This is a genomic window from Planctomycetota bacterium, from assembly GCA_016235865.1.
In the GTDB taxonomy this organism is placed as follows: domain Bacteria; phylum Planctomycetota; class MHYJ01; order JACQXL01; family JACQXL01; genus JACRIK01.
Map to the genome: position 1 here is coordinate 57,672 of JACRIK010000002.1, position 57,671 is coordinate 115,342.

The window sequence follows — 57,671 nt, forward strand, 5'->3', positions numbered from 1 at the left end:
CTGTTGCCCGGCACGACCTTTATGCTGGGTTTGAAGAGCTATGCCCCGGCCCGGAAGATGATGGACGCCGGACTGACCGTGGCCCTGGCTACGGATTTTAATCCGGGCACGTCATTCACCGAATCGCTGCCGATGATAATGAGTATTGCCTGCGTCAAGATGAAGATGACCCCGGCCGAGGCGCTGACCGCCGCGACCATCAATGCGGCCCGCGCCATCAGGAAGGAAAAGCTCATCGGTTCGCTGGAACCCGGCAAACAGGCCGATATGGTCATCTGGGATTGCCTTTCATATAAACATATTCCTTATCACTTCGGGGTCAATCTGGTTGATAAGGTGATTAAGGCGGGTAAGGTAATTGAATGATTAAGCATCTTTTGTGGCTCATCTTCGCCTTTGTCCTTATTGCCCAGCAGGCCGTGTTAAAGGCATTGGGCATCCATCTCGGGCCGGGCTGGGAGGCATTGATTCCGGGCCTGTCTATCTTTGGAGCCGCTTTTGTCTTATCTTGGGCGGCTGAATTGGCCCAGATGGAAATTCCCCAGGCATTGGCCCTGGCATTTCTGGCCCTGATTGCGGTGGTGCCTGAATATGCGGTCGACATCTATTTTGCCTGGACGGCCGGCTCGGACCCGAAATATATCCACTATGCCACGGCCAATATGACCGGTGCCAACCGCCTGCTCATCGGACTGGGTTGGCCGGTGGTGCTGTTCGCTTATTATTTTGCCACCCGTAAAAAGGAAATACAGCTCGAGCCGGGCCATCGGATCGAACTATTTGCGCTCCTGGCTGCCACGTTTTATTCCTTCTTTATCCCCATCAAGGGAAGCATTACTATGATTGACTCGGTGGTGCTGCTGGCCATCTTTGTGTTTTATATCGTAGCGGCCGGCCGGGCGCATCACCAGGAACCGGAACTGGAAGGTCCGGTGGAATTATTCAGCAAGGGCTCAAGGTTTTTCCGCTGCGCGATTACCATCCTGTTCTTTATTATCTCCGGCTATGCGATTTATATCTCAGCCGAGCCGTTTGCCGAGGGGCTGTTGGCCAGCGGCCAGGCTTGGGGCGTTAATGAATTCGTGCTGGTCCAGTGGCTGGCGCCGCTGGCGTCCGAATCACCGGAATTCATCGTGGCCATCATCTTCGCCACCCGGGCCATGGCCGGCGCATCATTAGGCACGCTGATTTCCTCAAAGGTCAATCAGTGGACGCTGCTGATTGCCTCGCTGCCGATTGCCTTTACCTTAGGCGGCGGAACCATATGGGGGATGCAATTAGACCCGCTCCAGATGGAGGAGATATTCCTGACGGCCGCCCAGTCGCTCTTTGCCATCTTTGTCCTGTCCAATTTCCGGTTTTCCATGCTGGAGGCGGTGGTGTTGTTGGTGCTCTTCTCAACGCAATTGATGATACCGCTGGTTATGCCGGCCTTGTTGCCAAATATGCCGACCGAACAACTGCAGGCATTGGAAATCAAAGCCCGATTGGGTTACGGCGGATTTTATATCGCGCTTTCTATATTGATGATAGCATTGTCTTACAACCGGCGTAATGCCATCTTGTGCCTTATCAGGCCGGAGAAAAATAAATAAACTTGGAAGGAGATATGATATGTTGGGATTAGCCGCGATGTTGATTCTGGCCTACGGGCCTCTGCAATGGAGTTTTCCCTGGTGGGTCTGGGTCTTGTGCGTCGTTTTCGGGAGTATTGAAGGCGGTCACCGGACCAAGAATCTGATAATCAAGAAAACGGATAAATAACAGATATCAGGCGGGCCCGGATTGCGATGCCGGTTTAACGGGATAAATCACCATTAGGTTTAGTCCATATTTTTATTTACCGCTTAACTTTTCCTGCCAAAAATCCGAATGTATAACTACTTCGATATGAGAAGAGCTTTGTTTGTTCTGAGTTTGGTTGTGGGCCTGACAGTAATTACCGGGCCGGTTACGGCTGATAGTAAAATCACCTACATCACCCTGTCCCAGCTGGCTCAGAAGTATAATCTTAAGCACGAGAAGGATAACCTGACCGGCCGCGAGATGTTTTCAGGCAACGGTTATAATATCATTGCCTCTAGTGGCATGTCCGGCATCATGGTTAATAATAAGTTTACCGTTCTTGAGCAGAAGTTGAAGTCCATTAACGGCCAACTGGCCATTTCCAAGAGTGATTTTTCCAAGGTGGAGAATATTCTCATAGAACCGCACCGCAAGGAAATCAGCGTAAAGCCCAAAGGGGTTATCAGGAAGGTGGTGATTGACCCGGGTCATGGCGGTGATTTTCGGGGTTGTAAGGGGCGCAACGGCTTGTGCGAGAAAGAGGTTAACCTGGATGTATCTAAGCGGCTGCGTGAACTGCTGGAGGAAAAGGATATCAGGGTGGTCATGACCCGGACCACGGACCGGTCGCTGTCGGCTAATCTGAACGAAGACCTGCGCAGCCGGGTCGAAGTGGGCAATCGGGAACAACCGGACCTTTTTATTTCCATCCACTGCAACTGGTCAAATGACCCGTCAGTCAAGGGGTTTGAGGTCTATTATTCACCCGAGAATAATGTTTTGCCTTCTTTGAGCAGCCGGTCGATTGGCGATGACAAGCCGGATGACCGTCAGACCCAGAAGGCGTTGTCTTATATCCTCAAGGATGAATACAGCCGGCGGACCATAGAAATCGCTAAGGCCATCCAGAAACAGTTTAATAAACTGCCTACCGAAGACCGGGGCGTGCGCAAAGCCAATTTCAAGGTGGTTAAATACAGCGAGTATCCGTCTATCCTGATGGAGATGGGTTTTCTTTCCAATAAGACCGAGGCGGCTAATTTCACCCGCGATTCCTACCGCCAGGAGTTGGCCGAGCGGATAAGGGATGCCATTGTTTCCTACAGCGGCTCCGGTAATCAGACCTCCAGCCAATGGGAATAGGTTCACCCCGCACCTAAATGGTATGAATAGTTAGTAATATGCAGACGTAACAAAACCATTTAGATGCGGGGTCTAAGAGCCAGTACGTCGCTTCGCTTCTACTGGCTCTAAGAAAATATTAGATTTTTCTTGTTTTATCTGCCAGGTTGGTTATATTAAATTTAACCAAATAATCCGATAAAGGCCTCGGGCCGAAGGAGAGTAATATGAAAAAGATATTGATAGTAACGGTCGTAATTTTTGGTTTTGGATTGTTTGCTGCGGCAAGATGGACTTTGGCACAGCACAGCGATGGGGGCAGTGGGCATGGCAACTCGAATTCAGGCGGTACAAGCCACGATGATGACGCATACCAAAAGGCAATGGACGAGGCGCGTAAACAAGCCGATGCAAATAGTACCAAAGCGGCGGAAGACGCGGTCAATAAAGCTTTAATGTATAGACCCAATGATCCGTCGGCCCTGGCATTAAAGGCGCGTATTACGAAAAAGATTAAAGGCATGACTTATACCGGCACTAATGAACAGGGATTGCAGGAATATAAGCATAACAAGACCGGGATGATTTTTGTCCTAATACCGGGCGGCACGCTGGTAATTGAAGAGGCGGATAATGGCTCGGTAAACGATGGTAGCGGTGCAGGCAGTGGTTCAGGTGGTGGCTCAGGCAGTGGTGATAATTCAGGAAATAATAGCAACAAAAACCGACGCGAGTTGAAGGTAGATGATTTCCTGATGTCAAAATACGAAACACCCCAAGGTGTTTGGATTAACTTTATGAACGATAATCCATCATTTTTCAGAAAAGGCAAGGATTATCCTGTGGAACAGGTTACGCATGAGAACTGCCAGTCATTCTGCAAGAAGACGGATTTAAGGCTGCCTAGTTGGGTGGAATGGGAATACTCAGCCAGAGCCGGCAGTGTCACCCCTTACTTCTGGGGTAAGGAGCCGAACGAGGAGTATTTTTGGTATAACAAGAATTCCGTGGCTTCCACCCATCCAATTACTACCAGGAAAGGTAACGGTTTCGGGCTTTATAATATGCTGGGTAATGTGATGGAGTGGACCAATGACCTGTTTAAGGACCGGGTGAGAGGCAAGGCCGAGGACACTGAACCGGGGCAGGGAGAAGTGGAAGGCAACAAGGAAAAATACGGAATGCTTCGGGGCGGGGCCTGGGACCAGCCGGCCGAGTTATGCCAGTCAGCCAGTTATATCCAGGTGTTACCTACGGCTAAGGATAAGAACGCCGGATTCCGTTGCGCCAAGGATATTAATAAGCCGTAATTAGTATAAATAAGATACATTAACCAAAACCTCGTTCCTTGAGTAACATCAGGGGGCGGGGTTTTTTATTTGACCCGGTTAATAATCATTAGTATAAACTAATCTATGATTACAGTAGAACAGGCATTAGGCATTATCAGGCAGAATATCCCGCCGGCGCAATTTGAGAAAATGGCTTTGATGGAGTCCTTGGGCCGGGTGCTGGTCGAGGATGTGTTCTCTGATGTGGATATGCCGCCATTTGACAAGTCGGCCATGGATGGCTATGCGGTCCGGAGCGAGGATATCCAATCACCGCCGGTAGAGCTGGAGGTGCTGGAGATAGTGCCGGCTGGTTCGATGCCGACCAGAGAGGTCAAGCCGGGCAAGGCCATCAAGATAATGACCGGCGCGCCGGTGCCGCGCGGGGCTGATGCGGTGATTATGGTGGAAAAAACCAAGTATGAGCCGTCTACCAGGACGGTCCGGTGCCTGAGCACCATTAAGAAGAACGCCAATATCTGCTTTAAGGCAGAAGACATTAACGCCGGGGCCAAGGTTATTTCGCGCGATACCAAAATCACGCCGCAGGTTATCGGGCTCCTGGCGGCCGTGGGCAAGGATAAGGCGCAGGTTTATAAATATCCGTCTGTCGCTATTGCCACGACCGGAGATGAGCTGGTGGAGATTAACCAGAAACCAAATGGCGCGCAAATCAGGAACAGTAATACCTATTCGCTGTTATCCCAATTGGTCAATATCGGGATGCCGGTTACTTCATTGGGAATTGTCAGGGATAATATTGAAATAATGATGGAGAAGGTTTCCGCCGGGTTGAAGTCGGATATGCTGATTCTGACCGGCGGGGTTTCTATGGGCGATTATGATATCGTGGAGGATGTTTTGAAGAAACTGGGGGTAAGGATTCTCTTTGACCAGGTGGCCATCAAGCCGGGCAAGCCGACTGTTTTCGGGATTGGGCCGAAGGGGCAACTGGTATTCGGGCTGCCCGGAAATCCGGTCTCGGCATTCGTGATTACAGAGATTTTCATCAAGGAAGCGTTGTCCTTATTATGCAATGATGCCGGCATAAAGAATCGGATAATAGAGGCGGAGTTAGCCGCGCCGATAGCCAGCACGTCCAACCGGCAGCAATACCTGGGCGCCAGGATTTTGCAAGATGGTTTGGTAGAGCCGATAGATGGGCATGGTTCTGCGGATATCTTGTTTTTAAGCCGGGCTGATGCGCTTATTATTGTGCCGCCGGATGCGCCTCAGTTAGCCGTTGATAGCCATGTAAGGGTAATGGTGTTTTAGATGATGAAAGAACGCCTTATTAGGGCATTGCCGTTGCTTTCAGGCATCCTGGCCTGGTTGTCTTATCCGCCGGCTGACATCTCCTTTCTGGCCTGGGTGGCCTACGTTCCTCTGCTTTTTTACATATCTGAAATATCCCAGCAAACCGGTTCTTTCGGGAAACGATGGCTGGGTTTACTTTGGCCGGTCTATTTAGGCGGGGTTTTGTTCTTCATGTTAGGGCTGGTCTGGCTCAGGCACGTTAGCTGGGCCGGGCTTTTTGTCCTGCCGCTGGTGCTGTCTTTATACTGGGTGATTTTTGCCGTAGGCGGTTATTTTATAATGCGTTATTTTTCTTTTTTCTATGCGGCGTTTCTGATACCGGCCGGCTGGGTGTTCCTGGAATACCTGCGTTCATTTGTCCTGACCGGGTTTCCCTGGTTATTCGCGGGGCATACTCAATACCGCTGGATTTTGTTCATTCAGATAACTGATATCGCCGGAGTTTACGGAATATCCTTTGTGGTGTTGTTGGTCAATATGGTGATTTTTGTATTAATAAAAGAACGGTTGAAGATTAAGCTTAAAACAACAGTGTTAATTGCGATTACCGTGGTTATATTTACCTGTGCTCTTTTATACGGAGCAAGCCGATTGAGCGGTTTGTTAGTCAAAGAAGGTCCGATTATCGGGATTGTCCAGGGTAATATTGAGCAGAGTTTAAAGAGTGACCCGGAAAGCGCATATGATATTTATAATAAGCATTTTGACATGACCAATGAATTGTTGAAGTCCCAGCCCCGGCCGGATTTGGTGGTCTGGGCCGAGACGATGTTTCCTCGTATCATTGGGTTAGATGAGGAAGGCCTTATGGTATTAAAAGATACCGTGGCTTTGTGCGGCGTGCCGATGCTGATAGGGGCCTTGACCGCCAACGAATCCCAGGTTAAAGAAAGAAAATTTGATATTTTTAACAGCGCTTATTATCTGGATGCCAACGGTGAATTGCTTAATCGTTATGATAAATCACATCTAGTGCCGATAAGTGAGTATATACCTTTTAAGGATACAAAGGTATTCAAGGGGATTGTCCGGGCTGTTATTCTGGCGTTATCCGAACTTCCAGAGGTTTACGGGATGTTAGAGGGCACTAACTTTGAGCCGTTCCGGCTTAAGGTAAAAAGAGAAAATTCAAAGACAGATGATTATAAATATGGGGTTTTGATCTGTTACGAGAGTATCTTTCCTGAACTGGCGCGTGAGAGTGTCAAAAGAGGCGCTGATTTTATCGTTAATGTGTCTAATGACGGATGGTTCAAGAATAGTTCAGAACTGGATCAGATTTTGGCCATCTCCGCCTTCAGGGCGGTTGAGAACAAGACTACCTTTGTCCGCGCCACTAATACGGGTATTTCTGCGATTATCCAGCCATCAGGGAGGATATATGTCCTTAAGAATAAAGATGGTAAGGTAAAAGAGGTTGAGGGAACCTGGGCAAAACCGCTGGTTATCTCGGAACAAAAAGGAACTTTTTACACCCGTTGGGGCGACTATTTCCCGTATTTATGCCTATTTATTGCAGTTATTATAATTATCTTAAAATATCTCAAAATCATTGACAAAATATATTAACAGGGCATAATAGGGATGTTATTATTTTCACAAAACAAGCTATAAGGAGGTATTTAATATGAGTACACTTACTCGGGTATTGATAGTGGTAATCTTTGTAATGAGTTTAATATATTTGGGAATAAGCGCGGCGCTGTTTTCCTACCGGGTTGACTATAAGGATATGCTGGAAAAAGAGAAAGTGGCGCGTAAGAAGGATGTGGAAGAAAGGGATGATGCAATAAATAAACTTAAGGGCAAGTCCAATGATTTGGAAAAGAATATCAAGACGTTGGAGGGTAATATTAAAACCCTTAATCAGGATATGGAAACCGCTCGTAATGAATTAACCGACTGGAAAAACAACAGCACCAAATTGACAAATGATTTAACCGCTCTTAATGCCAGTTATGAAAAACTGCAGGCATCGTTGACCGACCAGATTCAGAAGAATAAGGAACTCAATGAGACGGTGGAGAAGCTTCAGGTCACCAAGGATGAGGCGGTTAAGGAGAGGACTACAATAGAGGAGAAATTCATACAGGCCCAGAATACCATAATTCAACTGGAGAAAAACCTTGCCACCTTGGAGCAGCAATATTTAGTGCAGGCTAAAGAACTGAATCAAACCAAAACTATACTTGATGATTATAAGAGAAAGTTCCCAACCGGTTCAATAGATGTCGTGTCGATCAAGCTGATAGAGGGGAAAATTACCGCCATCAGCGACAAGCCGGATTTAAATATTGTGATGGTTAGCGTTGGCAAAAACGACGGCGTAGAAGTAGGGATGAGATTTACAGTTTATAGGGCTGATAAATACGTTGCTAAGGTTCAAGTGGAAAAAGTTGAAGCCCAGTGGGCAGCCTGTTTTAGCATAAAAGAATTTCAGGCAGATACCATAAGAATCAACGATAATGTAACCACCAGCCCCTATTAAGCGCTGCTAACGATTTTGACATAAAGTGGCGAGAGCGTGTTACAATATTTTATCCTAGAGGATTAATTATATTATCATCCCGGTAATAGTGCCTTCAAAGACCAGTTTATTGTTAACAATTCCCTGTGTCTCAAAAAACGCCCTGCGGTTGTTCATGTCTGTGCATTTAATAATGATGATTAATTTATCACCAGGAATGACCGTGCCCCGGAATTTAACCTTATCAATACCGCTGAACCCGATGAATTTATCGCCCGGACTGATTCCCATAAGGCGTGAAAAAACGCTGGCCAGTTGGGCGGATGCCTCAACCATAAGAACGCCGGGTAAAAGAGGCCGGCCCGGGATATGACCGCGCACCCAAAATTCATCAGCCCGGACATTCTTTAGTCCGACAATCAATCGGTTATCCTTATCAAATTTAAGCACCGCATCAATTTGTTCCATCTCATAACGGTGGGGGATGAGTGAACGTATTTTCTCTTTGTCAAGTGCGACATTATTTACGTCGATGGTGCCGATATCCGTCAGTAACGTTGAAGGCATAATTCCTCCTATTGGCTGTTTTGAGTTAAATAAATCTTACGCATCTGATGGAAGAAGTCAAGATATTCCTTGGTGCAATAATCAGGATACGTCCAGGGCATGGCCTGGAATTTCTTCCCGCTGCCTTTGACCGCGCGGTATTGCAAGGTTATTTCCGCATAGATGCCGTCTTTGAGATAGATGCGGTGCGAATAATCCTTTGTGGTCGCCAGGATGACCTTGCCGGAGGTGAGATATCCGGGATCCAGGTTCACCGGCCTGGTTACTTTCGCGCTTGCTGTTCCGGCGATTACTTCTTCTAATCGGTTGGTTTTTATTTTTATGTCGGTGATAGCATCCGGCTGGATGGCCTTTTCAAATGACAGAAAAAACCGTTTAAGGTTATTGCCCATCTCATTGGTGTAATAATCCGTGAAAGTGAAAGGAATTCCTTGGGCAGGTGTCTTCAGGTCAATCACGCCGAAAAGTGATACCAGCTTTTCTTCAGCTATTCTGAAGAATGAAGTATTTGTTGCAAGAATGCCGATAAAGAGTTTTACCGGCGAGGGTAGCAGAATTTTCCCCATAATTACTCAAGGTGGTTCCGGCGATTAATTTTCCCTGTCTTTGACAGCCAGCAGAATATCCGTTATTCTTCTGGCTGTTTCAATCTGCCGTTGGGGTGTATCATAGAGGCCGTTCTGAACCAAGGCTTTTATGCGGCGAATCCTAACCTGCTTGATACGTTTGAGTTCTGATAAAGACGGGATATGCCGCTGGATTATTGATAGGGAGTTCCTATCATTATGCGGTGTCGATAATCTGCGCCATGCCTTGTAGAAATTCTGGTGGCCGGATCTGTATGCGCGATACGACTCTTCCCTCTCTCTTCTCATCTTACCCTCTCTCTCTAACTAACGCTTCATCCCTTTAGTTAGTCCTAATATATAATCGGATATTATAGAGGCAAACTTTAGAATTTATCCGGTATTTTATTGCTTTATTACATTCAATATATAGAGTGATAATAATGAGCAAATTGAAGATGTCGATTCTTGTTTGTTTTGGATTACTTGTTTTTCTGAGTATAATTATTGCTCAGGAAAGCCCTAATCCCGGCGAAGAATCGGTGCCTCCTTCCAACAAGAAAGATGTTACGGATCCTGATACCATTCGTAGGTTGGAATTACACATTGCCCGGTTACGGGGATTAGAGTTCAAAAAAGATCTAAAGGTGGGCGTGAAACAGAAAGATGAATTGAAATCAAAAATGATGGAACAGGCGGAAAAGGAACCGCCTGAGGAATACGAAAAGGTTCGTAAGGCGCTGATTAAGCTCGGTTTTGTACCGGCAGATTTAAATCTGCGTCAGTTTATGATTGACCTCTATACCGAGCAGATAGGCGGTTTTTATGATCCACAGGAAAAGGAGTTGTACGTTGTTCCGGCAAGAGATGCTGCTTCCGAACCGCCAGATACGCTAGGTATTCCTTGGAATATGATAGCCACGATTCACGAAATGACCCATGCACTCCAGGATCAGAATTTTGATTTATTGACATTGCCAATGGAAGAGGAAATCAATGATGATTTAGCCACCGCTGTCAAATCCTTGGTTGAAGGCGAAGCGTCTTTTGTGATGTATGATTATGCGCTTAGGCAAAGAGGTTTTGATTTGTCGTTACTTCCGGATATATCTGACAATCCTGACCCGACGCCTTTTTCGGATCGTTCATTGATTGACCGGGCTCCTCTTTACATCAAAGAGGGAATGATGTTTCCATACACCAAAGGGTTGGAATTCGTTAAATACGTCAAAGCGCGCGGTGGATGGGAAGCAATAGATGAAATATATTCCGACCTGCCGTCATCCAGTGAACAAATCATCCATCCTGAAAAATACTTTGTAGAGCGTGATTATCCAATGGCGATCACTATCCCGGATATCACCGACGTCCTGACCACTTCCCGATGGACGCTTCTTCTGGATAATGTAATGGGTGAATTAAATATCGGTATACTTAAGAAGCAGTTTTTTCCGACCTTTAGCAGCAAGAGAATGTCCGAAGGCTGGGATGGTGATGAATTTATACTCTGGGAAGACCAAATAACCAGGAATTCCTTACTGGTTTGGTTTAGCACCTGGGATAGTGAAAAGGATTCCAGGGAATTTTTCAATGCCTACCAGAAACTGATAGCCAAGAAATATACCGGTGCTTCAGACGAATTCCCTAAGGCCCAATTGAAGAGTAAAGAAATTAATAAGGTGACTTGGAAATTGGAACGGCCGGAACTGGCTTCCGACACGAGTAAGGCCAAGATGAAAACCAACCTGATTTCATTAGAGCAAAGAGGATTAGATGTTTTGCTTATCGAGGATATACCAGAGGATTTATTTGGTAAGATATCTTTAACAATTTGGAACAATATGGAAAAACAGGAGCAGAAAGAAGTAAGGCGAATTACGCCGAAGAAGAAGGAAGAGAAATCAGAACGGACGGGTTCAGAGAAGGATAAGAAATGATTGGACAAGCAAAATGTGGAGATATGGTTAAGGTAAACTATATCGGAAAACTTGATGACGGGACTATATTTTATAACTCTGATGAAAAGGGAGCTCTGCAATTCAAGGTGGGTAATGAAGAAGTTATAGTTGGTTTTGAAGATGCTATTATTGGGATGAAAGCTGGTGAGTCAAAAATTATAAGAGTTTCGGCTGATAAGGCCTACGGCCCATTTCGTAAAGAATTAATAGCCGTGATTCCGAGAGACGAGTTTCCCAAGCATATAACGCCTGAAGTCGGGCAGATATTACAAATCACCCAGTCAGATGGGGTGCAGATATTTTTTAGAGTGACCGAGGTTTGTGATTTATCTGTAACCGTGGACGGTAATCATCCTCTGGCCGGCAAGGACCTAACCTACGAGATTCAACTTCTTGAGATTTGTCCGGCTATGTAATAACAAGTCAATTAGACCGCATGATTTTAGCATAATATATGATTTTAGCTATGTGTTCGGTAAGCGTGGCATAATGAAACGCTTCTTCTAAAGATTGTCCGGCTGAAAACAAACCGTGTCCCTTAATTAATACAGAACGGTATTTCTTCAAGAGCGGGGGAAGGTTTTTCTCAAGTTCCTTAGAGGCGGTTGCCTTCAGACATTTCAGGATAGGTATCTTTGGCAGGGCGATCATCCCTTCTACGTCTATCGGGATAATCTCTTTCCTGATTAGTGAAAATGCAATGGCTATGGGTGGATGGCAGTGTACAATGGCTTTTGAGGAAGTTGTGCGATATATTGCCCGATGGACATTGATCTCGGTTGAATCCAGATAATCATTCCAGGTATTCTCTAGGCCAGTGCGGATAATATCCCTTTTTGTAAGAAATCCCTTCATTACTCCGCGGCGGGTAATATAGATTTTATTGCCTATTTTAAGAGAAATATTCCCGCTGTGCGAGTGATTGAGTCCGCTGACAAAGAGCGCATTGCCGATTTGCTTGAATATCTTTAACATTAGCGAACTCCTGAAACTTAGTTTATTAGTATCAATGGTTATCCTTTTAGGGTCTTATTAAATATCTCTTGCGCCTTTTTAACATCTGCCTTTTTGTGGATAATTGATTGGAGCGCTTTTGCTATTGCTACCGGATGAGCACTTTGCCAGATATTTCTTCCCAGGTTTATACCAGTGGCTCCTTGTTGCATCCCGTCATAAACGAACTCCAACACTTCCCGTTCGGTTTCACATTTCGGGCCGCCTGCTATAACCACAGGAACAGGGCATCCTTCCACTACTTTGTTAAAATCCTTACACCAATAGGTTTTGACCACCCGAGCGCCTAATTCGGCGGCAATCCGGCAACATAATGCAAGGTAACGAGCCTCCCGTTTTTCTAGTTCCTTGCCTACGGCGGTGACTGCCATTACCGGAATGCCGTATCGCTCGCAGTCATTCACAAGTGTAGCGAGATTTAAGAGCGATTCCTTTTCGTAATCGCTGCCGATGAAGACGGATATACCAACAGCTGTTGCATTCAATCTGATAATTTCCTCGATAGATGTGGTGAGTCCCTCATTTGCCAGGTCTTTTCCCACCACGCTGGCGCCACCGGATACTCTTAATATAATAGGTTTCATCTTAACCGCATCGATGCTGGCACGCATCACGCCTCTGGTGGCAAACAGTGCATCGCAATAAGGCAAAAGCGGCTTGATGGTCTCGCTCGGTTTTTCCAGACAATGAGTGGGTCCTTGGAAATACCCGTGGTCCACGGGTAAAAAGAAACAATGGCCATCTGGTTGGATAAGTTGGCTCATCCGGTTTTTCATTCCCCAGTCCATATTTTAACCCTCCTCTAAAGTAAATGCATTAATTTAGTTGTTTCCTAAGGATAATATTTTTAGTTTTGCGTTTCAATAATTACTTTAATAGATTTATCCGGTTTAACGGTTAATTGGAATCCCTTAACTGTGTCTTTAAGCCCGAATCTGTGAGTAATCATGTCTTTTACAGTGATCTTTTTAGAGTTTATTAATTCCATTGCATCAAGATGGTCTTTTTCATTACCCGCATAGGAGGACGTTAAGGTTATTTCGTTACGCCAGAAGAGTTTATTTATCTGGATGCTGATTTTCTCATCGTTGGCAGGTGCGAAGAATAGAATCGTTCCGCCCCTTTCCACCGATTCGATTGCCTGTTTTACCGCGTTTGTCGCTCCGGTGCAAAGTATAACCAGGTCAGCTAAGCGGCCTTTATTATGTTTCCGTAAGATAGATGGAACATCTCCGTCGGCTTTTATAGCAATATTTGCGCCGAATTTCTGTGCCGCGTCAAGGCGGAAATCATCTGTGTCAGTAGCGAATATCGTATCCGCACCTGATGCCCGGGCGCATTTTATATGTAACAGACCAGCAATTCCGCTTCCTATAACGAGGATACTTTGTTGGGGTTTTAATCCGGCCTGTTTTTGCCCGCGAAGAACACAAGCCAAAGGTTCGGTAAAAGTGGCTTCTTCATAAGAAATCTTATCAGGTATTCTGAATACGCCCCTATCGACATTGATTGCCGGAATTCGGACATACTCGGCAAAGCCACCTGGATAGAAATTAGTTTGCCTTAATATGTCACAAACTGTGTGGTGGTCGTTCAGGCAGTAATGGCATGTATTACAAGGGACGTGGTGTGCGGCGACAATACGATCGCCTTTTTTATATTTGGAAACGCCCTCACCGACCTTATCGACGACACCGGCAACTTCATGTCCCAGGACTAAAGGTGCTTTTTTTATACGATACCATTCCATTACATCACTGCCACAAATACCGCTTGCTTCAATCCGCATAACTAATTCGTCTTTAGCCGGCTCAGGGTTGGGCATTTCCTCTATACGGATATCATTATTATTATAATACATTGCCACGCGCATAGGAGTTATTATTACATTATTACTGGATTGCCTATTCTAAAGGAAATCTCATCGTTCTGGGTGTATTTAAGCTCTTGTTTGACATACTTGAATATTTCCAGTATTTTATTTGACATACAGATGTAATATAGCATAATAAGTAAAAATAATCAACTAAATGAAGATTATCGCGGGGTGGAGCAGCCTGGTAGCTCGCAAGGCTCATAACCTTGAGGTCGTGGGTTCAAATCCCACCCCCGCTAGTTACTGCCTCTTATAAACGTAGTGAGTTATAGGCAGTTATCCCTATGAATGTCGGAGTTGCAAACTTACATCCCTGAAATGCTTAAACTTGCCTTAGCCCAGATAAACCCCACGGTTGGTGATATCAGGGGCAATACCGTTAAAATCATCTCATATATTAATAAGGCCAGAGTTAGGAAGGCCGATGTTGTCATTTTTCCAGAACTGGCTATGACTGGTTATCCACCCGAAGACCTGCTCGATATACCTGGATTTGTTAACTCTAATTTAGAAGCATTGGATAAAATAAAGCATCAAACAGGGGGTATTACTGCCATTGTCGGATTTGCGGATAGAGACACAAAAGGTTTTCTTTATAATTCAGCCGCGTTATTATCAAACAAGAGAATGCTTGGTATTTACCATAAGATGCACCTGCCTAATTATGGTGTGTTTGACGAAAAGCGTTATTTTACGGCAGGAACACAATGCCCTGTATTTCGAGCAGCTAAAACAGCGTTAGGAATAAATATCTGCGAGGATATATGGATGGATAGGGGACCAGTAGATTATCAGGCAAAACAAGGTAAAGCAGAAATCATTATCAATATCAGTTCTTCGCCTTTTCATACCGGGAAATATTTTGAGCGCCAGCAAATCCTCAGGCGTCGCGCTAATGAAAACAAGATTTATATCGTTTATGTCAATCTTATTGGTGGGCAGGATGAACTGGTTTTTGACGGACGGTCCATGGTATTTAATCCGGCGGGCGAACTTATTGCTCAGGCAAAGGCTTTTAAGGAGGACTTGCTCGTTGTGGACATACCGCAAGAGATACAGAATACGGTATATAAGGTACAAGCGACAGGAGAGATAGGTGAGATATATGAGGCGCTAAAATTAGGCCTGAAAGATTACATCAGAAAGAACGGTTTTAAGAAGGTGCTGATTGGTTTAAGCGGTGGGATTGATTCAGCCCTGACTGCCCTGATTGCCGTGGATGCTCTGGGTAGGGGAAATGTTCATGGGTTCTACTTGCCATCTGAATTCTCATCGCAATTGAGTAAGCAATGCACCCTCGAATTAGCACACAATTTGGGTATAAAATTAGTAACAGTGTCAATCAAGGATATCTATCAGAAATACCTGAAATCATTGGGGTTGTCCGGGAAAATTACCCTGACACACGAAAATCTGCAATCACGAATCAGAGGCACGATTCTTATGGCGCTTTCCAACACGACCGGCGCGATTGTCCTGACTACCGGTAACAAGAGCGAGATGTCCACCGGTTATGCCACACTTTATGGCGATATGGCCGGTGGTTTTGCTCTTATTAAGGATGTGCCAAAAACCATGGTCTACAAATTATCATCTTATGGTAATGACTTGTTTTATAATAAGACAGGTAAGTATCCCATTTCTGCGGAAATAATCACCCGTCCGCCTACGGCTGAACTCAAGCCCAACCAGAAGGATTCTGATACGCTTCCCGATTATGAGGTTCTTGACCTGATTTTGCAGGCGTATATAGAAGAAAATCGAAGTTTGGATGAGATTATTCAATTAACCGGAGCGCCGTTAAAAGTAGTTGAACGGGTGATAAGGATGGTGAGTCTAAGTGAATACAAACGTCGTCAATCTCCGCCCGGAGTAAAAATTACGCCGCGCGCCTTCGGCAAAGACCGCCGCTTCCCGATTACTAACAGGTTTTCATGAGGGTTATATTCTCCTTCCAAACTCTTGACTAATCAGATGTTTTTTTGCAGTATAATAGCAATATGGAAAAAATCGGTCATATTTCATTCGGTGATATCGCTGTAAATTTGGGCTATACCACGGCGGAAAAGGTCAATGAATGCCTTGAGATTCAGCGCAAAATCAGGGATATGGGAGTAGTGCCCAAGAAGCTCGGCGAGGTAATGATTGATAAAGGGTATCTCACCGAAACCCAAGTCAGGGATATATTCCAGAAACAGGGCTTGGAAGGCGGTCATACCCAGATTATCGGATATAAAATAATTGCGCTAATAGGCCAGGGGGCCATGGGTGCGGTTTACAAGGCGGTCCAGTTGAGCATGGAGCGTGAAGTTGCGCTAAAGGTACTCTCGCCTCACTTGGTCGGCAACGAGAAATTCGTCATGCGGTTCTTCAAGGAGGCACGGGCCGTGGCTCGGCTCAATCATCCTAATATTATCCAAGGTATTGACGTAGGCGAATCTAACGGCATTCATTACTTTGCCATGGAATATGTCCAAGGCAAGGACATGGAAGACATCATTAAACAGCAGGGGCCAATGGAGGAAAAGAAACTGACCGAACTTATTCTCCAGGTAGCCAGGGCATTGGAACACGCCTGCAAGAATAATATGGTGCACCGGGATGTTAAGCCCCGTAATATCATGATTACCAATAAAGATAATACCGTTAAATTATGTGACCTGGGTTTAGCGAGATTGGTGGTTGAAGGCGATACCTCGCAACAACAGAAGGTTCGAATGGGCACGCCGGCTTATATCTCGCCTGAACAAGCGCGCGGCGAGCCGGATATTGATATTCGCAGCGATATCTATTCGCTGGGCGTGACTTTTTATTTCTGCATTACCGGTGAGATTCCTTTTAAAGGCGAAACCGCTCTGGTTGTGATGAGTAAGCATATTAATGAACAGCCTATCCCGCCTAAGCAGAAGAATCCGCAGATTTCAAATATGGTGAATACCATCATTTTAAAGATGATGTCCAAGAAACGGGAGGGGCGTTATCAGACACCGGCTGAGTTAATCACTGACTTGGAGAGAGTATTGCAGGGGGGTGAAATAAAAATGGCTGCACCGATAACCGCTCAACCCATTGCTAAATCGATGCCTGTCAAAACGGCTCCTTTGGTTGGTAAAATTAGCGAGCAGACCGTGCAACGGCTTAAGGCGCGTCGGTTGGCCCGGATGGGTTATATTGCCAAGAGGCGGTTTAAGAGATAATATCAATGAAAATAAAAATTACGGCTTATGGAATATTAAGAAGCTATCTCGGACAAGGCAGTGTTACTACTCTGGAAAAGGAAATTAGTCGGCCTAAACCTATTAAAGAGATTGCCGGTGAAATGGGTATTCCGGACGGGATGATAATGATGGTGGCAGTTAATGACCAGCAAAAAGATTTTGACTATGTTCCGCAGGATGGCGATGATATTAAACTTATTCCGCCCATTAGCGGCGGGTAAGGCATGGATTAAATTATGAAACGATCTTATAAATGTAATGAACTGACAGAAAAAAACGTTTCTCAAGAGGTAATTCTGAGTGGTTGGGTTAAGAGCCGGCGCGACCACGGCCCGATTATCTTCCTCGACTTGTCAGACCGTTTTGGCGTTATTCAACTGGTCTTTAATTCCCAGCAACGGTCGGATATCCATAAACAGGCTGAACTGCTCAAGCCCAATTATGTCATTACCGTAAAAGGCAAGGTTATTGCCCGGCTCAAAGGTTATGAGAATCCAAATCTGCCTACTGGCAAGATAGAGGTAAATGTTACGAAAGTGGAAGTCTTGGCCAAGAGTGACCCCTTGCCGGTGGATATTGATTCGTCAGTCCAGACCGTATCAGGAACCAAGGAAGTAACCACGCTCAGTTCTTCAGAATTATTGCTCAAATACCGTTATCTTGACCTGAGGCGCCCGGAGATGATGAATAACCTGATTTTTCGCCATAAGATTGTTTATAAAATTAGGGAATATCTCAGTCACCAGGGTTTTACCGAGGTAGAAACACCGATTCTGACCAAGAGCACGCCGGAAGGCGCCAGGGATTATCTGGTGCCCAGCCGTATATTCCCGGGTGATTTTTATGCTTTGCCCCAGTCGCCTCAACTATTCAAGCAGATTCTGATGATTGCTGGGCTGGATAAGTATTTCCAGATTGCCCGCTGCTTCCGTGACGAAGACCTCAGGGCTGACCGGCAACCGGAATTTACCCAGTTGGATGTTGAGATGTCTTTTGTTGATGAAACCGATGTTATGACCGCAATGGAAGGGATGCTTAAGGAACTCCTGCGCGATGTTCTGTCCGTAGAGATAAAAACGCCATTCCCGCGCCTGACCTATGACGATGCGATGAAATATTACGGAAGCGACAAGCCGGATTTGAGATTCGGGATGAAGCTGTTTGATATTACTGATTTGGTATCCAAGAGCGATTTCAAGGTGTTCCAGGAAACCGCCAAAAAGGGCGGAGTAATCAAAGGTATTGTTGCTCCGACCGAAGGGAGTCCCGTAGGGGCGGCGGCCAATGATTTCTCGCGCAGTGAAATAGACAAGCTCACGGCGCTAGTCAAGGAATTTGGCGCCCAGGGCTTGGTTTCATACAAAGTCCAGAATAATACGCTAACCGGCTCGGTGGCCAAGTACCTGACGGCTGATGTCCAGAAATCAGTAATCAGCGCGATGGATGCTAAAGAGGGTAATTTCATCTTTATTATCGCTGGTGATGTGAATATGGCCAATACGGCTTTGGGAAATCTCCGGGTTCATCTTTCTAATAAATTAGCCCAGGATATCAAGACCAAGGAACAATTCAATCTCTGCTGGATAGTGGAATTTCCGCTCTATACGTATAACCAGGAACTGAAGCGTCTCGATAGTGTTCATCACCCGTTCACTTCGCCCAGGATGGAAGATATGCCGCTTCTTAAGACCCAACCTCTTAAGGTCAAGGCGCGTGCCTATGACTTGGTGATGAATGGCGTAGAGGTCGGCGGTGGAAGTATCCGTATTCATTCCTCAGACCTACAAAAGGAAATATTTACGCTGCTTGGTATCAGTGAACAGGAAGCTCAGGACAGGTTTGGATTCTTGATAGAGGCATTGCGTTATGGCGCGCCGCCGCACGGCGGGATTGCCTTCGGCATAGACCGTCTGATAATGCTTCTGCTGGGACTGGACTCTATCCGCGATGTCATTGCCTTTCCCAAGACCACCAGCGCCGCCTGCCTGATGACCGGCGCTCCATCCGATGTCACCCCGGAACAGTTGAAAGAATTGAGTATTAGCGTTACTAGCAAGGAGAAGTAAATTATGGATTTTTATGATGCGATAAAGAAGCGGCACAGTATCAGAAAATACAAGTCGGATGCCATCAGCGATGAAGTATTGAATCGCGTATTAGACGCAGCGCATCTAGCGCCGTCGGGCAAGAACGGCCAGCCGTGGCGTTTTATCGTAGTGCGTAATGCCGAACTGAAACAGAAGTTAGTCAAGCCCTGCCGGGACCAGATATATATTGCCGAAGCGCCGATAGTGATTGTCGGAGTTGCCAATGAGGATGAGTCATACCAGAAGCAGGGGTGTTATATGAAAAGCTGGGCCATTGATTTGGCGATTGCCTTTGACCACCTGATATTAGCCGCGACTGCAGAGGGCTTAGGTACCTGTTGGATTGGCGCATTCGACGAAAAAGAGGTAAAGAAGGTGCTTAATATTCCTGATCACCTGAGGGTGGTATGCTTGACTCCGCTGGGTTATGCGGACGGCGAACCCAAGCCCAAACCGCGCAAGGCGCTTGGCGAAATCGTGTTCTACGACCAGGCCCCCAAAAATTAGTTTATAAGTTGATAGGTTGATAAGAGATTAATTTATGTAATCATTATTTTATCAACTTATATACTTATCATCTTATCAGCAATATTTTCTATGAAAGAAACCGAGTTTGGTTATATCAACTGGCTGCAAAAACACCTGAAATATGGTAAGGAGGTTGTCATCGGATCAGGTGACGACTGCGCCGTGGTTAAGCTTGCTGACGGGAACTTCCTTTACGCGACGACAGATATTGTTGTAGAAGGCGTAGATTTCCGTATCTCCGGCGCCAGCCCAGAACAAATCGGACATAAATCGGTGGCGATTTCCCTGAGTGACTTAGCCGCAATGGGCGGCGGTTTTACTAAAATATACGCTCTGATTAGCGCTTCGTTGCCTAAGAAACGTACTAAACCGTCCTTTACCCATCCGTTATTCAAAGGGATGCATTCGGTTTGCAAGAGATTCGGGGTCCAGATTATCGGAGGGGATATCTCATCCACCCAAGGACCGGTTACTCTTACCTCAACGCTATTAGGTGTTAGCAAATCAAAGCCCGTAGTTCGCTCCGGCGCACGCGTCGGGGATGCAATTATGGTTACCGGCAAATTAGGCGGAAGTATTTTAGGCAGGCATCTTTCTTTTACTCCACGGTTGAGAGAATCAGCAGTGCTGAATCGCCATTACAAAATAAACTCTATGATAGACATATCAGACGGTTTATTAGCAGACCTAAGCCATATTCTGGAGGCAAGTAATTCGGGGGCTATTTTGGATGAAGTGAGCATTCCGATTAGCCGGGATGCGTATAAACTAAAAGGCAGCCCGCTTCAGCGTGCCATGACTGATGGCGAGGACTTTGAATTGCTCTTTACTGCGTCTTTAAAAGAGACGGTTAGGATTATTAACGACAGAGCGCTTAAAACGCCCATTCATATCATTGGAATGATAACCAAACAAAAAGGCCTGTATTTGATTTCAAGGCAAGGCCAGATAAATAGAATTAAACCCGAAGGATATAGCCACTTTTGAGCGTGGAGCGCTATATGCTTTACGCCAGATGCTCTATGCTTAAAATTATTTCCAACAGCCCGTTCGAGACCGTTAAAATAGGCGGTAAATTGGCCTATCAACTCAGGGACGGAGATTTTGTGGCACTCATCGGGATTCTGGGAGCCGGTAAAACCTGCTTTACCAAGGGCATTGCCCGGGGTTTGGGAGTGGCAAAGGCCGAGCAAATCACCAGTCCGAGTTTTGTCCTGGGGAATCTCTATAAGGGCAAGAAATTATCCTTATTCCACTTTGATGCTTATCGCTTGAATAAGCCCGAAGAATTATTCGGATTAGGACTGGATGATTTGTTGTCGGAGAAAACCGTAACGGTCCTGGAATGGGCTGATAAGTTGCTGCCGCGTGTTTCCAGGCAGCTGCATCCTAAAAGGATTATTAAGGTTAGGTTCAAGGTCACAGGCAAGACCAAACGGCTATTGACAGTTAGCGGACTTCTAAATCAGGCAGGCCTCCATTAGGGCTTTGCCTTTTGTCAGCGTTTCTCCATATTCGCTGGCCGGGTCAGAGTCAGCCACGATTCCGCCTCCCACCTGATAATATGCCTTATTGCCGTTGAGCATAATGATTCTGATGGCAATAGATAAATCCATCGTGCCGTCAAATCCGATGTGTCCGATAGCGCCGGTATAGACATTGCGTCTGGTCGGTTCAAGTTCGTTGATGATTTCCATTGCCCTGATTTTAGGCGCGCCGGTAATGGAACCGCCCGGGAAGGAGGCCTTAATTACATCCACTAAGTCATATTTTTTATCCAGTCTGCCCTTTACCGTAGCTACCAGATGGTGTAGGGTCGGATAGGTCTCAAGCACCTTTTGTTGGGTCACTTTTACCGAACCGTATTTACAGATCCGGCCCAGATCATTGCGCTCCATATCCACTATCATCGCCAATTCGGCATTGTCCTTAATGCTGTTAAGCAGCTCCTTTTTCAGGCGTATATCTTGGTTTGGGGTTTTACCCCTTGGACACGTACCTTTTATAGGTCTGGTTTCTACATGGCCGTTTTCTACTTTAAGAAATCGTTCGGGCGATGAACTGATGATAACCCGGTTATTATCAGGTTTTAACAGGGCTGAGAATGGTGCCGGGTTAATCTGCTGCAAGGTTTGGAATAATTCCAGCGGATGTTTGTTGAGCGGTATCTCGAATCTCTGGGAAAGATTGGTCTGATAGATATCGCCGGCAGATATGTATTTCTTAACGCGCCGGACAGCTCTGATATATTCCGGCTTGGTGAAGTTTGATTTTAATGAGTAGGTGCTTTTCTGGTCGGAGATTATCCAGTCAGTCGGACCACAGGCGCAGGAAGCAAGTAATAATTTACCTGGTTTAAGGTTACTCAATGTAATCTCCCACATCTTACGTGTAGTATGGTCTACGGCAATGAAACTATCGTAAAAAGCGAAGAAGATATCCGGGAATTTTAGGTCATCTTTCGTTGTGGACGGGAGTTTTTCTATGAAATGGCATAAGTCATATCCCAGGTAGCCGACTCCGCCGCCGAGAAATGGAATCGAGCTATTCTTTCTGTTGATACGATAGGATGAAAGTATTTTCCTTAACTCTTCTAACGGATCTCCTCTTTTATGGACAATTTTCTCGTTTTCCTCAATAGAAATATCGCAGCCCTTGGCTTTGAGGACCAGAAACGGATCAGCGCCGAGAAAAGAGAATCTGCCCCATGCTTTGTGCCTCATTGCGCTGGTCAGGAAAAAGGGGTAGGGGCGGCCATAGAAATAATCAAGCAGATGACTGGACCACAAAGAATAAGGCATTTCTCTAAAATGCGGAGTCAGTATTTTCATAGTTACGGCTTGCTTATGAATATTAGGTATGCCCAGTTAACTAAAAGGCCGCCCACAAGCAGGATAATCAGCAACCTTTTACCGGGCAGGAGAAGTGTCATTGCCTTGGATTTATAGAAGGCGATGCTGATAAGCGATATTATTCCCCACGTCAATAATCCGACAAATCCGAGGAAAACCATCGGGTTTATCAGCAGCGATTGTTTTAATTGCAGGTGTGACAAATAGAATGTCGAGCGTGTTCCGCCGCAGGTGGCGCAGGGCAGGCCGGTGATTTTCTTGAAGGTGCAGGTGAACATATTTAATGAAATCGGTTGTTGCAATAAGGGCAATTTCGTGGCTTGATGGTTTGAACGGAAGACCAGTTGTTTGGGAACTATCAGCATTGCGACTAAAAGTATAACCGCAATCCCGGCATAAATCAGCCCGTAAAAAGGGTTAAGGTTCAAAACAGCACATTTTGTTGATGGTTCATTCATCATTAATATGGATAGGATGGCGGAGCGCTGCCAAAGGAGCCTATCAGCGTAAGTGCAAAAAACGCTATACCGCAGCCACAGCAGAAGATTAGTGGCAATATCCAGGCAACAACTGCCTTACCGGTGGAAATGCCATGAGTTTCTCTTAACCCGATAATTATTATTACGATATACCAAACTATGGCAAAAGGTATGCCAAGGCAGAAAGGTACAAGGTAAAGCAAGTAAGTGCTCATCGCATACGCGGCGGTCCTGAAGGTTGCCTCAAATCCTTGTTCATTTCCCTTGATAATCATCAGCGACACATGCAAGACAGCGGCGTAGATAAAAACATAGATAACAACCTGAACAGGAGCAAGTATGATCTGGAAGAATATCGATATCGCAGAAAATGACATTAAAAACATGTTGCTTTGCTCCGGTGGTTGGGGAAGCATTGGTATTAACATCATTATCCAAAGATTGGAAACGATTAAACCTACCGATCCGACAATTATGGCGTATAACAGCGGTTTGCCGATTCCAGCATCTGTCGGGGTGCTACTAAAGAACTTTCCGGGATGGAACATTGAGGCGACGAATGTATTCCAAATCCGGCTGAAGAACGGTCCTTCGTCATCCCAGGTCGGTGGTCCTTCCGGGTCTTCGGTAATAGTTACAGATGGAGAGGATGGCCCGGAAGAAGGAGGCTGTAACCCTTCAGGGACTTTTTTTATAACGGTATCCGTGCCGACCATTTCGCCGCAGTGGGGGCATTTATCTTGTCCATAGTCTAAACTTATTGCCCGGCTACATTTAGGACACAGCATAATATATCCTTTCGGTTGGGATTATTTGCTATTACGGCCAATTTCGTATATAAATATTAGCTGATTCGTTTAAATAACTGGTTATTTTATGGTAATATTTATTGGGTCAACCCCGCACATAATGACGCCGTCCGGCGCTACGGTACAAATAAATAATGAGTAACTGTCTTCTATGAGAGATTGTTAACATCATTTATGTGCGGGGTCAACATAAATTCTTGAAATTTATAGTGTTAAATATATAGTTAGCGGTGTGTCATGCGGGCACAGAGATATTGATAAATATTTATGGTATTGTCCCGACATTCGTCGGGATCTAACTTACTGTAACGCCCATGCGGGCTAACAGTAAGCAAGAGAGGACTAAAATGCCAGTAAGTTTCAAGTGTCAATGCGGCAAAGCCCTGAAAGTAAAGGACGAGTTCGCAGGTAAAAAAGTTAAATGCCCATCCTGCAGCCGCGTTATGGTTACTCCGGAAATCACCGCTCAAGACCTTATTTCTGCTGATGGGATAGGTAATCCTGAAGAGTCTTCGTTGCAGGTAAAATGCCTGACCTGCGGGGCGGAGCTAAAAGAGGAAGACCCGGTTTGCATGAAGTGCGGGACCATCAGGCAGGTGGCGATGAAAACCAATAAGGGCGCCCGGGAGAAAAATCAGGTATCAGCCGAAAAGCCGTTTTATATGAAGCCGGCAACCTGGATTGTTGTAGCGATACTTATAATCTTGGGTTTCGTCTATAATAACTATAGCAACCAAACGGAAGAGGCACCCGGAGCTAATGGCGAAACGATAAAATCAGATATGGGAGCCGATACGAATACCGTTAAAGAACCGGCGCCCAGACAAAATACCCCTGAAAAACTGTTCACCGCAGAGTTGCAGAATAAGAATGTGGCCAATCTTGATAAGATGGTTGAATATATTATCAAGATGCGCGAGAAGTCGGCGCCTGTCCTGGGGAAAATGGCTATTGATAAGGAAAGGGCGGTGCAACTGAAGTCATTACTCGGTTTGTATATTATGTCTTATTTCAAATGTTATCGTTCCCAGGTGCAAACGGCAGTCAGAAATATTCCCAGCCGTGTAAGCAAAGATGAGGAACTCAGTCAGATTACCATGGAAACAGGTTATCTCCTGGCGACTGATAACCCGGATCCGGTGTTTCTGAAGTTTACCGATATAGCCGCGAAATATACCGAGCAGTTCAAGGAGATGGAAAAATCGCCCGTGTCCGGGCTGGCCCGGGATAGTATCATTAAGCCATTCACCCAGAACCAGAGCAGTTTAGTCAAGGCAAATGCGTTTGCCTATCTTATCCTTCTTGGTGACAGGTGGAATATTAGGCAGATTATCAATATAGCCAAAGACTCTTCAGGGGAAGCGATTACCTTTACCAAGGCCGCGCTGGTTGAATTTACCGGTTGCTCTTTTGAGAAGCAGGAGGAATGGAATAAATGGTATGCGGACAATAAGAATTTCCCGCCGGCACGCTGGCTCATCAATAGCTTGGAACAGGCGACTGAAGAGCAAAGGCAGAAGACTATAAAAAAACTGGTGCGTATCACCGGGAAGGATTTCTCGTACCCTGAGAATGCCACTGATGAACAGAGGAAGGAAGCAATCAATAAGTGGAAAGAATTCGGTAAGACGCTTAAATAAGGAGAATATTATATGAGACGCAGATTATTCGCTGTTTCGGCAACCATTTTACTGATATATTTGTCGGTTGTCGGCATTTCGGCTGAGACGTTTTCCGAGACGCTCAACAAGAGAATAACCGAGCTTATCCGGCAGTTAGGCAGTGATGACTGGCAGGCCAGGGAAAAAGCCAGCGAGGAACTGATAGAGATTGGTCTTCCGGCCAGGGAGTCACTCCAGCAGGCGCTTAACAGCCCGGATGCCGAAATCCGCGAACGCGCCGGCAGGATTGTTCCGCTTATCCAGTGGAAAGAGGCGTTTGTCAGGCGGCTCAACCGTTTTATCAGCCAGCTGCGGGCCGGAAAGTTCGATGACCCGGTTTTGTTCCAGGATGTAACCGCATTTCTCAGCCGTGATGAGTCGATTTTTATTATGCTGGACCTCTTAAAAGATTCCGGCCAAGCAACTGCCTCCAGGCAGCAGATTGCTGCGGCGCTGGGCAATGTTACGGCCATCAGTTTCAAACCGGTTATAAATAACCTCCTGGAGCTGATTCAGAAAGAGAAAGACGAGCAGGTTCGCGCCGGGTTATTGAGGATTTTGGGCCGAAGCGGCAGGGATGAGCGTTCTGCGGCTGTTGCCTTGCAAGTTCTTAAGGAGGGGCCGCCTAATCTGAAATTAATTGCCGTCAATACCCTGGCAGATATGGGCGAAACGGCAGCCGTGCCTGAGATAGCAAAGGTAATTAAAGATGGCGACCCTAACCTCAAAAATACGGCTATTTACGCCTTGAATCGCCTTAAGACAGAAGAATCAACCAGGGAGTTGGTCAGGTTTATGAAGGAAGAGCCGACCGGCTGGCTCAGGGCCCAGGCCGTGGCCATACTGGCTAACTATAACGATGCCAAGTTAATACCGGAATTTCTGGTTGTCCTGAAGAGCGACAAGGACTTTGATGTTCAGCGTAATTGTCTTTATGCCCTGCAGAGATTCAGGGGCGATAAGACCATACCTCCGGCGCTGCTGGATTTTATGAAGACCGCGTCACCGCAGGTCCAGCCCAATATTTTGAGTACATTCCAGGCGCTGGGTGACCGCTCGGTCATACCGGAATTGATTAAAATGCTTGAAAAAGAGACGGATTATGGTAACTTCCATAGCTTGGTTGGGACATTGCAGTCATTTACCGGCAACCAGAAATTTACGCCTAAGACAATGCCGGATGGCTTGAAAAACGATATTATTGCGCGCTGTAAAGAATGGGCGGAGAAAAATAAATAGTATATACGGAGAGGTGCGAGAGCGGCTGAATCGGCATGCCTGGAGAGCATGTGTAGGGGTAACCTTACCGAGGGTTCGAATCCCTCCCTCTCCGCCATTCTATTTGTTAGTGACCCAACTGTTCAATAAACGCTTCAATCGCCGTTTTGGTCTGCTCCTCGGAATAACACCTCAAATCATTCAAATCGCCTGAGATGACGATATTCGGGATGTCCAATCTCTGTTGCAGCCGTTGGGGCATGCCGTAGCGGCTGTTGGTGTTATTGGCGCAGCTCTTGGCCTCGTGGAAGATAATGCCGTTGACCTTGAACTTATTGACCATATTCTCGATATAGCGTTCCTTGGCCTCGTCCGAACGCACGATAAAGAGTTCGATATACGCCCGGGCCATGCTGTTAAACGGGTCGTCAGGATTGAAGGCATCAAATACCCATGAGTTACAATAGGTGGACGCCACCACGCAGGTCTTTAAGGATGTAAATAGTTCCGACATCGGCCGCAATTTACCCCAGATGGGCATGCCGTCCCAATAGAGCCGGAACTTTTCGCCATCGACCGCGGCTTCTTTGCTCTTGACCTTTTCTTCCAGTTCGGCCAGGAGCAGTTTGTAGTAATCCACGGCCTGCTGGGTGCCGCGCATGACCACAGCCGGTCCCATCTGAATCGTGCCGTCAAAGAAATTCAGGGGCGAAGGCACGGCCGAGGCGGTTTCCAGCACCTTTTTCCAGAGCACTGAACATTCCTTGGACAAGGCCAGCACCCGTTTCATTTCGTTCTCGTCGTATTTCCGGCCGGATATTTTCTCCAGTTGCGGAATCAATGACTTCATTTGGTCAGCCACGCTCCTGATATGCGCCTCGGTTACTTCCCCGACCCCGCGATGGGTCTGGATTCCGACCAAGGGCTTTTTGAATTCCTGGCTGTAAAAGGCGAACCAGTCCTGGACATCCCGGCACTGGTTGGTGTTATAGACCAGCACATCCGGCTTGGGGATGGAATCAATACCCGGATATGCCCTTGAAAGTGGGGTCTGCTTCTTTAAGTAGGCGCCCACATCGCTGGTCAGATATGAGCAGATTTCCGGGGAATAACCGATGGCATTGGCTACCGGGATAAAGTCGGTTGACATCCGGGTAGCGCCCAGCATGGCCCCGTGATTCTCCGGGAAATAGACCACGAACCCCATGGCCCTGAGCAGTTCGGCCGGCCCGACGCTGGTGCACCAGGCGATTTTGGGACTGCCTGCCTTCATCGCATTATCTAATTCGTAGAAATGGTCCGCCATTATCTTCTTCATCTGGCCGGTGGCCTTGATTTCTTTTCTGGGCGCTTTGGTGGTCGGTGCTGGCATAAGCTTATCTCCTGATACTAATAAGCGATTAAGCGGTAGATTATATGAATATTTAGTCGGCTTGTCTATAAAATTAGGAATATAGAGCTTGGCTCTTGACAAGCATTTATAGAAAACTATAATAAACTAAGATATGAATAGTATTCATAAGCATTTACTGAAATATTTTTTCTTTGTTGTTATTATATTTGGCACTCCTTCAGTTGCTTCTGCCTGCAGTCATTGTATAAATGATCCTTTGTTATGGGTTTTTCCCTCTGCATTATTTGCCTTCCCGTTTTATATAATATGGCTTATAATCCTTACTATTTTTGTTTTTATCTATAAACGACCTGATGCTGATGTAGCACAAACATCGTATCCCATAAAGCATAATATATTAAAAAGTTGGCTGCTTGTTTTACTTTTGGTTTGGATGTGGCAAGTATATATGTTTCCGTCGCTTATTATCAGTATCATATGGATAATTTACTTGATAAGACAGTGGGTGAAAGGGGCTAAGATTAAAGAACAATCAAAGGAAGGGCTCATATTTTTAAAATTACACCGGGCCACTCTTATAATATTACTTGTTTTAGGGGTTGGTATTTTCATCTTTTCTCGCACACCACCGGGCTTGATGCTTTACTTCAAAGAAGGTGTTCAGTATGCCAAGCAATCATTTAGTAATGAAGAGGTTGTAAAATTATTAGAGCATAAGGATGATGATATTCGTTGGCAGGCAATTATAGAATTAGATCTTTACCGAAACCGTGAAGAGATTAAAAGGTTCGCTTCAGATATTGCCAGAGCATTAGGTGATAAAGACAGGAGCGTTCGCATTTTCTCTGCTGAATTATTGGGTAAATTAAAAGTAAGGGAAACATTAGAGCCACTTAAAAAACAATTGTTAATAGAAAAAGATGAAAGTGTTCGTCGAAATATCCAGGAGGCAATTTATGATATTGATGCGGCAGAGAATAATCATTAATTCTTAGAGAAACATTATAAATTACTCCAAATCTCCCCCTTGACGAATGCCGGGGCATGTTATATAATTGTTCCGTAATAGTTTTCGGTTACTGATTGGCGCTCAGCAGAAAAGGAGTTGTTATGCCGCTTGATAATATGGTTGCAATTTCGTTCACCCCGCAGGAGTTGGCCGATTTAAACAACGCCCTGACTTCTATCGAAGCAACCCTTAAGGCCAAGATGGTCAACCTGACCCCGGAGGAAAGAAATCGTTATGCCGCGGTGTCGGTTTCAACCGAGCGCGCTCCCTGGATAGAAAAATGCCGGAGTTATATGAACCAAACCCCTAATCTGGTGCCCGGTTATATTAACCTGCCCCGGCTGGATGCTGACATCCGAGCCCGCAATGATATTATCCCGGTCCTCAACCGGGTAAAATCAATCTGGGAAGGTCTTGACGACACCAATGTTCTTATCGGGGTGGATGTTTATACCAATTGCCTGTCTTTTTACCGGAGTGTCAAGGCGGCTGCGCAGGCAAATGTGCCCGGGTCAACCACTATTTATGAGGATTTAGCCCGGCAATTTCCCGGGAAAAATACTGCTGAGCGGCCTGAACCAAGCTCAACTGAGTAAATATGGTCTTGATATCAGGTATTTTGAGGCATTGAGGCGCTAAATTGCGGCTCAAAGGTAGAAACTTGCGGCTCAAAGCCAGAATGTTGCGGCTCAAATGTAGAAACTTGAGGCTCAAAGGCAGAAGCTTATGGCTTAAAGCAAGAAGCGAGTGGCTCAAAGCCGGAAGATTGCACCTTTTAGGTAGAAAATGGCACATTTGAGGTGCCTAAAAGCACTTTTTATGAGGTTGTTAGCTAATCACCGATTCGGCCATGGAGACCGATAAGGCATAAATTTAGATATCTAGTTACTTCTTTATATACTGCCGGTGGATGACCTCTTTTGACTTATCCATCAGGTCAGAGGCCAGGCCTTTTTCGTTCTCAAGACGGATGACCTTGTTGTCGTTATAGGTATTCTCAGTGCCTTTGCCTTTTTCCATTTCTGCGATAAACATTTTTATCTCATCGATGCCTACGGCTTTTCCGCCCGAGGCGGATCCGCCTTTGGCGGAGGTTTCCTTCTTTGAAGGGTTGGCAATGGATTCCAGAGACCAGCTCTTGAGGAGTTTGGATGAGACCTTCTGGAATAGTTTCGGTGTTTGGAATATTTCTATGGTATTGATTTCCCCGTTAAGCGCGAATGCCATACCGATTGCATTAGGATGGTTTTTGAGGAGCGGCGCGAGCGCCTTTTCGTATTCGGCGATGGTTTCCTTTACCTTGGGATTCTCCAGTTCCTCGTTGACGCTGGAGGTTGCTGATCTGGCGAGAACCAGATTCTCTGACACCTGGGATTTTAAAGCTGAGACTGAAGCCCATTGATAACTCTGGTCGCCCTTCTGGGCCGCCATACGCATTCCCTTGGATGGCGCATTTTGGCAGGTTGATTCAAATTTTGCTCCGCCATCCCATTCGGTCCATCGGCTTTGTTCCACGCACAGGGACGGGATATCTATTTTGCCCGAATGAGGCGGGATGGTGATGCTTACCTGAATGGTCCGGTCCTGTTGGCCGCCTTTGACAATGTCGCCTGACTGTAGAAATAGCGGCAGGTCGGAGTTATTTTCCAGCTCCAGCCGCTCTACCTCAGCGTTCTCTTTTTCTGATATCTTCACCTTTCCTTGAGTTATGCCTTCATCTAATGTGATATAATTAGCGGTTGGTTTATTGTCCGGCGGTTTGGAAATGACAAAGAGGGTCATATTTTTGTGGATATAGGGTGGGGATATTTCAATATTGCCTAAGTTAGCCAGGTTAAGAGGGATTTGCGGAGACAAGACCTGGTTGGTGCTAATGTTGTTAACCCATCTCTGTTGAGTCATACGGGAATTATCTGTTTGAGAAACGGGCCGGTTATGCATAATATTTGCGCACATCAACAGCGCCGCAACAAATGCCGATATCAGTATTAGTATCGCTATTTGGGTTATCGGTTTCATAAAACACCTCCTTTTAGAGCCTCGCATTGCGCGGGGGTCTTATCCCGACGTTTTTGCCGGGATTAGCGCGTTACAATATTTACCCATCTGCCTACAAGGGCGGTCGGCCGGCAGTCAAGGCAAGAGGGTTAATTATATAAACGAAAATTCATCCCTTGCGGCTCAATAAATCTAATATTTTTCTCTATAATATTAGATTATCAACCACCGGTAATTTGCGGGCAAAAATGATATTTTAACTAATTACTGATTCTGCCAGTGATGCTAATATGTCTTTGTAGGTGGAACTCTTTAAGGCAGACATGTTTTTAACAGCCAGATTGACATAGCGTTTTGCCTGTTGCAAGGTGTAATCCAAAGAGCCATCTTGTTGCAGGAGTTTATGGAGCTCTTTTTTATGGGCTGATAAATCGCGTCCGTTACTGGTCACTGAAGACAGGATGTCTTTCATCCGGTTGCGTATTTTTTCAGGTGAGTTCCGGGCTGTTCGGATAATCGGCAGGGTAATCTTGCCCTTAAACAGGTCGTTGCCGGTGGACTTACCGCTGGTCTGGTCCGATTCGGCAATGTCCTTATAATCATCCATAATTTGGTAGGCCATTCCGAAATTCTGACCATACGATTTCAGGGCTGCAATAGTTTTTTTATTATTAGTTGAAGCCACAGCGCCTAAATAGGCGGCCAGCGTGAAAAGCGACGCGGTTTTGTTATCTATAATCTCCAGATACTCCTGCTCCGAAAGCCCGTGTGGGTTGAATCGTTTCATCAGGTGCTTAAGTTCGCCCAGGCATATCCGGTTACTGGTGGCTGAGATAATCTCAATTAATCCGGCTGATTGGACCGTGGTAATATGGGAGAATAATCGGGCAAACAGGTAATCGCCGAACATGACAGCCATCTCATTGCCCCAGCGCTGGTTATAGGTCTGGACATTGCGCCGGAGTTTGGCCTCGTCTAAGACGTCGTCGTGCACCAGCGCGGCGTTGTGGATTAATTCCACGGTTACGGCTAAATTGAAATGATTGGCCTCAAGGGGTTTTCCGGGCGCCACGGCCTTGGCCGCCAGCATAGTCAGAATCGGCCTGAGGTGCTTGCCCTGGAAGTCCGTAAAATGCTCGGTCAACGGCGAGATGCCGTTGGAAGACGCCACCACCTTTTTAAGGCAGGACTTGAATGTCTTCAGCTCGCTTTTGAGGATTTTTTCTATTTTCCATGATAACATATTTATGAAATATACATTATTGTCCGGGCTGTGACAAGTAATTTGCGAATTATAAATAAGATAGAGGTGCTTGACCCGGCCGGGGATATTTGCTATAATTCGGGCCATGCGAAATATCACAATTTTATTCGCTGCAGGCGTGATGGTTCTTATTTCCCCCGGCCTGCCCGGCCTGATATTCGGCCAGGCGGACTTACGCGCAAAGGTAGAACCGAGCCGGGCTCATATCCGCTTTAGCCCCGAAGCCGAGGCGCTGGTCAAAACCGCCGCCAAGGCCGAGCAAGAGCGGAACTGGCGTATGGCCGTGGAAAATTACCAAAAGGCAATTGAATTATACTCCCCATACCTGATAAACGCATCCATAGTTAATAATAAGACCGAGGCAGGCAATACCGGCTTATATTGGGGCGTTCAGCACTTCTGCGGTAATGTCTTGCGGGATATGCCGCCGGAAGGCAAGAAGGCGTATAACGATATGTTCGAGCCCGTGGCCAGACACGCCCTTGAGGATGCAATTAAAGGATTTCTTGATATGGACAAATTAGAGCAGATTGCCTGGCGCTATGGGCTTACCGAGCCGGGACGGCAGTCACTGCTTATTCTTGTATGCTATTACCTGGAGAAGGGAGAGGTTTATAAAGCCACTGGTTTTTACAGGCAATTGCAGTTGAATCACCCTGAGGCCGTAAATAATATTCCGGAATCCAGAATAATTAATGGGATTTTAGAAAAGAAATATCCGGAGGTGGAATGGCAGACCTATGCGGGCAGCAACACCCGCGAAAAGACAATGACTAACCGGATGGTCGGTGGCTCATCAGACGGATTGAGTGTTTCGTCTGCGTTTACCTGGGTTGGATATTTCAAAATGCCGGAACATGTTATTAAATTATTCCACCATCCTGATAAATGCCAAGTTTGCGGCATGAAGTTAAAAGAAGAGGAAACGATTTGTGCGAATTGTAGAGCCATCCGGCAGTACGGGCCCATTCCTTATTTTCCCGTCGTAGGTAACAGGGTGATCTACCTGCCCACCGGCTCCGGTATCTATGCCTTTGAGCTACCCGAATCCAAGGAAAACCAGGTTTCTCAAGAGATTAAGTTGAAATGGAAGGCGGAATACGAGACGTCGGTCACGAAATTCCAGGAAGAGCGAGTAATTAATACAGCTACTTTATCATCGGACGGCAGGCGAGTGTATGTTCCGCTGATTAGTTCTTTTGAGAAACACGAGGAACGACTGGGGTTTCTTGATGTCAAATATCCTTTCCCCAGGCGATTGTTGTTTTGCTTCGACACCGCGACCGCCAAGGCATTATGGAAGAGTGATCGGGTTACATACTCTGACAATGGTAATAATCCTTGCGATGACATTATTTTCCCGATTGCGCCGGCTGAAGAAGGCGGCGTGCTTTATAGTACCGGCATACGCATGCCTAATCAGGTCGATATCCCGGAGCATTATCTATTTGCGATGAATGCCCGCAGCGGCGCGGTATATTTCAAGACCTTTATTTGTTCCGGCATCCTGGAGTCGAATCTTTTTAATAACCCCAGCCGCGAGTCGATTGCTTCGGCTGTTACAGTGGACAAAGATAATATTTATTATTGCTCGCAGATGGGCGTGATTACAGCCGTGGATAAATATAGCGGAATAGTTAAATGGCTGAAGAAATACGATGAGTATCTCATTTCTCCCACCTGGCCCAACCCTACACCGCCCCGATTACCTTTAAGATGGGCCAATAACCCCATTATATATATGGATGAATCGCCTGCAGGCAAGGTAAAGGGGCAGATTATCGTAACGGCTATTGATGCGCCGTTTCTTTATATACTTTCATCAGGTAACGGCACAGAATTGTGGCGTTGGAATAGTGATGATGCTCCTTTGGGAAATGTCAGGTACCTGGTGGGCGTCAAAAACGGATTCCTGGTGGTTTCCGGCGAATCCTGCCTGATATGCCTTAATCTTAATAAGGGCGGCAAAATGGAATGGAAAGTGGAAGGCGGCAGATTCAACGGCAAAAGTGCAATTACCGATGACCGGGTCTATATTACCTCTGATTATACACTGATGGAAATAGCGCTCAAGACCGGTAAATTAATCAGCCGGAATATCCTCCAGGGTAAAGATGATTTCCAACCCCTTGCCAACCTGCTTATCGTGGGCGATTTGCTTATTAGGAATTCCATCGGCCAGATGAATATATACCGGATAGAGGATAAAAAGGAAACTATAAACTCGCCCCGTTAGAGATAACGATCAGTAATAATAGTGCTAATAAAAGTTATAGGAATGGAATTATGAAGACTAATGACAATAACACTAACAAAATCTCTAACGGGGTGAAAAGACGAAATAATAATCTTATTATAATTCTTATAGTAGCCTGGTTTTTGCCGATGCTTCTTTCTCCGGCCCGGGGTGAGGATAAAAAGATGCAACCGGACAAGAATCGCGTCAATAGCGCAATAGAAAAAGGCCTGGATTATCTGGCGCGCACCCAGAATCCCAATGGTTCCTGGACCTGCACGGTCGGTTATAAATTAAATGATACTTATGATGGCGAACAAAAAGAGAATGTCGGCGTTACGGCTATTGCCGGCATTGCCTTTCTGGCCCAGGGCAGTGTTCCGGGCAAGGGGAAATACGGGACCAACGTGGAAAAGGCCGTTCAGTTTGTCTTAAGTTGCGCCCGTGAAACCGATGGCTATATCACCAAACACGGCACGCGGATGTATGAACACGGATTTGCCACTCTGTTTCTGGCAGAGGTGTACGGCATGACCAAGCGGGAGGACATCAAAAGCCGGTTAAAGAAAAGCGCCCAACTAATTATTAATAGCCAGGATTCCAAGGGCGGCTGGCGTTACCAGCCTTATCCGCATGATTCGGACATCTCGGTGACAGTAACCACATTGCAGGCTCTGAGGGCCTGCCGTAATGTCGGCATTGCCGTTCCCAAGGAAGTGATTGATAAGGCCGTCAGTTATGTCAAGAAATCCTATGTCGCGCTGCCGGGATCAACCGGCGCCTTTAATTATCAGTTAATCCCGCCCAGCCGCATTTCCTTTGCCCTGACCGCGGCCGGCGTTACCTCGTTGATGAGCGCCGGAGAATACAATATTCCTGAGGTGCAGAACGGGATAAACCACATCCTGAAAAATCTGCCTACAATATACGGCGATTATCATTACTACTATGGGCATTACTATTCGGTTCAGGCCCTGTTTCAGGCCGGCGGCAAGAATTGGGAGCCGTATTTCAGCCGGATCAGGAATGAAATCATCATTCACCAGGAGCAGGACGGCTCCGGTTCCTGGACAGATGAAGTCGGGCCGGTCTATGCCACGGCAATGGCTTGCATAATTCTGCAGATACCCAACGACTATTTACCGATATTCCAAAGATGAAAATAATATTTATCGGTTCCTCTGCATTTGGGGTTCCGACACTCCGGATGTTGGCCAAACAGCCAAAGCATCAACTAATGGGGGTGATTACCCAGCCGGATGGCAGAAAAGGCCGGGGACTTAAAGAAGCCGCCATATCGCCGGTCAAGGAAGAGACCCTAAAGCACCGGATAGAAATATGGCAACCTGAATCCATAAACGAACCGGTTTTTATCGGGCAGTTAAAGAATAAAAATCCCGATTTGATTATCGTGGCTGCCTATGGCCAGAAACTCGGCAGGGAAATACTGAATCTGCCGCCATACGGCTGCATTAATATCCATCCCTCGCTATTGCCCAAATACCGCGGTTCGGCGCCGGTGAATTATGCTATCCTTAATGGGGATGGCCAGACCGGCATCAGCATTATCAGGATGGTGGAAAAGATGGATGCCGGTCCTGTCTTGAAGCAGGCAGTAGTAGCAATAAAGGATGATGAAACTGCGGCTGAATTAGAAGACCGTTTGGCGATAGAATCAGCCGGAATAATCCAGGGGCTATTGGCTGATGTAGAAAATAAAAACGCCGGGCATACAGCGCAGGATGAGGCGAAAGTAACCTTTGCGCCCAAACTCAAAAAATCAGACGGCGAGCTCGACTGGTCCGGGCCGGCCCGGAAAATTCTTAACCGGATACGGGCCATGCAACCCTGGCCCGGGGCTTATACCTACCTTAATCAAAAAGGAAAACCGCCTTTGAAAATAGATATTTTGGAAGCAAAAATATATGCTTTATCTCACGATGTTCTGCCGGTGGGTGCTATTGCAGAAACCAATGCCGAAGGAATCGGTATTGTCTGCGCCGGGACAGAACTAATTGCGATTACCAGGCTCAAGCCGGCCGGCGGCAGGGCGCTGACCGTAAGAGAGTTTATTAACGGCTATCGCCTGAAGATTGGAGACAGATTTGGGAAAGAAACTGAATAACATTATTATCGGGGTGAACAACTTCCTGCGGGTCAGAAAGCAGAAGCGTTTGGTGCCTGGCAAGGTGATGCTTCTTTTTTCGCATTGTCTCCAGAATTCCAAATGCCTTCAGAAGATAATCAATGACCTGGCTGAATGCAAGCGCTGTGGCAAATGCACGGTCAAGGATATCCTGGAAATAAGCGAGCGCTATGGCGTAAAATGCGCCGTGGCTTCAGGCAGTGAAATGGCTCTGGAAAAGGTTAATGCCGCCAATGTAAATACAGTCATCGCGATTGCCTGTGAAAAGGAGCTGGCCGGCGGCATCAAGGCCATCTTCCCCAAGAAGGTCCTGGCTGTGCCCAATACCCGCCCGCACGGGCCCTGCAAGGATTGCGGTGTGGACATAAAGAACATCGAGGCTTTTCTTGAAAAGATCATACCGAATCAGCAAATATAAAAAGTGAAATAAAAAACCCCCTCATCCTTGGCAGAATGAGGGGGTGTTAAACCTGATTTACTTGGATGGCTCTTTGGAAACCGGTACGGTTTCCTCGGTTTTGTCTTCCGGCGTAGTAGTTTCTTCCTTTGCCTCGGCTTCGTTGCCGATAAAGGAAATTTCTACCCTCCGGTTCTCGGATTTCTTGGCGCCTTTGGGACGGTGTTCGCCAAAGCTTGCCAGGAACATCCGGGCCGGGTCAACCCCCTGGTCTTCAAGTTGGAGAAGGACTGTCAGGGCGCGCCAGGCGCCTAATTCAAAATTAGAACCTGTTTTATAGAGGTCTTTGGTCTGAACTATCGGGTCGCTGTCCGTATGACCGGATATCTGAACTAAACAAGAGTCCTTTTTTATAATCTCCGCTACCTTATTGAGTATTTCCTTGCCTCTCTGTTTGAGTTCGCTTCTGCCGGGTGAGAAAAGAACCTCACCCTGGATTTCCACGCCCTTATCCGTGATAATCACACCTTCTTCTCCCGCCAGTCCCTGGAGTTTTCGGATGATTTTTTCCTTCATTCTGGTCAGGGTTTCTTCGTCCACCTTGGCCTTATGCTTTAGCGCCTCATTTTCCAGTTTAGCTGCCTGAAGTTTAAAGCCCAGGTCCTCGTTATCCTTGCCAACGGCTTTATTAGATTCACCCAGGTCTTTGATATGGGCTGACATTGCTGTAACATCGGTGTTATATTTTGTCTCCAGCTTGCGATAGTTCGCTTGGGATACACATCCGGTTATTAATAACCCGGCAGTTATCACCACAGCTATTTTCTTAAGGTTTACCATTTTTATTGACTCCTTTCCGGTTTTTTAACCGATAGATTAATATCGGCAATTTATTCTTCTTTCTTGAATTTGTCAAGATTTACGTCTTTTATTCCGACGATATCCAAAATCAATTGCCCGAATTCACGGGTGATGCCGATAGGATGTTTCCCGCGGTCGGAGCTGACCCGCAGGGCATCAGCCATAAAAGAGCCGATGAGGACTAAAAACAGCATAATTACGCCGAGGCAGGCGATAAATACCACCGGTGTCTTGAATTTGGGGACAGGCATTGATACTGAGACTGGCATCTCCGGATAAGCCATTTCCTTGGATGGTGCCGGCGCGGCAAACTTGGATATTCTGGATTTGGATTTTACCGGCGGGGCCTTTTCCGCTATGGTCTCCACTATCTCCTCGGGAATGGTTTCCACAGCACCTTCTTCGGCAATGGTCTCGGCCACCTCGATTTCTTCTTCAGGGACGGTTGCTCCGATATCGTCAGGGACCGATTCTATGGGCGTGGTTACATCGGCTTCCTCTACCAGGCCCGGTAAATGGACATCGGTATCGCTGCCGACCGGCACTTCCTCTTCGGCGCCGATGCTGCTGGTGGTGTCTTCCTCGATAAAAGTGGCGTCATTGCTGGTGGCCGGTATTTCTTCTTCGCCGGGTGGCAGGATGACCGTAGGTTCGGTGATGTGTTCGGCCCGCTTGCCTTCCACATCCACCTTCTTGAATTTCATCCGGTCTTCGTCCTTAAAGGCGCGTATCTCGCCTTCCGAGACCAGTTTCTTGAGCTCGTCCTCGCTGAGTTTTAGTTCTTTGAGGACTTCGTCAAATGTAAAGAATTCATCGGACTTGGATGATTTAGCCATATAGGATTTATTTTCTATCTTTTTTCTTGTCGTTTCCTTATATCGTCATAGATCTTTTTTATCTCAATTGGCGGTGGTCCCTCATCTAACTTAGGTGAAGCAGGCATTGCTACCCCGTCCGGGATGTTGAGATCGTATTGAATATCGCGTGCGGCTCTTACTCTAATCAGATAATCCTGGGCATATTCATAGACTAACAGTTTTTTATTGGCGGTATCTATTAACCAGAGAAGGTTGTTGTCTGTTCTGGTCATTGAGCCGATGGCGATATAGTTGTTGTTTGCTGAAGTTTCGCTTGCCTTGTCCGGAGCCGCAAAGATGTTATTGTTGAATGCTGATTTTTCCGTGGCCAGGACGGCAATAACTCCGACCAGAATTCCGATTATGAGATACAATGCTTTATTCGTCATAAAAGGCCTCCTTTTTAGATAAGTTCATAAGTTACAATAACATGAAAATAGTATCGCTGTCAAGAAAAATAGCCACAGATTTCACAGATTAAATCCTTGCTTTCCCGCAGCCCGGCAATTGGTTTATTTCTTGGATTTTTTCGGTTTCTTGACTTTTGGGGCGTTCTCGCAACTAATCTGGTCCAGCAGTTTGTAGACCTGCAGTTCTTCTTCAACTGATTCATCAAAATGAAACGAGAGTTTGGGGATGTAGCGCATTTTGATTCTTTTAAGTAAGAGTTTATGGACGTGATTAGCCGCATTATTCAGCAGGGTGATGGATGTTTTGCGAGCATCTTCATTGCCCAGGACGGTTACGAATACCTTGGATGACTGCAGGTCGGGCGAGGGTTCGGTTCTGGTAACCGTGATGAATCCCAGCCGCGGGTCGCTGAGTTCGTAAAGGATTATCTGGCTGATTTCCCGCTGCAGTTCCTTGGCCACCCGGCCCATTCGATTGTTGCTCATAGTGGTTTCGCTCCGCATCGTCCGCTGGGCGATTACTTGCGGTTCCCGCTTTGGGCGGGATTCTTTAGGAGGAAGCCGTCAGCTTTTTCAGGTATTTTTCTATCTGGAACGCCTCGATTATATCGCCGGTATTGAGGTTATCAAATCCGTCTATTCTTAACCCGCATTCGAATCCGGTATTGACCTCGCGGACGTCATCCTTGAAGCGTTTCAGGGAAGACAGTTTGCCTTCGTAAATGACATTCTTATCGCGGTAGACCCGGACTAATGAAGACCGTTCTATTTTTCCCTCTATGACCGTGCACCCGGCAATCGTGCCGAGGCGGGAAATCTTGAACAGGTCCTTGACAGTCAGTTTGCCAATGGACACTTCCCGCTTTTCTGGTTCCAGCATTCCTTCTAGGGCCAGTTTGATGTTTTCCACGATGTCATAGATGACATTATATATTTTCACGTCCACGCCGTGATCGGTCACCAGCGTTTTAGCGCGGTCCTCCACCGAGGTGTTAAATCCGATGATAAGCGCATCGGAGACATGGGCCAGTAACACGTCGGATTCGTTAATTTGCCCCACGCCCCGGTGAATGATTTTTACCTTGGCTTCCTTGTAGGCAAAGTTATTAAGCAACTGGGTAATTACTTCCAATGAACCCTGAACATCGGTTTTGAGAATAACCTTTATTTCTTTCAGCTGCGATGTGGCGATTTTATCATAAAGGTTTTCCAGCGTGGTATGCTGTTGCGGGCCGGCCAGGGCGGTTTTTTTGCGCTCAATATATGTCTGGGCCATTTCCGAGGCGGTCTGGATGCTGTCCATCACATAAAATTTATCTCCGGCCATCGGCAGGTCAGAGAGCCCGCTTATTCTGACCACGGTTGACGGGGGTGTTTCCGTCACACTTTCGGAGCGGCTGTTGAGCATTGAGCGGACCTTGCCGGAAGCGCCGCCGCAGAAGATGATATCGCCTATTTTCAGGGTGCCGTTCTGGACCAGAATCGTGGTCAGCGGTCCCTGTGATTCGGTGAGTTTGGCTTCCATAACCGTTCCGTAGGCCCGGCGGTTGGGATTGGCCTTTAATTCCATCATATCCGATTGCAGCAGGATCATTTCCAGCAGATGGTCAATACCCTGGCCGGTCAGGGCCGAAACCTCGGCGAATATGGTCTTGCCGCCCCAATCCTCGGGCGTCAGGTCCATGGAACTTAGCTGCTGGCGGACCTTGTGGAGATTAGCTTCCTTTTTATCCACCTTATTTATGGCCACGATAATCGGCAGGTTGGCCGCCCGGGCATGGCTGATGGCCTCCTCGGTCTGGGGCATCACGCCGTCGTCCGCCGCCACCACAATGACCACGATATCCGTAACGTTTGCCCCGCGGGAGCGCATCTGGGTAAATGCCTCGTGGCCCGGGGTATCAAGGAATACAATCTTTCTATTATTGATTTCCGCTTCATAGGCGCCCAGGTGCTGGGTAATCGCCCCGTGTTCCGAAGCCGCCACATTGGCCGACCTGATTTTATCCATCAATGAAGTCTTGCCGTGGTCCACGTGGCCCATAAATGTCACTACCGGCGGACGGGATTTGAGGTCTTCGGGCTTGTCAGATGTTGTATGCACCAATTGGCTGTCAATATCCTTGGTTTTCTCAAATATGATTTCGTAATTAAACTCCAAGCCGATAAGCACCAGCGCATCTTCGCTCAAAGGGTCGTTGATGCCGGTCATTATGTTATGCTCCATTAATTTCTTGATGATGATGTTTGCCTTAACGCCCATCTTTTCGCAGAGTTCCTTTAGGGTAATCCGGCCGCTTATCGTGACTTTTCTTTCAACGGGCTTATTGATTATTTGCTGATGGGGTTGTCCGCTTGATTTCTTTTTGAAGAAGAAGGTCTTCTTGATGAATGGTTTCTGTTTGCCGAATGTTGCCGGCATACTGATAACCTTGCCCCGGATGCCTTTTGACTCGTCGGTGGTTCCTTTGGAATATAAATCCAACTCCTTGGCATGCATCGCTCGGATGTCCTTGTCATCGGATTCTTTAGCCAGAGTCGGGATAATGGGGGTTGACTTGGAAATGTCGTCCTTGGGCAGCGGGGTTTTCGGATGGGGTATTCCAGGTTTAGCGGTCGGTTTAGCTACCGGTTCAGAATGTTTGCCTATTGTTATAGGCGCAATCGGGGTTTCCTTAGTAGCTGGGTGTTTTCCTGCCGCTGGTTTGGTATGGGCCGGAACGGGTTTCTCGTGCGAAACCGGTTTTTTCTCTGTTTTATGTGTTATTGGCTTGGCTGGCTGGACCGGCGCTTTCGGCTCGACTGGTTTTGCCTTGGGCAGGGCAGGTTCAATTGTTTCTGCCGGTTCGGGTACAGCCGTTTCCTCGGCCTTTTCTTTTTCCTTGAGAGCCGCCGCCTTTTTTTCAGCCCTCAATGCGGCGGCCTGTTTGGCCGCTGCGGCTTTCTGGTCTTTTTCTATTTCCTTGCGCAGTTTGGCGATGGCTTTCGGATCCAAACTGGAGATGTCGCTCTTGACCTGAATCTTCAGTCCATTGGCTTTTTGGATTAATTCATCCGGAGTAACCTTTAATTCCTCGGCTAATTGATAAACTCTCATTATTGATTAAACTTCAGTTACTCTGCAGCAGCATTGCCTTCCGGCGTCTTGCCGGCTGAATCCGGAGTCGCCGCAGGTTTCTGTTTTTCGTCTTTCTTCTTGTTCTTTGCCTTTTTTATTTCTTCTTCCTCAGCCGGCAACTGGTCGGATGACATAACGTCTATCTCCCATCTGGTTAGTTTGCAGGCCAGCCGGATATTCTGTCCTTTTCGTCCGATGGCCAGGGCCAGCTGGTCCGTGCTGACAAAGACCTTGGCGCGCTTGGCTTCGGTGTCTATCTCGATGGCCTGGACCTCGGCCGGTTTCATGGCCGCGGCAATGAATAATTCCGGCTGTTCGCTCCACTTAATCACGTCTATCTTCTCGTCGCCCAGTTCCTCGACGATATTCTTTATGCGCACGCCCCGGACGCCCACGCAGGCGCCGACCGCATCGATATTGGGCTTGTCCGAAAAGACCGCCATCTTGGTCCGGAATCCGGGTTCGCGGGCTATGCCCCTGACTTCAATCAGTTTCTCGGCCAGTTCCGGTACCTCGACATCAAAGAGTTTCCGGACGAATTCCGGATGGGTCCGGGAGATGATCACCCTGATGCCGCCATCCTGTCTTTTCACGGTCAGGATAATTCCCTTGACAATACTGCCCAGCCGGTAGGTCTCGCCCGGCACTTGTTCCTTGCGTTCCAGGATGGTCTCCACGCCTTCCACCAGGACAATTACGTCATTGCCTTCGTGCCGCAAGGCCGTGCCGCTGACCAGGGCGTATAATTTATTGCTCAGGGTGGCGTAGATAACCTCGGATTCGGCTTCCTTGAGTTTTTGGGAGATGGCTTTTTTGGTGGTCTGGGCCGCCACCCGCCCCCATAAGGTCGGGTCGATGATGCCTTCTTTGCTTTCAGCCGTGATTTTACCGCTCTGGCGGTCAATCGTCACCTTAACCGGCTCGTTCAGTTTAAGATGGCTGCTCACCTCGGATGAGATAGCCGATTCTATGGCCGCAAACAGGGCATCCGGCTTGATCTTCTTTTCCCGGTGCAGGCTGTCAATTAATCTCAATAATTCACCGTTCATAAATAATAATTTTAGTAAGCTGATTGAACGGATGAACTATCGCCTAAGTGTCCGACAAATCCGCTTACGTTTTGAATATTAGCATAACACGAAATATCGATATTATATTTATCCGTGCGATATGTCAATTTATTATTGACTTTATCAGAAATTGCTGGTAGCTTCAGTAATAATACAGTGAAAGACACGATTCTAACCGTTCAGAATAAAAAGGCTATCCTGGTTGATGTGGCCATTCAGGCCAAGGGCAAGCACCGCGATAACATTAATTCATTGGCCGAGTTAGCGCTCTTGGCATCCACCGCCGGGGCCATTGTAGTCGGAACCGCCGGTCAGAACCGCGACAAGCCTGATAACGCCTATTATGTCGGTCAGGGCAAGGCCGGAGAATTGGCCGTCCTGGCCCGGGAAAAGGAAGCCGAATACGTCATCTTTGATAACGACCTGTCGCCGGCCCAAATCAGGAATCTGGAGGAGGTGGTCGGAGTATCGGTGATTGACCGGACCGAGGTGATACTGGCCATATTCGGCACCCATGCCCGAACCACCCAATCAAGACTGCAACTGGAATTAGCCAATCTGGAATATGCCTTGCCGCGCCTGAAACATCTCTGGAGCCACCTGTCGCGTATCGGCGGCGGCGTCCGAGGCGACCGGGGACCGGGCGAGAAACAGCTTGAGGTGGACCGCCGGCTGGCCTTTGACCGCATCACCACCTTGAAGCGGGAACTCAAGAAAATCCAGGCGCGCCGGGAAGAAGAAGTGGCCACCCGGGCCGAGGATTTTAACGTGGCTCTGGTCGGATATACTAATGCCGGAAAGTCCACCCTGATGAATACCCTGACCGACCTGGACCAGCTGGTCGAGGACAAACTCTTTTCCACGCTCGATACCAAGACCCACATCTGGGAATTCGCCAGTGGGCAAAAGGTGCTCCTGAGCGACACGGTCGGCTTTATCCGGAACCTGCCCCATAACCTGGTCGAATCGTTCCACGCCACGCTGGAAGAGGTGCGCCAGGCGGATTTGTTGCTCCATATCGTGGATGCGGCCTCGCCCGATGCCGAAAGCCAGATTGACGCGGTTAATAAGGTCCTGAAGGAAATCGGATGCGATAACAAAGATATTATCATCGTCTTTAACAAGATTGACCAAGCGGATAAGATTGAGGTGGAAATACTCAGGAAGAATGTCCCTGATGCCTCGATGATTTCCGCGCTGAAAGGGACGGGTATCGGGGAACTGGAAGAGCGGCTGGAAAAGATTATCAGCGTCCGGCAGGTGGTGTTAACCGTTAAGGTGCCGATGGAAAACGGACGGCTCCTGGCCTATCTGCACCAACATGGGGTGATTCTGGATAAGAAGATAGCTGATTCACATTTTAAGATACGCCTGCGACTGGGCCGCAGGGATTTGTTTAAGGCGAAAGAATTAGGATTGAAAACTAAGAAGGGGTAATTCGCCACTGGCGCCGAAACGCCATGGCGCCCTTATGGCGCCAAAAGACACTAAAAGAGAACACGAATCAGACGAATACTACGAATAAGACGAATAGGAATTATTCGTGTGATTCGTTCCATTCGTAATATTCGTGTTAAAGTATTTATGGTGAAAGAAAGGTGTGTTTATGCATAATTTTGCTGATAGATTGATTGATGCCATCCGCCGGAAAAAGTCCTGCGTCTGCGTGGGTTTAGACCCGCGCCTGGACCTGATTCCGGCTGAGATTACTTCAAAGAACAGCGCGCCGGCTGACGCCATCTACCAATTCAATAAGGCCATTATTGATATTATCAAGGATGATGTTGTGGCGGTCAAACCCCAATCAGCTTTCTATGAACAATACTACGCCGCCGGCGTCAAGTGTTTCTTTGATACCATGGACTATGCGCGCCAAAAAGGACTGATAGTCGTGGCCGATGTTAAGCGTTCTGACATTGCTTCGACTGCCGAGGCATACGCCCGGACCTTTCTCAAGGATTCGCCGGCTGATGCGATTACGGTCAATCCATATCTGGGCATTGACTCGCTTGAGCCGTTTATCAAACTCTGTGATGAGCAGGGACGGGGATTGTTCGTGCTGGTCAAGACCTCGAATCCCGGGTCAAAGGACTTCCAGGATGCGCTTCTCAAGGACAACCGGAAACTCTACGAACTGGTGGCGGAAAAAGTAGGGGACGCCGGCCGGAAATTAACAGGCAATGAGGGCTATTCATCCGTCGGCGCCGTGGTCGGCGCGACATTCCCGGCCGAGGCCAAGGCCATCAGGCAAATAATGCCAAAATCCATCTTCCTGGTGCCGGGCTATGGAGCCCAGGGCGCCAAGGCGGCCGACCTCAAGGATTATTTCAACAAGGGCGGCTTAGGCGCCATCATCAACGCCGCCAGAAGCATCACCTATGCATATAAAGACCCAAAGGCAACTAATTGGCAGGACGCAGTCAAACAGGCGGTTAAGGAAATGAACAAAGAGATTAATGGGGTGATTCGCTAAGCTTTATAAGGCGTCAGTGGTGAGAATTTACTTCTTTTCCTTGGCCTGTTTAGCCATATCATTAATGGCGTCGGAGTGGCCCTTGGTCAGAGCGTCAAGCGCCCCCTTTTTGGACTGTAATTTCTTTAGCAGGGCGTCCTTTTGCGGGTCGATGGACTGGTTGAGTTTCTGGCGCACGGATTTTTTAACCTCTTCGGACTGGGCGCCAATCATGTTTTTGACTACATTGGCCATAATGTCATCAGCCGTGGAATTAATCTTGAATTTCATCCGGCCTTTTTCCATGGTGATAATTCCGGTTATCTTCAAGTCCTTGGTGGTGGAGATGGTCTGGGCAATCTGCCTGGCCATTTCATCCTGCTTGATGTCCTCCGGCGCGAAGACCAGATTCTTGGGCAGGATGTTCATGACTATTACCATCTTGTCGCCTTCACTGGTGAGCGTTGCCTCAACATTAGCCGTGCCTGAAGCCACCTGGGACGGCAGGAGCGACGATGATGACCGGGTCAGCCGCACGCCTTTGATATCCAGATTCCGGATATTGAGTATGGCGCTGTCGTGGCTGATGGATTTGGTATGGTCCAGGACCGCCTCAAGGTCAAAGTCAGGGACCGTGCCTTTCATGGAAATAGTGGCCGGCTTGCCGTAGAGCCGGGGATTGGATGAAAATCCTTCTGCCTTGCCTGAGAATTTCAGTTCGTCAGAGCTGGTTGAGATGGATGCGACCTTGAGCAGGAATCCCGGGTAACTGTGGTCCCTGGGGAATTCCACGTCAATGCCCTTGAATCTCTGCTTCTTAAGCAGCGCCTGTTTCTCATCATCCGAAACCGAAGGCACGGGCATATAACTCTTGGCGATATTCAGCCAGTAAAGCACGCTGGTCATCCGGCCCAGCCAGACCTCGCCGAAGAGCATCTTGGCGATGTCGTCCTTGTTGAGGTCCTTGGCGCCGGGTATGGAATTGACGATGTTGAGATAGTCCTGTTCCTTGAGATTGTCGATATTCTTGATGGCGCCGGAGATGTTATTGAAATCCGTTTGGGTGGTTTTGTCGGTCTTGGCCAGTTCGTCCTTTAACTGGTCCACATCCTTTTTGATATCAACCAGTTTCTTCAGTTCCTTCTTGAGCTTGGTTGGGTTCTTTTCCTTCAGGTCCACCGAATCCAGTTGTTTCTTTATCTCGGCCAGCCGGGGCGTGACATTGAGATTATTGATGGCCTGTTCGTCGGCCAGGCTTCTGGTATCCAGTTCGGCCTCGGTTTTAGTGATATGGGGCGGTGTGGCCAGCTTGGCAGAATTGACCGCTTCATCCACATTGACCTTTTCCTTGGACATCTGGACAATCGGGATGGAGTTGATTTCGTCCTGAATCATCTTGGCCGTGGCTGATTGCTCTTCGGTCTGGGGTATTGGTTCTGCGGCGATTTTGCCTGAGGTGGTCCGTTTAGTATTGCGCATGATGCAGTCCACGGCCATTTCGTTGATGACTATCTTCTTCTCCAGCAAAGCCGGCCAGTCCATCTTAAACCGGATGTCCTTGATTTCAATCAGGTTCTGGAACTCGTTATCAGAGCTGGCTACCTGCAGGCCGCCGGCCCGGAGGAAGAGTTTCAGGAAGCTCAGCTGAAAACGGGCTATCTCAACCTGGGCGCCGATAATCTTGCTGCCGACCGACTCAATGACGTTCTTTATCAGCCCGTCCGCGAAGACGAATCCGAATACGGCTATGATAATGAAGATAACCCCAAAAACAATGATGCCTCTCCAACGCATAAGAATTCTTTACAACCCCGAAATTATCGGGACTCCGTTGCGACTCCGCGGGATTAAACAACCCCCTTTTATTCCCCCTTTGTTAAGGGGGACTGCGGGGGTTGTTACTCAGTTTAATCCCGTTAGCTACTTATCCTTTAGTTCCGCCGCCGGTCAGGGTATTGATTTTATCTCCGGCGGACTTGACCTTGTTAACCAGCGCATTGGCCTTGGTTATTTTAATATACCAGTTATAGGGCCGGCTGGCCTTTACGCCCTTAACGAATCTGGTGTTCTCCAGTTTGGGTATCAGTTGAGCCCGATAATAGATGATGCCCTTTTCCGAAAACCGCAGGTTCGGATAGAATAATGCCAGCGAGATAGTAACGCTGCCTAATAACACGGTGTTATTGAATCCGGTCAGCGGCACCAGCGGCATATTATAGAGCATGGTCCAGAGCGGCCTGAGGAATTCCATCTGGACCAGGAGCAGATATCCGAGCATATGCGCGGCCGGGTCAACCAGGAATGACAGCAGTCCGAACACGACCGATGAGAAGATAAATGCCGAGACATTGACCCGGATGATGCAGATTAACAGCAGCACCAGCAGGTTGTGGAGCGAGAAGGTCGGGGTCAGGCCGACAATCATCCCGAAGGCGATTCCGCCGGCTATCTGCTTGGGCGAGATTTCGCCGTTGAGTAGCTTGTATAAACGATTGAGTATCTTCCAGGTGAACATATGCAAAATTCTCCGACAGAATCTATTCCCCTCCCTTGATGGGAGGGGTTAGGGGAGGGTGATTACCTTGCTACCCCTCACCCTGTCCTCTCCCACAAGGGGAGAGGGGGGATGTTTCTTTTAATAGTTTTGTTAGATTTTCTAAATATAGATTCAAATGCCATTCCTGTCAAACATATAGCAGCGAGAATATCTTGACAGGCAGTCCGGAGCCAGGTAATATTTTAGCCAACAGGAGACGCTTTTATGATTGGCACAAAATTCCTAAGTCGGCAGCCCAAATGGCTGGTGTTCATCTTAGGACTGTTGGTTATTGCCGTAATCCATATAATTGATTATTCTTCAGTGAAGGGAATGGTCTTCTCGCCCTTTTATCTCCTGCCGATTTATTTGGCCACCTGGTTTGTTGGCACCTGGGCCGGCATTGTTATGTCCGTGGTCAGCAGTATTTCCTGGCTGGTGCACGATGTGAACGAGGGCTATGCTTACGCGGGCCCGGTTATTACTTACTGGAATATGGTGGCCCGGCTCCTGCTATATTTTATTGTGACCCATATCCTGTCGGCGCTCAAGGCATCTTTGCATCATGAGAGAAGATTAGCCCGTTCCGATAACCTGACTGGGGTGTCCAACAACCTCGACTTCACCGAAATTACCGCTAATATGATGGCCAGGGCCAATCAGGAAAAGAAACCATTGAGCGTGGCGTTTCTGGATGTGGATGATTTCAAATCCATCAATGACCGGTTCGGCCACAGCGCCGGTGATAAACTATTGCGACTGGCAGCTGAGGCCATCAGGAAGAATATCCGGCCGACCGACCTGGTCTCCCGCAACGGCGGGGATGAATTCGTGATACTCATTGCCGACAGCGGGGCTGACGAGGCGCGCGAGATTGTCCAGCGGGTCAACCGCGGCCTGTTGTCCGCAATGAAAGAGAATAAATTTGATACCACCTTCAGCATCGGACTGGTCACCTGCAATACCATGCCCTGTTCTCTCGACGAGATGCTTAAATTAGCCGATAACCTGATGTATCAGGCCAAGGCCGGCGGTAAGAATTCTATTAAGAGCGATGTCTTCGGGGATAAATCTTGCGCGCCGGAAAAGGCAATTGTAACCACGGGTAAGAATTAGAAGGCAACCACGAATAGACACGAATAAACACCAATAATTAATTATATCAAGGTATTTTTCGTGTGTATTAGTGTTAATTCGTGGTTACGAAGTTTTTCTGTGGTTAGAAGTTCTTCCCGCATCCGGTATCTTGCATCTGGTATCTCCTCGACTTATTTTACCCCGACATTGACATTCCTGAACCGGGTCGGCGCGCAGCCGTGCGACATCTCAGCCGTCTGCATCGGTTCGCCCTTGCCGCAATTGGGCACGCCCCAAAGCACCCAGTGCCTGTCATTGCAGATGGCGTCGCAGGAGTTCCAGAATTCCGGCGTGATGCCCTGGTAATTCGGATGTTTTACCATCCGGGTCTTCTTGCCGTTCTTTATTTCCCAGCCGATTTCGCAGCCGAACTGGAAATTCAGGCGCATCTGGTCGATGCTCCAGGACTTGTTGAAATCCATATAGATGCCGTCCTTGGTGTCTTTTATCAGGTCGTCCAGTTCCCAACTGCCCGGCATCAGCGAGATATTATTGTTCCGGGTCATCGGGATGCGGCTGAACCCGTCAGCCCGGCAGCAGCCGTTGCTCTTGTTCTCGGCGTTCTTGCCGGCCAGTTCGCGCGTGGTCTGGTATCCGCAGAACAGTCCGTTATGGACCAGATGCCATCTCTGGGCCCGGACCGCGTCATCGTCATAACCCACCGTGGCCAATCCGCCCGGCACTGTGCCGTCCGCCACCAGATTGACAATCTCAGAACCGTATTTCAGCTTGCCGAACTTCTCCTGGGTCAAAAAGCTCCGGCCGGCGAAACTCTCTTCCATGCCCAGCACCCGGTCCAGCTCGGTCGGATGCCCGGTTGATTCGTGAATCTGGAGGGCCAGTTGCGAGCCGCCCAGAATCAGGTCCTTTTTGCCGGACGGGCAGACCGGCGCCTTGAGCAGGGCCACGGCCTCCTTGCGGATGCGCTCGGCGTTGTCCACCAGATGCAGGGAATTTATCAGTTCATAACCCATGGTGCAATACTGCCCGCCGAATGAAGACGGGAACGACCGGACCTGGTTATCGCCGTTGCCCACGGCCGTGACCGAATAACCCGCGCCGGAACGCAGGAGAATCTGCTCAATGAAACTGCCTTCTGAGGTGGCCAGGTATTGGTGTTCCTTCTTGAACCCCATTCCGCAAAATGCCTGGCGGATGGCCTTGTCCTTGCGCAGGATGGCGTCTATCTTGAACAGCAGTTCCAGCTTCTCGTCCTTATTAACCGCGAACGGGTCAATCACAAATGGCGTCTGCCAGAAATCCACATAGGTCTTTTCCTTGGTCAGTTGGATATCGTCCTTCTTGAGCATCGCCGAGGCCAGGGCGATTTCAACGGCAATAGCCGCGGTCCGGGCGATGTCTTCTTTGTTGACTTTGGAAGTGGAAGCGAATCCCCAGGCGCCGTTGGCAATGACCCGGATACCCGCGCCCAGCGACTCGGCCTGGTCGAAATTAGCCACTTTGCCGTTACGGACATTGATATTCTCGTTCTTGGTCTCGATGATTCTGATATCAGCGTAGGTCGCGCCCCGGCTGTGCGCGGCTTCTAAGGCGACATTGCATAGATTTTTCATATCAAGCATCTCCTTCTATAAATAAATAAAACATTAACACGTTGACAAACAAAGTCAAGCAATATTCAATACAAAGGCGTAGAGAAGATAACACGAATGACACGAATACGGCGAATGGCACGAATAAATCAATATAATTATTCGCTATGCGCGGTCCCTCAGTGTCTCAGTAGTTAAAAGGTATTGAATTATGGACCACAAGATGACATACAAGCAAGCCCTGATACGCAGTTTGATAGTGGGCGTACTAATTTCTGTCTGCTATATTATATTATCATTTACATTGAAAGGTAAACTTGAAAGTCTATGGATTGCACTCAATGGAATCGGTATGTTTCTATCCATTGTTTGTCATATTATACCGAAATATGAGGGCGTTTTAACAACAGTAAGTCTTTGTTCTTTACCGATAATTGTCTGTCCATTATTTGGGAGTATTATCTTTTTGCTATTACGGAATAAGAAATGGCTGACCTCGTGGAGGTTTATGTCTATTTTAGCCGGGAGTTATTTGGTCGTTAATATAGTTATGACAATAATTATGTTCATACATATTTTTAATATAATGAGTCGGAATTACCCAAAGGATTAAATTTGTGTGAATCTGTGCTAATCTGTGTCCATCTGTGGTTAAAAAGTATTAAATTATTCGTGTGATTCGTTCTATTCGTGATATTCGTGTTAAGTATTTATAATGAAACGAGACGAGTTTGAGAAATTGGTGATAGACGCCATAGACAACCTGCCGGAGCAATTCAGGTCCAAGATTAAAAACCTGGCCGTGGTCATAGAAGACAAACCCAGTGAGCGGACGCATCGGATTTTGGGTTTGCCCCCTCACCCAACCTCTCCCCAGAGGGGAGAGGAGAAAGGTGAGGGGTTTAATCCGCACAGACACGATATTATATTAGGGCTGTATGAAGGCGTGCCGCTGTCCGAACGGACCCATATGTATGGCATGGTCATGCCGGACAAGATTACCATCTACAAGAAGAACATAGAGCAGGTCTGTAGCAATGATGACCAGATAAAGCAGGCCGTTATTCATACGGTCCAGCACGAGGTAGCGCACCATTTCGGCATTTCGGATGAGGAACTACGCAAGGGCGGAGTGTACTAACCACAGATTTCGCTTCGCTATCTGCGGATTTAGCTTCGCGGTCTCTGCGGAGTTCACAGATTACACAGAGGAATCCAAAGGATAAACCCTCACACCAATATATTGGTGTGGGGGTAAACCTTGCCCAAGCCAGAGAGAAATGGTAGGGTAAGAGGTAAGAGAAAGGGAATTGAAACATGAACTAATTAATGCCTATTGAGAAAATAGAGAATAAAATATTACACTTAAGGGGTAAAAAGGTAATGATTGATGAAGACCTGGCATTGCTCTACGGCGTGCCGACCAAGCAGTTAAAAAGGCAGGTCAAAAGAAATATAGAAAGATTCCCTGATGACTTTATGTTTGAATTAACCAAGCAGGAATATCGTAGCTTTTTAAGGTGCCAAATTGGCACCTCAAGTTGGGGCGGACGCAGATACCTTCCTTATGCATTTACAGAACAGGGTGTGGCGATGCTATCAAGTGTGTTAAACAGCAAGAAAGCCATACTGGTTAATATCCAGATTATGCGGGCTTTCACCAATCTCAGGCGGGAAATATTAACTTATACCGCCTTAAAACGCAAGATAGACGGAATGGAAAGGGACTATGACAGCAAGTTTAAGGTTGTATTCGTGGCCCTCAGGCAACTGATGGCGGAAGAAACCAAGCCTAAACCAAGAATCGGATTCCATAGACAGTAGTCAAAGCCCAAGGGGAAATAATAGGGTGTCAGTAACCGCAAAGCGAGCACAAAGGTTTGAGTCCTAATATCCACGGCCTGTCTTAATACCGGCTGAAGGTTTTCGCTATATAGCGGAAGGTTCCCGCTAACAAGCGCAAAGAAAGCGCTAACAAGCGGAAAGTTCCCGCTAATAAGCGCAAAGAAATCGCTATATAGCGCAAAGTTCCCGCTAACAAGCGGAAAGTTTTCGCCAACGGGCTGATTTTAACATAACCTTCTAAAACTATAGCAGTTATGCTAATAAATACCCCCTGGGGCGGAAACCTTCATCCCTGGGTCTGAACCAGTCATCCCTAGGGCTGAACCGGTCATCCCTGGGTCTGAGCCGTTCATCCCTTGGTCTGAGCCGTTCATCCCTTGGTCTGAGTCGTTCATCCCTGGGTCTGAACCAGTCATCCCTGGGTCTGAGCCAGTCATCCCTTGGGCTGAACCAGTCATCCCTGAGGCGGAACCTTTCATCCCTGGGCGGAAACTTTCATCCCTTGGGCTGAACCGGTCATCCCCCAGTCCAAGTCGTTCATCCCTGGGGACATCCCGGTCATCCTTAGGGCTGAAACTTTCATCCCTTAGTCCAATCCTTCATCCTGTGGGCTGACTCTTTCATCCCCAGGACCTCTGGATAGTCATCCGGGACTTCTGGATATACATCCAAAACCTCTGGATATACATCCGGGACCTCTGTATATATATCCGAAACCTCTGGATATATATCCGAAACTCCTGGATATACATCCGGAACATCTGGCTATATAGCCGGGACTTCTGGATATACATCCAAAACCTCTGGATAGGTATTCAAAACCATCGGAAACTGTGGCGCAAAGAAATCAGGACGGCGTTAGCGTAATTTACTTTATGCTATTTGGCAGGGCACTGTATGCCCAAATCAATGAATCAATGACTTTTTCGTCCGTAAAGTGTTTGGGTATAAATTTCTCACGGAATGCTTTGATAGATTTAGTCAATAACCCATTCTTGATAATCTTTGCGTACTCTTGACAAAGAAAAGAGTGGAAACCAGCCAATTCATCAATTTTTTGTTGGAGGGAACCACTTTTAGGTCCACTGAAAAGATAGAATTTCTTAACCAAAGAATCATAAATTGGGGATTGACGATTGATCATATGAACTAATTTTGTGACGAATGAAAACTGAAGTGACTTACGCCCATTCTTATTAGTAGGAGTATTATGTAAGGCGATTGCGAGGTCTCCAATACTTGGAAGATTGGTCAACGCCTGATGCAACGATTGAAAATAGACATTACAATATTCTTTGGACAGATGAGCGGCATTCATTCTCCAGTAATTACGGTACCTTTTTTGAAACGGGTCAGTAGTGACTCGGTCAAGGTTGTCAACTAGCCAGTCGTATTCTGTCACATGCTCTACTAGGTCTGGTCTCTGTAAAACAACACTAATGCGCTCATTGATAAGGTCATATTCATACATGTTCTTATAGTTTCATCTTACATGCTGGACATTGCTTGTTATAACTATGCCATATTGCATATATAATCCCAGGGACAATAAAAAAACATAGAAGAATAAGTGTTATCAAACAACCCTGAGCATCTATATCTCGGTTTTGAGGTGTTACTAATCTATGACAATAGGGGCATTCAACCATACCTGCTACAGGGATTATTTTATGCTGGACATTGTCTTGTTGGTTTAAAATATGGTTAGAATCTGGTGTTTCCTTGGACTTATTCAGGAATTCCCCACAGTGCTTACATTTTACCGCTTCTTCTTGAATTTCCTCAGCACAATAAGGACATTTTTTCATCTTTCTTACTCCACATCTTCCGGCGCGACGGTGGCGACCGAGACAAGTTTGTCACCCGGTTGCAACTTTATCAGCCGGACGCCCTGGGTATTGCGGCCAATAGTCCTGATGTCGGTCACCGGCATACGCATGGCTGTGCCTTTGATGGTGATGAGAATCAGTTCGTCTTTGTCGGTGACGGTCTTGAGGCCGATGACCTTGCCGTTGCGGTCTGAGGCCTTGATGTTCCTGACTCCGGTGCCGCCCCGGCGCTGTAAGCGATATTCCTCAAACGGGGTGCGCTTGCCGTATCCGTTTTCGCAGGTGGTCAGTAATGAGCCGTCTTTTTCAATCAGAATCATATCCTTGACCACGTCGCCTTTGCGGAGTTTGATGCCCTGAACTCCGTAGGTGGCCCGGCCGGTGGCGCGGACGTTTTCCTCGGCGAACCGGATGGACATGCCTTCCTGGGTGCCCAGGATGATGTGGTCCTTGCCGGATGAGACCCGGACGCCGATGAGGCGGTCCCCGCCCGAACGACCGGAGTCATTCGGTCGGGCGGGCTTGTCATCTAATTTCAATGCGATGATGCCGCCTTTTTGCGGGTTGCCGTAGTCCTTGAGTTCGGTTTTCTTGACCAGCCCGGATTCGGTGGCCATGACCAGGAATCCCTTGGTAAAGTCATTGACCGGGATGGCGTCGGTAATCTTTTCGTTCTGGTTGAAGCGGATGATGTTGACGATAGAGCGGCCCTTGGCCGTCCGGGCCATCTCTGGCAGGTCATAGACCTTGACCCAGTGGACCTTGCCGATGGAGGTGAAGAACAGGATATAGTCGTGGGTCGAGGCGATGAAGATATGTTCGGTAAAATCGCCTTCTTTCGTCTCGGCGCCGATAACGCCCTTGCCGCCCCGGGCCTGTTTCCGGTAGCTGGTCAGCGGCACGCGCTTGACATAGCCCTCGTGGCTGATGACCACGGCCACATCTTCCTTGGTGATGAGTTCCTCCAGGACGAACTCCTTGACATCGCGTTTGAGGATTTCGCTCCGGCGCTTGTCGGCGTATTTTTCTTTGAGTTCGTAGAGGTCTTCCTTGATGATGTCCAAGACCAGGTCGTTGTCGGCCAGGATGGCTTTGTAGTCGGTGATTTCTTCCTTGTGCTTTTTGATGTCGGCTTCCAGTTTCTCCCGTTCCAGTCCGGTCAGTTTCTGCAGGCGCATCTGGAGGATGGCCTCGGCTTGGATTTCACTGAGCGAGTATTTTTCTATGAGTTTGACTCGGGCCTCGTCCGGGGACTTGGAGCGCTTGATTAATTTGATGATGTCGTCGATATTATCCACCGCGATGTACAGGCCTTCTAAAATGTGCAACTCGGCTTCGGCCTTGTCCAGGAGATACTTGGTCCGGCGGCGGATGATTTCTATTCTATGGTCTTTGTAGGCCACTAATATCTGCTTGAGGTTAAGCAGCAGCGGCCGGCTGTTGACCAGGGCAATCATGATGATGCTGAAATTGTCCTGCAAGGGCGTGTTTTCATAGAGCTGGTTGATGGTAATCTGGGGCTCTTCGCCGCGCTTGATTTCCACCACGATGCGCATGCCGTCCCGGTCGCTTTCGTCACGGATGTCCGAGACGCCCTGGATGCGGTTGTCCTTGACTAATTGGGCGATGCGTTCGATAATCTTGTTCTTTTCCTGGTTGTAGGGGATTTCGGTCACGACCACATTGGTCCGGCCGCCCTTGACTTCTTCGGTGCTGATTTTAGCCCGGACCGTGATGATGCCCCGGCCGGTTTTATAGGCGTCGATGATGCCTTTGTTGCCGCAGATGGTGCCGCCGGTCGGGAAGTCCGGCCCTTTGACGATTTCCATCAGCTCTTCTATTTCCACCTCGGGTTTTTCGATGACCTTGACAATGCCGTCCACCACCTCGCCTAAATTATGGGGCGGGATGCTGGTGGCCATGCCGACGGCGATGCCGGATGAGCCGTTGCAGAGCAGGTTCGGGAACGCCGAGGGCAGGACGGTCGGCTCTTCGCGGGTCTCGTCGTAGTTGGGCACCATGTCAACCGTGTTCTTGTCCAGGTCTTCCAGCATCTTGGACGAGAAATCGGTCAGCCGGGCCTCGGTGTAACGCATAGCGGCCGGCGGGTCGCCGTCAATCGAACCGAAGTTGCCCTGGCCGTCCACTAATATGTATCGGCAGGCAAAGTCCTGGGCCATTCTGACCAGGGTCGGATAGACCACCTGTTCGCCGTGTGGGTGGTAGTTGCCCGAGGTATCGCCGGCAATCTTAGCGCACTTGCGGTGTTTGGAGCGCGGGCCGAGATTGAGGTCGTTCATGGCGATGAGGATGCGGCGCTGGGAGGGTTTCAGGCCGTCGCGCACATCCGGCAGGGCCCGGGAAACGATGACGCTCATGGCGTAGGTGAGATAGGAATTCTTCATCTCATCTTCGATGCCGATGTCCACGACCGAGGTCGGGTTGGGAAGGGCATTCTTGTCAACTGCATCCGATTCTGGCTTTTTGGAATCTTTAGACATTAATCATTCTCCGTTCTAACTACCAGATAGGCACTCGCTTCGCTCGTGCAACTATCTCCCTTCGGGCAGCACTCAAAATTTCTTGAGTGCTGGGTCGTATCTTTTCTTTAGCATATCGTAGTCCAGTACTTAACCCGAAAGGTTAAGTGCTGTCGGAATTTCATTATTGAAATTCCGATACGACAAATTTACACGCCTTTAATAAGCTGCCACTGATAAAGGCAGGTTCTTTTCTGTTTATTT

Annotated in this window: 54 protein-coding genes, 2 tRNA genes and 1 pseudogene (2 of these 57 cut by a window edge); 32 read left to right on the top strand and 25 right to left on the bottom strand. The window is 47.5% G+C overall.

The features are described from left to right. From HZA49_01085 to HZA49_01120, 8 genes are all read left to right on the top strand, one after another. A protein-coding gene (locus HZA49_01085; protein ID MBI5778037.1) for an imidazolonepropionase crosses the window boundary here: on the top strand, window positions 1-366 show its end. Its footprint begins 879 nt before the window's first position; the window shows 366 of its 1,245 coding nt (coding positions 880-1,245); the start codon falls outside the window, past its left edge; it ends in the stop codon at window positions 364-366. Continuing rightward, entirely contained in the window at window positions 363-1,595 is a 1,233-nt protein-coding gene (locus HZA49_01090; protein MBI5778038.1) for a sodium:calcium antiporter, read from the top strand. The genes HZA49_01085 and HZA49_01090 overlap by 4 nt, the downstream gene beginning before the upstream one ends. Window positions 1,596-1,614: 19 nt before the next feature. Continuing rightward, window positions 1,615-1,764, top strand: a complete 150-nt coding sequence (locus HZA49_01095; GenBank protein MBI5778039.1) for a hypothetical protein — start codon at window positions 1,615-1,617, stop codon at window positions 1,762-1,764. 126 nt (window positions 1,765-1,890) lie between these two features. Continuing rightward, entirely contained in the window at window positions 1,891-2,928 is a 1,038-nt protein-coding gene (locus HZA49_01100; protein MBI5778040.1) for an N-acetylmuramoyl-L-alanine amidase, read from the top strand. A gap of 206 nt (window positions 2,929-3,134) precedes the next feature. After that, complete coding sequence (locus tag HZA49_01105; protein ID MBI5778041.1) at window positions 3,135-4,217, top strand: formylglycine-generating enzyme family protein; 1,083 nt, start codon at window positions 3,135-3,137, stop codon at window positions 4,215-4,217. 105 nt (window positions 4,218-4,322) lie between these two features. Next, on the top strand, window positions 4,323-5,513 hold the full coding sequence (locus tag HZA49_01110; protein MBI5778042.1) for a molybdopterin molybdotransferase MoeA: 1,191 nt from the start codon (window positions 4,323-4,325) through the stop codon (window positions 5,511-5,513). Beyond that, window positions 5,514-7,124 (top strand): apolipoprotein N-acyltransferase, encoded by a 1,611-nt coding sequence (lnt, locus tag HZA49_01115; protein MBI5778043.1) that lies wholly within the window; start codon window positions 5,514-5,516, stop codon window positions 7,122-7,124. 58 nt (window positions 7,125-7,182) lie between these two features. Beyond that, entirely contained in the window at window positions 7,183-8,043 is an 861-nt protein-coding gene (locus tag HZA49_01120) for a hypothetical protein (GenBank protein MBI5778044.1), read from the top strand. A gap of 66 nt (window positions 8,044-8,109) precedes the next feature. On the opposite strand, the gene HZA49_01125 is transcribed toward HZA49_01120, so the two are convergent. From HZA49_01125 to HZA49_01135, 3 genes are read right to left on the bottom strand one after another with little or no spacing between them, the layout of a single operon-like run. Beyond that, window positions 8,110-8,589, bottom strand: coding sequence for a beta-hydroxyacyl-ACP dehydratase (locus tag HZA49_01125; protein MBI5778045.1), 480 nt, complete (start codon window positions 8,587-8,589; stop codon window positions 8,110-8,112). A gap of 8 nt (window positions 8,590-8,597) precedes the next feature. Next, window positions 8,598-9,155 carry a DUF4416 family protein gene (locus tag HZA49_01130; GenBank protein MBI5778046.1) on the bottom strand — a complete coding sequence of 186 codons (558 nt, stop codon included), beginning with the start codon at window positions 9,153-9,155 and terminating at the stop codon, window positions 8,598-8,600. Window positions 9,156-9,179: 24 nt separating this feature from the next. Next, a complete protein-coding gene (locus HZA49_01135; protein MBI5778047.1) occupies window positions 9,180-9,464 on the bottom strand; it encodes a hypothetical protein in 285 nt (94 codons plus the stop codon). A 134-nt stretch (window positions 9,465-9,598) separates the two neighbouring features. Here HZA49_01135 and HZA49_01140 point away from each other — a divergent pair, with 134 nt between their 5' ends. Beyond that, on the top strand, window positions 9,599-11,092 hold the full coding sequence (locus HZA49_01140) for a hypothetical protein (protein ID MBI5778048.1): 1,494 nt from the start codon (window positions 9,599-9,601) through the stop codon (window positions 11,090-11,092). Continuing rightward, complete coding sequence (locus HZA49_01145; GenBank protein ID MBI5778049.1) at window positions 11,092-11,529, top strand: peptidylprolyl isomerase; 438 nt, start codon at window positions 11,092-11,094, stop codon at window positions 11,527-11,529. Before HZA49_01140 ends, HZA49_01145 begins: the two co-directional genes overlap by 1 nt. A 7-nt stretch (window positions 11,530-11,536) precedes the next feature. Here the strand turns inward: HZA49_01145 and HZA49_01150 are convergent, their stop codons facing one another. The 3 genes from HZA49_01150 to HZA49_01160 are packed head-to-tail and all read right to left on the bottom strand — an operon-like array spanning window position 11,537 to window position 14,000. Next, a complete protein-coding gene (locus tag HZA49_01150) occupies window positions 11,537-12,088 on the bottom strand; it encodes a class II aldolase/adducin family protein (protein ID MBI5778050.1) in 552 nt (183 codons plus the stop codon). 38 nt (window positions 12,089-12,126) lie between these two features. After that, a complete protein-coding gene (gene lsrF / locus HZA49_01155) occupies window positions 12,127-12,915 on the bottom strand; it encodes a 3-hydroxy-5-phosphonooxypentane-2,4-dione thiolase (GenBank protein MBI5778051.1) in 789 nt (262 codons plus the stop codon). 59 nt (window positions 12,916-12,974) lie between these two features. Continuing rightward, window positions 12,975-14,000, bottom strand: coding sequence for an alcohol dehydrogenase catalytic domain-containing protein (locus HZA49_01160; GenBank protein MBI5778052.1), 1,026 nt, complete (start codon window positions 13,998-14,000; stop codon window positions 12,975-12,977). A gap of 168 nt (window positions 14,001-14,168) precedes the next feature. Here HZA49_01160 and HZA49_01165 point away from each other — a divergent pair. The 8 genes from HZA49_01165 (at window position 14,169) to tsaE (ending at window position 21,320) form a co-directional block, all read left to right on the top strand. Beyond that, window positions 14,169-14,242 (top strand) — tRNA-Met (locus HZA49_01165). Between the two features lie 49 nt (window positions 14,243-14,291). Next, window positions 14,292-15,941, top strand: a complete 1,650-nt coding sequence (locus HZA49_01170) for an NAD+ synthase (GenBank protein ID MBI5778053.1) — start codon at window positions 14,292-14,294, stop codon at window positions 15,939-15,941. A gap of 62 nt (window positions 15,942-16,003) precedes the next feature. Next, window positions 16,004-17,200, top strand: coding sequence for a serine/threonine protein kinase (locus HZA49_01175; GenBank protein ID MBI5778054.1), 1,197 nt, complete (start codon window positions 16,004-16,006; stop codon window positions 17,198-17,200). Between the two features lie 5 nt (window positions 17,201-17,205). Continuing rightward, complete coding sequence (locus HZA49_01180) at window positions 17,206-17,442, top strand: MoaD/ThiS family protein (protein MBI5778055.1); 237 nt, start codon at window positions 17,206-17,208, stop codon at window positions 17,440-17,442. 15 nt (window positions 17,443-17,457) lie between these two features. Further along, window positions 17,458-19,287 (top strand): aspartate--tRNA ligase, encoded by a 1,830-nt coding sequence (aspS, locus tag HZA49_01185; protein MBI5778056.1) that lies wholly within the window; start codon window positions 17,458-17,460, stop codon window positions 19,285-19,287. A 3-nt stretch (window positions 19,288-19,290) separates the two neighbouring features. Next, entirely contained in the window at window positions 19,291-19,815 is a 525-nt protein-coding gene (locus HZA49_01190) for a nitroreductase family protein (protein MBI5778057.1), read from the top strand. Window positions 19,816-19,905: 90 nt separating this feature from the next. Continuing rightward, window positions 19,906-20,823, top strand: a complete 918-nt coding sequence (thiL, locus tag HZA49_01195) for a thiamine-phosphate kinase (GenBank protein MBI5778058.1) — start codon at window positions 19,906-19,908, stop codon at window positions 20,821-20,823. 14 nt (window positions 20,824-20,837) lie between these two features. After that, on the top strand, window positions 20,838-21,320 hold the full coding sequence (gene tsaE / locus HZA49_01200) for a tRNA (adenosine(37)-N6)-threonylcarbamoyltransferase complex ATPase subunit type 1 TsaE (protein ID MBI5778059.1): 483 nt from the start codon (window positions 20,838-20,840) through the stop codon (window positions 21,318-21,320). Here the strand turns inward: tsaE and pabB are convergent. From pabB to HZA49_01215, 3 genes are read right to left on the bottom strand one after another with little or no spacing between them, the layout of a single operon-like run. Then, the gene (gene pabB, locus HZA49_01205) at window positions 21,297-22,667 is read right to left on the bottom strand and encodes an aminodeoxychorismate synthase component I (protein MBI5778060.1); all 1,371 of its coding nucleotides are present in this window, start codon (window positions 22,665-22,667) and stop codon (window positions 21,297-21,299) included. The two genes, tsaE and pabB, sit on opposite strands and share 24 nt — an antisense overlap. Window positions 22,668-22,669: 2 nt before the next feature. Next, the gene (locus tag HZA49_01210; protein ID MBI5778061.1) at window positions 22,670-23,149 is read right to left on the bottom strand and encodes a DUF2752 domain-containing protein; all 480 of its coding nucleotides are present in this window, start codon (window positions 23,147-23,149) and stop codon (window positions 22,670-22,672) included. Next, window positions 23,149-23,955: a YIP1 family protein gene (locus tag HZA49_01215; protein MBI5778062.1), complete on the bottom strand. Its 807-nt coding sequence runs from the start codon at window positions 23,953-23,955 to the stop codon at window positions 23,149-23,151. Before HZA49_01215 ends, HZA49_01210 begins: the two co-directional genes overlap by 1 nt. A gap of 368 nt (window positions 23,956-24,323) precedes the next feature. Between HZA49_01215 and HZA49_01220 the strand changes: the two genes are divergently transcribed. From HZA49_01220 to HZA49_01230, 3 genes are all read left to right on the top strand, one after another. Continuing rightward, a complete protein-coding gene (locus tag HZA49_01220) occupies window positions 24,324-25,616 on the top strand; it encodes a zinc ribbon domain-containing protein (protein MBI5778063.1) in 1,293 nt (430 codons plus the stop codon). 12 nt (window positions 25,617-25,628) lie between these two features. Continuing rightward, window positions 25,629-26,876 carry a HEAT repeat domain-containing protein gene (locus HZA49_01225; GenBank protein ID MBI5778064.1) on the top strand — a complete coding sequence of 416 codons (1,248 nt, stop codon included), beginning with the start codon at window positions 25,629-25,631 and terminating at the stop codon, window positions 26,874-26,876. Between the two features lie 7 nt (window positions 26,877-26,883). Then, window positions 26,884-26,973, top strand: a tRNA-Ser gene (locus HZA49_01230). A 9-nt stretch (window positions 26,974-26,982) separates the two neighbouring features. On the opposite strand, the gene HZA49_01235 is transcribed toward HZA49_01230, so the two are convergent. After that, entirely contained in the window at window positions 26,983-28,227 is a 1,245-nt protein-coding gene (locus HZA49_01235; protein ID MBI5778065.1) for a 2-hydroxyacyl-CoA dehydratase, read from the bottom strand. A 133-nt stretch (window positions 28,228-28,360) separates the two neighbouring features. Between HZA49_01235 and HZA49_01240 the strand changes: the two genes are divergently transcribed. Together HZA49_01240 and HZA49_01245 are read left to right on the top strand one after the other, a co-directional pair. After that, entirely contained in the window at window positions 28,361-29,197 is an 837-nt protein-coding gene (locus HZA49_01240) for a HEAT repeat domain-containing protein (GenBank protein MBI5778066.1), read from the top strand. Window positions 29,198-29,319: 122 nt separating this feature from the next. Beyond that, on the top strand, window positions 29,320-29,814 hold the full coding sequence (locus HZA49_01245; protein ID MBI5778067.1) for a hypothetical protein: 495 nt from the start codon (window positions 29,320-29,322) through the stop codon (window positions 29,812-29,814). A 289-nt stretch (window positions 29,815-30,103) separates the two neighbouring features. Here HZA49_01245 and HZA49_01250 read toward each other — a convergent pair whose 3' ends face one another. Together HZA49_01250 and HZA49_01255 are read right to left on the bottom strand one after the other, a co-directional pair. Then, the gene (locus HZA49_01250) at window positions 30,104-31,237 is read right to left on the bottom strand and encodes a hypothetical protein (GenBank protein MBI5778068.1); all 1,134 of its coding nucleotides are present in this window, start codon (window positions 31,235-31,237) and stop codon (window positions 30,104-30,106) included. Window positions 31,238-31,472: 235 nt separating this feature from the next. Further along, complete coding sequence (locus HZA49_01255) at window positions 31,473-32,459, bottom strand: polyprenyl synthetase family protein (GenBank protein MBI5778069.1); 987 nt, start codon at window positions 32,457-32,459, stop codon at window positions 31,473-31,475. A 106-nt stretch (window positions 32,460-32,565) separates the two neighbouring features. Here HZA49_01255 and HZA49_01260 point away from each other — a divergent pair, with 106 nt between their 5' ends. From HZA49_01260 to HZA49_01275, 4 genes are read left to right on the top strand one after another with little or no spacing between them, the layout of a single operon-like run. Continuing rightward, complete coding sequence (locus tag HZA49_01260; GenBank protein ID MBI5778070.1) at window positions 32,566-34,716, top strand: PQQ-binding-like beta-propeller repeat protein; 2,151 nt, start codon at window positions 32,566-32,568, stop codon at window positions 34,714-34,716. Window positions 34,717-34,766: 50 nt separating this feature from the next. After that, the gene (locus HZA49_01265; GenBank protein MBI5778071.1) at window positions 34,767-35,876 is read left to right on the top strand and encodes a terpene cyclase/mutase family protein; all 1,110 of its coding nucleotides are present in this window, start codon (window positions 34,767-34,769) and stop codon (window positions 35,874-35,876) included. After that, window positions 35,873-36,841, top strand: a complete 969-nt coding sequence (locus HZA49_01270; protein MBI5778072.1) for a methionyl-tRNA formyltransferase — start codon at window positions 35,873-35,875, stop codon at window positions 36,839-36,841. The genes HZA49_01265 and HZA49_01270 overlap by 4 nt, the downstream gene beginning before the upstream one ends. Then, the gene (locus HZA49_01275) at window positions 36,822-37,280 is read left to right on the top strand and encodes a DUF116 domain-containing protein (protein MBI5778073.1); all 459 of its coding nucleotides are present in this window, start codon (window positions 36,822-36,824) and stop codon (window positions 37,278-37,280) included. The genes HZA49_01270 and HZA49_01275 overlap by 20 nt, the downstream gene beginning before the upstream one ends. 57 nt (window positions 37,281-37,337) lie before the next feature. Here the strand turns inward: HZA49_01275 and HZA49_01280 are convergent, their stop codons facing one another. From HZA49_01280 to nusA, 6 genes are all read right to left on the bottom strand, one after another. Next, the gene (locus HZA49_01280) at window positions 37,338-38,099 is read right to left on the bottom strand and encodes an OmpA family protein (GenBank protein MBI5778074.1); all 762 of its coding nucleotides are present in this window, start codon (window positions 38,097-38,099) and stop codon (window positions 37,338-37,340) included. 50 nt (window positions 38,100-38,149) lie between these two features. Further along, window positions 38,150-38,956 carry a hypothetical protein gene (locus HZA49_01285; protein MBI5778075.1) on the bottom strand — a complete coding sequence of 269 codons (807 nt, stop codon included), beginning with the start codon at window positions 38,954-38,956 and terminating at the stop codon, window positions 38,150-38,152. 14 nt (window positions 38,957-38,970) lie between these two features. Beyond that, a complete protein-coding gene (locus HZA49_01290) occupies window positions 38,971-39,366 on the bottom strand; it encodes a hypothetical protein (protein MBI5778076.1) in 396 nt (131 codons plus the stop codon). Window positions 39,367-39,489: 123 nt separating this feature from the next. After that, the gene (gene rbfA, locus HZA49_01295) at window positions 39,490-39,873 is read right to left on the bottom strand and encodes a 30S ribosome-binding factor RbfA (GenBank protein MBI5778077.1); all 384 of its coding nucleotides are present in this window, start codon (window positions 39,871-39,873) and stop codon (window positions 39,490-39,492) included. 64 nt (window positions 39,874-39,937) lie between these two features. Further along, window positions 39,938-42,484: a translation initiation factor IF-2 gene (gene infB / locus HZA49_01300; protein ID MBI5778078.1), complete on the bottom strand. Its 2,547-nt coding sequence runs from the start codon at window positions 42,482-42,484 to the stop codon at window positions 39,938-39,940. A 17-nt stretch (window positions 42,485-42,501) separates the two neighbouring features. Beyond that, window positions 42,502-43,554 (bottom strand): transcription termination factor NusA, encoded by a 1,053-nt coding sequence (gene nusA / locus HZA49_01305; protein ID MBI5778079.1) that lies wholly within the window; start codon window positions 43,552-43,554, stop codon window positions 42,502-42,504. Between the two features lie 177 nt (window positions 43,555-43,731). On the opposite strand from nusA, the gene hflX reads away from it, so the two are divergent. Together hflX and pyrF are read left to right on the top strand one after the other, a co-directional pair. Continuing rightward, window positions 43,732-45,012: a GTPase HflX gene (gene hflX, locus HZA49_01310; protein ID MBI5778080.1), complete on the top strand. Its 1,281-nt coding sequence runs from the start codon at window positions 43,732-43,734 to the stop codon at window positions 45,010-45,012. 169 nt (window positions 45,013-45,181) lie between these two features. Beyond that, the gene (gene pyrF, locus HZA49_01315) at window positions 45,182-46,048 is read left to right on the top strand and encodes an orotidine-5'-phosphate decarboxylase (GenBank protein MBI5778081.1); all 867 of its coding nucleotides are present in this window, start codon (window positions 45,182-45,184) and stop codon (window positions 46,046-46,048) included. A gap of 27 nt (window positions 46,049-46,075) precedes the next feature. Here the strand turns inward: pyrF and HZA49_01320 are convergent, their stop codons facing one another. Both HZA49_01320 and HZA49_01325 read right to left on the bottom strand, forming a co-directional pair. Continuing rightward, window positions 46,076-47,821: a TIGR03545 family protein gene (locus tag HZA49_01320; GenBank protein ID MBI5778082.1), complete on the bottom strand. Its 1,746-nt coding sequence runs from the start codon at window positions 47,819-47,821 to the stop codon at window positions 46,076-46,078. Window positions 47,822-47,951: 130 nt separating this feature from the next. Then, window positions 47,952-48,542: a TIGR03546 family protein gene (locus HZA49_01325; protein ID MBI5778083.1), complete on the bottom strand. Its 591-nt coding sequence runs from the start codon at window positions 48,540-48,542 to the stop codon at window positions 47,952-47,954. A 246-nt stretch (window positions 48,543-48,788) separates the two neighbouring features. Between HZA49_01325 and HZA49_01330 the strand changes: the two genes are divergently transcribed. Beyond that, on the top strand, window positions 48,789-49,679 hold the full coding sequence (locus HZA49_01330) for a diguanylate cyclase (protein MBI5778084.1): 891 nt from the start codon (window positions 48,789-48,791) through the stop codon (window positions 49,677-49,679). Between the two features lie 152 nt (window positions 49,680-49,831). Here HZA49_01330 and HZA49_01335 read toward each other — a convergent pair whose 3' ends face one another. After that, window positions 49,832-51,274, bottom strand: coding sequence for a TldD/PmbA family protein (locus tag HZA49_01335; GenBank protein ID MBI5778085.1), 1,443 nt, complete (start codon window positions 51,272-51,274; stop codon window positions 49,832-49,834). Window positions 51,275-51,968: 694 nt separating this feature from the next. Between HZA49_01335 and HZA49_01340 the strand changes: the two genes are divergently transcribed. Both HZA49_01340 and HZA49_01345 read left to right on the top strand, forming a co-directional pair. Next, the gene (locus HZA49_01340; GenBank protein MBI5778086.1) at window positions 51,969-52,394 is read left to right on the top strand and encodes a metallopeptidase family protein; all 426 of its coding nucleotides are present in this window, start codon (window positions 51,969-51,971) and stop codon (window positions 52,392-52,394) included. Window positions 52,395-52,582: 188 nt separating this feature from the next. After that, complete coding sequence (locus tag HZA49_01345) at window positions 52,583-53,077, top strand: ORF6N domain-containing protein (GenBank protein MBI5778087.1); 495 nt, start codon at window positions 52,583-52,585, stop codon at window positions 53,075-53,077. Between the two features lie 889 nt (window positions 53,078-53,966). Here HZA49_01345 and HZA49_01350 read toward each other — a convergent pair. From HZA49_01350 to HZA49_01365, 4 genes and pseudogenes are all read right to left on the bottom strand, one after another. Next, window positions 53,967-54,569 (bottom strand): hypothetical protein, encoded by a 603-nt coding sequence (locus HZA49_01350; protein ID MBI5778088.1) that lies wholly within the window; start codon window positions 54,567-54,569, stop codon window positions 53,967-53,969. Between the two features lie 259 nt (window positions 54,570-54,828). Then, window positions 54,829-54,906: pseudogene (locus HZA49_01355) on the bottom strand (zinc-ribbon domain-containing protein). 5 nt (window positions 54,907-54,911) lie between these two features. Next, complete coding sequence (gene gyrA, locus HZA49_01360) at window positions 54,912-57,428, bottom strand: DNA topoisomerase (ATP-hydrolyzing) subunit A (GenBank protein ID MBI5778089.1); 2,517 nt, start codon at window positions 57,426-57,428, stop codon at window positions 54,912-54,914. A gap of 163 nt (window positions 57,429-57,591) precedes the next feature. Continuing rightward, window positions 57,592-57,671 carry the 3' end of an HAD family hydrolase gene (locus HZA49_01365; GenBank protein MBI5778090.1) on the bottom strand. It continues 490 nt past the right edge of the window, so 80 of the gene's 570 nt are visible here — the last part of the coding sequence; its start codon lies beyond the right edge, outside the window; its stop codon occupies window positions 57,592-57,594.

Excerpts from the sequence above, each read along its gene's own strand:
- HZA49_01090 (MBI5778038.1), top strand. The coding sequence starts at position 363 with ATGATTAAGCATCTTTTGTGGCTCATCTTCGCCTTTGTCCTTATTGCC.
- HZA49_01095 (MBI5778039.1), top strand. The coding sequence starts at position 1,615 with ATGTTGGGATTAGCCGCGATGTTGATTCTGGCCTACGGGCCTCTGCAA.
- HZA49_01100 (MBI5778040.1), top strand. The coding sequence starts at position 1,891 with ATGAGAAGAGCTTTGTTTGTTCTGAGTTTGGTTGTGGGCCTGACAGTA.
- HZA49_01105 (MBI5778041.1), top strand. The coding sequence starts at position 3,135 with ATGAAAAAGATATTGATAGTAACGGTCGTAATTTTTGGTTTTGGATTG.
- HZA49_01110 (MBI5778042.1), top strand. The coding sequence starts at position 4,323 with ATGATTACAGTAGAACAGGCATTAGGCATTATCAGGCAGAATATCCCG.
- lnt (MBI5778043.1), top strand. The coding sequence starts at position 5,514 with ATGATGAAAGAACGCCTTATTAGGGCATTGCCGTTGCTTTCAGGCATC.
- HZA49_01120 (MBI5778044.1), top strand. The coding sequence starts at position 7,183 with ATGAGTACACTTACTCGGGTATTGATAGTGGTAATCTTTGTAATGAGT.
- HZA49_01125 (MBI5778045.1), bottom strand. The coding sequence starts at position 8,589 with ATGCCTTCAACGTTACTGACGGATATCGGCACCATCGACGTAAATAAT.
- HZA49_01130 (MBI5778046.1), bottom strand. The coding sequence starts at position 9,155 with ATGGGGAAAATTCTGCTACCCTCGCCGGTAAAACTCTTTATCGGCATT.
- HZA49_01135 (MBI5778047.1), bottom strand. The coding sequence starts at position 9,464 with ATGAGAAGAGAGAGGGAAGAGTCGTATCGCGCATACAGATCCGGCCAC.
- HZA49_01140 (MBI5778048.1), top strand. The coding sequence starts at position 9,599 with ATGAGCAAATTGAAGATGTCGATTCTTGTTTGTTTTGGATTACTTGTT.
- HZA49_01150 (MBI5778050.1), bottom strand. The coding sequence starts at position 12,088 with ATGTTAAAGATATTCAAGCAAATCGGCAATGCGCTCTTTGTCAGCGGA.
- lsrF (MBI5778051.1), bottom strand. The coding sequence starts at position 12,915 with ATGGACTGGGGAATGAAAAACCGGATGAGCCAACTTATCCAACCAGAT.
- HZA49_01160 (MBI5778052.1), bottom strand. The coding sequence starts at position 14,000 with ATGCGCGTGGCAATGTATTATAATAATAATGATATCCGTATAGAGGAA.
- HZA49_01170 (MBI5778053.1), top strand. The coding sequence starts at position 14,292 with ATGTCGGAGTTGCAAACTTACATCCCTGAAATGCTTAAACTTGCCTTA.
- HZA49_01175 (MBI5778054.1), top strand. The coding sequence starts at position 16,004 with ATGGAAAAAATCGGTCATATTTCATTCGGTGATATCGCTGTAAATTTG.
- HZA49_01180 (MBI5778055.1), top strand. The coding sequence starts at position 17,206 with ATGAAAATAAAAATTACGGCTTATGGAATATTAAGAAGCTATCTCGGA.
- aspS (MBI5778056.1), top strand. The coding sequence starts at position 17,458 with ATGAAACGATCTTATAAATGTAATGAACTGACAGAAAAAAACGTTTCT.
- HZA49_01190 (MBI5778057.1), top strand. The coding sequence starts at position 19,291 with ATGGATTTTTATGATGCGATAAAGAAGCGGCACAGTATCAGAAAATAC.
- thiL (MBI5778058.1), top strand. The coding sequence starts at position 19,906 with ATGAAAGAAACCGAGTTTGGTTATATCAACTGGCTGCAAAAACACCTG.
- tsaE (MBI5778059.1), top strand. The coding sequence starts at position 20,838 with ATGCTTTACGCCAGATGCTCTATGCTTAAAATTATTTCCAACAGCCCG.
- pabB (MBI5778060.1), bottom strand. The coding sequence starts at position 22,667 with ATGAAAATACTGACTCCGCATTTTAGAGAAATGCCTTATTCTTTGTGG.
- HZA49_01210 (MBI5778061.1), bottom strand. The coding sequence starts at position 23,149 with ATGATGAATGAACCATCAACAAAATGTGCTGTTTTGAACCTTAACCCT.
- HZA49_01215 (MBI5778062.1), bottom strand. The coding sequence starts at position 23,955 with ATGCTGTGTCCTAAATGTAGCCGGGCAATAAGTTTAGACTATGGACAA.
- HZA49_01220 (MBI5778063.1), top strand. The coding sequence starts at position 24,324 with ATGCCAGTAAGTTTCAAGTGTCAATGCGGCAAAGCCCTGAAAGTAAAG.
- HZA49_01225 (MBI5778064.1), top strand. The coding sequence starts at position 25,629 with ATGAGACGCAGATTATTCGCTGTTTCGGCAACCATTTTACTGATATAT.
- HZA49_01235 (MBI5778065.1), bottom strand. The coding sequence starts at position 28,227 with ATGCCAGCACCGACCACCAAAGCGCCCAGAAAAGAAATCAAGGCCACC.
- HZA49_01240 (MBI5778066.1), top strand. The coding sequence starts at position 28,361 with ATGAATAGTATTCATAAGCATTTACTGAAATATTTTTTCTTTGTTGTT.
- HZA49_01245 (MBI5778067.1), top strand. The coding sequence starts at position 29,320 with ATGCCGCTTGATAATATGGTTGCAATTTCGTTCACCCCGCAGGAGTTG.
- HZA49_01250 (MBI5778068.1), bottom strand. The coding sequence starts at position 31,237 with ATGAAACCGATAACCCAAATAGCGATACTAATACTGATATCGGCATTT.
- HZA49_01255 (MBI5778069.1), bottom strand. The coding sequence starts at position 32,459 with ATGTTATCATGGAAAATAGAAAAAATCCTCAAAAGCGAGCTGAAGACA.
- HZA49_01260 (MBI5778070.1), top strand. The coding sequence starts at position 32,566 with ATGCGAAATATCACAATTTTATTCGCTGCAGGCGTGATGGTTCTTATT.
- HZA49_01265 (MBI5778071.1), top strand. The coding sequence starts at position 34,767 with ATGAAGACTAATGACAATAACACTAACAAAATCTCTAACGGGGTGAAA.
- HZA49_01270 (MBI5778072.1), top strand. The coding sequence starts at position 35,873 with ATGAAAATAATATTTATCGGTTCCTCTGCATTTGGGGTTCCGACACTC.
- HZA49_01280 (MBI5778074.1), bottom strand. The coding sequence starts at position 38,099 with ATGGTAAACCTTAAGAAAATAGCTGTGGTGATAACTGCCGGGTTATTA.
- HZA49_01285 (MBI5778075.1), bottom strand. The coding sequence starts at position 38,956 with ATGGCTAAATCATCCAAGTCCGATGAATTCTTTACATTTGACGAAGTC.
- HZA49_01290 (MBI5778076.1), bottom strand. The coding sequence starts at position 39,366 with ATGACGAATAAAGCATTGTATCTCATAATCGGAATTCTGGTCGGAGTT.
- rbfA (MBI5778077.1), bottom strand. The coding sequence starts at position 39,873 with ATGAGCAACAATCGAATGGGCCGGGTGGCCAAGGAACTGCAGCGGGAA.
- infB (MBI5778078.1), bottom strand. The coding sequence starts at position 42,484 with ATGAGAGTTTATCAATTAGCCGAGGAATTAAAGGTTACTCCGGATGAA.
- nusA (MBI5778079.1), bottom strand. The coding sequence starts at position 43,554 with ATGAACGGTGAATTATTGAGATTAATTGACAGCCTGCACCGGGAAAAG.
- pyrF (MBI5778081.1), top strand. The coding sequence starts at position 45,182 with ATGCATAATTTTGCTGATAGATTGATTGATGCCATCCGCCGGAAAAAG.
- HZA49_01320 (MBI5778082.1), bottom strand. The coding sequence starts at position 47,821 with ATGCGTTGGAGAGGCATCATTGTTTTTGGGGTTATCTTCATTATCATA.
- HZA49_01325 (MBI5778083.1), bottom strand. The coding sequence starts at position 48,542 with ATGTTCACCTGGAAGATACTCAATCGTTTATACAAGCTACTCAACGGC.
- HZA49_01330 (MBI5778084.1), top strand. The coding sequence starts at position 48,789 with ATGATTGGCACAAAATTCCTAAGTCGGCAGCCCAAATGGCTGGTGTTC.
- HZA49_01335 (MBI5778085.1), bottom strand. The coding sequence starts at position 51,274 with ATGAAAAATCTATGCAATGTCGCCTTAGAAGCCGCGCACAGCCGGGGC.
- HZA49_01340 (MBI5778086.1), top strand. The coding sequence starts at position 51,969 with ATGAAACGAGACGAGTTTGAGAAATTGGTGATAGACGCCATAGACAAC.
- HZA49_01345 (MBI5778087.1), top strand. The coding sequence starts at position 52,583 with ATGCCTATTGAGAAAATAGAGAATAAAATATTACACTTAAGGGGTAAA.
- HZA49_01350 (MBI5778088.1), bottom strand. The coding sequence starts at position 54,569 with ATGTATGAATATGACCTTATCAATGAGCGCATTAGTGTTGTTTTACAG.
- gyrA (MBI5778089.1), bottom strand. The coding sequence starts at position 57,428 with ATGTCTAAAGATTCCAAAAAGCCAGAATCGGATGCAGTTGACAAGAAT.